This is a genomic window from Scandinavium sp. M-37 (genome assembly GCF_043558715.1).
Lineage (GTDB): Bacteria > Pseudomonadota > Gammaproteobacteria > Enterobacterales > Enterobacteriaceae > Scandinavium > Scandinavium vulneris_A.
This window is the reverse complement of record NZ_JBIGIN010000022.1, coordinates 1-56676: the sequence shown is the minus strand read 5'-3', so window position 1 is coordinate 56676 and position 56676 is coordinate 1. Positions and strand designations below refer to the sequence as shown.

Genomic DNA, 56676 nt, shown 5'->3' with positions numbered 1-56676 from the left:
CCTCGATGCTGCCGCCGCTGTTTATTATGCTGGCCTACCTCAACCTGCGTCGCAAACTCGATCATCTGCCGCGTGATTTTAAAATGGGATCGCGCACCACCGGCATGGTGATGGTGTCGATGCTGATTGTGATTTTCACCATTGGCTTTATTGCCTCCACCTTTCCGACCGGCGGCAATATTCTGACCATTATTTTCTATAACGTCGGTGGGATTGTGATTTTCCTCGGCTTCGCCTGGTGGAAATACAGTAAATACGTCAAAGGATTATCTAAAGAAGAACAACAAATTGAAGCCGCACCCGCGTCGACAGTTTCCTGAAGGAACCTGGATCCTTAAATGAAAATAACACCCTCTATTTACGGGGCACTCGCTGCCCTCTCTTTTTGCAGCCCAGCGCTGGGCGCAGAGGATATTCGTCCGGCGGAGCATGACGATACCCGCACACCGGAACTCAGCGCCACGTCATTTCGTTTTTATGGCGAGCTGGGCATCGGCGGCTATATGGACCTTGAAGGCCCGGAGAAACACAAATACAGCGATGGCACCTATATCGAAGGCGGTCTGGAAATAAAACACGGCCCGTGGTTCGGCCTGATTTATGGCGAAGGCTGGACCGTACAGGCCGACAGTCAGGGTAATGCCTGGGTTCCTGATCACGGCTGGGGCGGTTTTGAGGGCGGCCTGAACCGTCTTTACGGCGGCTATCGTACCGACGACAACACCGAAATCATGCTCAGTGTGCGCCAGGATTCCTCGCTCGATGACCTGCAATGGTGGGGCGATTTCACGCCAGATTTGGGCTACGTCATCCCCAACACCCGCGACATTATGTACGCCCTGAAAGTGCAAAACCTGACGGGCAAACTGCGCTACAGCGTGACCGCCACCCCCGCCGGGCATCATGACGAAAGCAAAGCCTGGCTGCATTTTGGCAAATACGACCGCTACGACGATAAGTACACCTATCCAGCGATGATGAACGGCTATCTGCAATACGAGTTTATCGACGGCGTGACGTGGATGAACGGCCTGGAAGTGACCGACGGCACCGGGCAGTTATTCCTCACCGGACTGCTGTCGCCGCACCTGGCGGCCCGCGCCTGGCATCACACCGGACGCGCAATGGGGCAGGACGTGCCGGGCACCGAAACCGGCTTTATGGCCAGTGCAATGATTGAACCGCTTAAAGGCCTCTATTTCTCCACGGCCTGGAGTTACGCAAAACATCGCCCGGATCACGACGCCGATGAAACCACGTCGTTTATGCAGTTCGGTATCTGGTATGAATACGGCGGCGGGCGTTTTGCCACTGCCGCTGATAGCCGCTGGTACATGAAAACGGCCTCCGGCGACCCGAGCGACCAGGTTTTCCTGATGCAATACTTTTACTGGTAACAAGGACTGAGACACCATGAAACTGACGACCTCTCTCGCCCCGCTGGCCTGCGCCCTGCTGCTTAGCCTGTCGGCGCACGCAGCCACCGCCGATGACTATAAAAACGTGATTAACCGCGTCGGTGCGCCGCAGTACATGCAGGATTTTGACAGCGACGAGCATCAGCGCTTCAGCCCGTTCTTCGATCTGGGGGCGTGGCACGGGCATTTGCTGCCCGACGGCCCGGCGACGATGGGTGGTTTTCCCGGCCCGGCACTGCTGACCGAAGAATACATCAACTTTATGGCCACCCATTTTGACCGCCTGACGGTGTATCGCGGCGGCAAAAAAGTCGATTTCACGATGCAGGCCTGGAGCCTTCCCGGTGCGTTGAAACAGACGCTTACCGCCCCCGGGGTGAAGATTGAGATGACCCTGCGTTTCGCCAGTCCGCGCACCTCACTCTTAGAAACGAAAATCACCAGCGACGCCCCGCTGCTGCTGCAATGGGACGGCGAACTGCTGGAAAAACTGGAGGCTAAAGAGGGCAAAGCGGTTTCCGACAAAACCATCGACGGCGCTTTCCCGGACTACCAGCGCCGCCTGGTCGCCACCCGCGATGGGGTGAACGTGACCTTCGGCAAAGTGCGTTCCACCTGGGATCTGCTGACCTCCGGCGCGTCGCAGTATCAGGTGCATAAATCGATTCCGGTCGAGACCGTCGTCGACGGTCATCATTTTACCAGCACCGCCCGCGTCAACGGCTCGACCACACTGTGGACCACTTATTCTCACCTGCTGACCGCCGAGGACGTCAGCCGCGAGAAGATGCAAATTCGCGATATCCTCGCCCGACCTGCGCACTTTATGCTCGCTTCACAGCAGCGTTGGGAAGGGTATCTGCAGCGCGGGCTGAGCAACCCGGACGCCACCGCAGAGCAAACGCGGGTGGCGGTGAAAGCTATCGAAACCCTGAACGGCAACTGGCGTTCACCGGGCGGTGCGGTGGCGTTCAATACCGTCACGCCATCGGTCACCGGGCGCTGGTTCTCCGGCAACCAGACCTGGCCGTGGGATACCTGGAAACAAGCGTTTGCGATGGCGCATTTCAACCCGGAGATTGCCAAAGACAACATCCGCGCGGTGTTCTCCTGGCAGGTGAAAGCCGACGACAAAGTGCGTCCACAGGATGTGGGCTTTGTGCCGGATCTGATCGCCTGGAACCTGAGTCCGGATCGCGGTGGCGACGGCGGTAACTGGAACGAGCGCAACACCAAGCCGAGCCTGGCGGCGTGGTCGGTAATGGAGGTGTATAACGTCACTAAAGACCAAAAGTGGCTGGAGGAGATGTACCCGAAACTGGTGGCCTATCACGACTGGTGGCTGCGCAATCGGGATCATAACCACAACGGCGTGCCGGAGTACGGCGCGACCCGCGATAAAGCGCATAACACCGCCCGCGGCGAGATGCTCTTTACGGTGAAAAAAGGCGATAAAGAGCAGACCCTTTCCGGGCTGAAAAATTACGCCAACACCGTCAGCAAAGGCCAGTACGACAGCCTGCAAATTCCGGCCCAGGTGGCGGCCTCCTGGGAATCCGGGCGCGACGACGCGGCGGTATTTGGCTTTATCGACAAAGAGCAACTCGATAAATACGTGAAAAATGGCGGCAAGCGCAGCGACTGGACGGTGAACTTCGCCGAAAACCGCGATAAAGACGGCACCCTGCTCGGCTATTCGCTGCTGCAGGAATCCGTCGACCAGGCGAGCTACATGTATAGCGATAACCGCTATCTGGCACAGATGGCGAAAATCCTCGGCAAAAACGACGCCGCCGGGCATTACAGCCAACTGGCGGATAAACTCGCGGACTACATCAATACCTGCATGTTCGACGCCAAATCGGGTTTTTATTACGACATTCGCATCGAAGATAAACCGCTGATCAATGGCTGCGCGGGCAAACCTATCGTCGAGCGCGGTAAAGGTCCGGAAGGCTGGTCGCCGCTGTTTAACGGTGCGGCCACCCAGGCGCACGCCGATGCGGTGGTGGCGGTGATGCTCGACCCGAAAGAGTTCAACACCTTTGTGCCGCTGGGCACCGCCGCACTGACCAGCCCGGCGTTTGGCGCAGATATCTACTGGCGCGGTCGGGTGTGGGTCGATCAGTTCTGGTTTGGCCTGAAAGGGATGGAACGCTACGGGCATCGCGATGCGGCGTTGAAACTGGCGGATAACTTCTTCCAACACGCCAAAGGGCTGACCAGCGATGGGCCGATTCAGGAAAACTACAACCCGCTGACCGGAGCGCAGCAGGGTGCGCCGAACTTCTCATGGAGTGCAGCGCATTTGTATATGTTGTATAACGATTTTTTCCGTAAGCAGTAACGTATGTCGCCCGGCGGCGCATTGCTTGCCGGGCCTACGTCTCGCCTTAAACCTCCGGTAACAACCCGACAAAGCTGCGTTTCTTACGCGGCTCCGACATCATCTCATCGAGCTTTTCCACACACGCCAGATAGTGCGATGTCTTCTTGTGCGCCAGCACCGCCGCCTCATCTTTATAGGCTTCGTAGATAAAAAACCGGGTCGCTACGTCCGGGTCCTGCAACACGTCAAAACGCACATTGCCCGGCTCGGTCAACGCCCCTTCATGGTTGGCGCGAAACACGTCGAGGAACTCGTCTACTCGTTCAGGTTTGATGTTGATCTCCACCAGCGTCACGTTCATGGCTGCTCTCCCTGTTTTTCTTCCTGCCAGAACTGATACGCCTCGCGAGCGCTCAGGTTCTCATGCACCACTTTTTTCACCGCTTTCAACATCGCCAGCGGCGCGCTGGACTGGAAGATATTGCGCCCCATGTCGACGCCGGATGCCCCCTGGTCGATAGCGCGCCAGCACATGTCGAGCGCCTCGTCTTCCGGCAGCTTTTTGCCGCCCGCAATCACAATCGGCACCGGACAGCTGGCGGTCACTTTTTCAAAGCCCTCTTCCACGAAGTAGGTTTTGACGAAGGTCGCCCCCATTTCTGCGGCGATACGGCTCGCCAGCGAGAAATAGCGCGCATCACGGGTCATCTCTTTCCCGACGCCGGTCACCGCCAGCACCGGCATTCCGTAGCGGTTGCCTGCGTCCACCAGTTTGATGATGTTGTTGATCGACTGATGTTCGTGCTCGCTGCCGATATAGACCTGCGCCGCTACCGCCGCCACGTTGAGGCGCAGCGCGTCTTCCATCGCCACCGCCACGCACTCGTTCGACAGCTCGCTCAATATCGAGTTACCGCCCGAGGCACGCAGCACCACCGGTTTGTTGGTCGCCGCGGGCACCTGGCTTCGCAGGATACCGCGCGTACACATCAGCACGTCGGTTTCAGCAAACAGCGGCGCAATCGACAAATCAATGCGCTCAAGCCCGGTGGTTGGTCCCTGAAAATAGCCGTGGTCAAACGCCAGCATCACCGTGCGGTTGCTGTGTGGATTAAAAATCCTCGCCAGCCGCGACTGCATGCCCCACTCCAGCGAGCCGCAGCCTTTCAGGGCATACAGCGCATTTTTCTGCGGGCGGTCGAGCCCGAAATCTTTCCCGTCTTTGATATCGTCTAAATCAGCCATTCTCCCCTCCCTCAGAAATCGTATTTGCCAATATTCTCTTTGGTGAAGACCACGCGTTCCGGCAGCAACACAATGCCGTTGCCCTTGGCCTCATACTGATAGCCCTGCACGCTGTTCGGCTCCACTTTGAGGTCACCGATATCTTTCACCGCTACGCTGTCACCCACGTTCAAATCGCCTTTTTTCAGCAGATGATTGGCCACGTTCACCGCGATGTTGCCCTGCTCGACCACATCCCACAGACCGAAGGCTTTCACCGTGCCGCGCTCTACGTAAGGCCGCATCACGTTTGGCGTGCTGAAGCCCACAATCGCCACGCCCTGGCGTTTAAGGTTTTCCGCCGCCTGTGCCGCCGCCGGTAACGCGTTGGCATCCGGGGCGATGATGGCGTCTAAATCCGGATAGGCTTTGAGAATGCCTTCGGCGGTTTGCAGCGATTTGGTGGCATCGTTATAGCCAAACTGGGTGGTCACCACCTGCCACTGCGGATGATCTTTGGCGATTTTGGCCTTCGCCTCTTTCACCCACTGGTTCTGGTCGGTAACGGTAGGGCTGGAGTAGAAGAACGCCACTTTGGCATCCGCTTTGGTGACCTGTTTGCCCGCCATGTCGACCAGTAAACCGCCGAGCTGTTGCGGTGTACCCTGGTTGATGTAAATGCTGCGGCATTCCGGTTTCGTGTCGGAATCCCAGGTCAGGACTTTCACCCCGCGCTGCATCGCGCGTTTCAGCGCCGGGCACAGGCCGTCTGGCGATACCGCCGAGACGATAATGGCGTTGTAACCCTGGTTGACGAAGTTGTTGATGAGCTGAACCTGACCGGAGACGCTCGGCTCAGTTGGGCCATCGTAGGTGACGTCTACCCCGAGCTGTTTACCCGCCTCTTTCGCGCCGTTACCGCCGCTGGTGAAGAAGCCGACCCCCACCAGTTTCGGGATAAAGGCGATTCTGTCCGCCGCCTGCACGGCAGCCACGCTCATTGCCAGCGCCAGGGCGCTCAGTTGCACACACCGTTTTGCTTTCATTTCATGCTCCGATTGTTTTGCGCGAAACCAGCCGACGCCACACCGTGCGCACCCCTTCACGATGCAGGCTCAGCGAACGTCCCATCACTACCACCACCAGCAGCGCCCCGGAGAGCGCACTCGACACCTGGTTGGGAATACCGACCATCTGTAAACCCTGTTGCAGATACCCCACCAACAGCGCAGCCAGGGCCGTACCGATAACCGATCCCGAGCCGCCGTAGATATTGGCCCCGCCGAGCACCGCCGCCGTCAGCGCGGGCATCAGCAAATCGCGACCTAAATCAGAACGGGCCGAACCGAAATAGGAGACCAGCACCAGCGCCGCAATGGCCGACGCCAACCCCACCAGGCCATACAGCACGTAAGGCATACCGTTGACCGACAGCGCCGCGTAACGCGCGGCGCGCGGGTTTTGTCCGAGTAAAAAGAGATGACGACCAAAGCGCCCGCGATGCGCGAGCAGCCAGAAGAAAAAGGTGATAACGATAAACAGCACCAGCGGGACCGGCAGGCCGAACAGCGTGAGATTGGCGAAGGCGGTGAAGCTGTCCGGGAAGCCGCCAATACCTTCGTAGCCCGTCGCCCCCGCCATGCCGGAAAGCAGCAGCGCCGCGCCGCCGTAGAGATACAGCGTGCCCAGGGTGATAACCAACGGGCTAATGCCGGTGTAATGGATCAGCGCCGCGTTCACCACCCCGCACAGGAGGCCCACCAGCAGGGTGAGCGGAATCGCGACGCTCATCGGCCAGCCCACCTGGGTCATCACCCCCAGTGCAATCGCGCACAGGCCGATGGTTGAGCCGAGCGAAATGTCGATCCCGCCGCTGATGATCACCAGCGTCAGCGGCAGCGCCACAATGCCGATGCAGATGAAATCGCTGGTGCTGAATAGCAGCATATTCACGTCGAGCATTCGCGGGTTGGCAGCGCCAAACAGGACGATTTCCAGCACCAGTAGTATTAGCAGCGCGCTTTCCCAGTTCAGCTTCATTTACGCCACCTCTTTGTTTTTACGCTTCGGAAACGGGGCGACGTGCGTCCCGCCTTTATTACCTGGCTGGAAACGGCTGTATTTCAGCGCGCGCTGATGGCGGGTCAGCGCCTGACGCAGACGTCCGTCGAGCACCAGCACGCCTAACAGCACCAGCCCGGCGATGAAATCGTTCCACCATGCCGGGAGCTTAAACAGCACCAGTACGGTGTCGATTTGGGTCAGGAAGAAAGCCCCGAGGAAAGCCCCCATCAGCGTGCCGGTGCCGCCGAGCAGTGAAACCCCGCCCAGCACGCAGGCGGCGATGGCTTTCATCTCCAGCCCGCTGCCGGTCTGATTTGGCACGAAACCGATTTGTGCGGCAAAAATAATTCCACCGCAGGCGGCGAGCATCCCGTTGAAGGTAAAGGCCAGCATTCGGGTGCGGTTCACGCCCACGCCGAGCTGGCGTGCGGCGGCAAGATTGTCGCCCACCGCATAAAAATCACGGCCAAAGGTGGTGCGCGCCAGTCCCCATACGCCCGCCAGGAGTAGCGCCAGCACCAGCCAGCCCAACGGGGAAATGCCAATAAAGGCAGGTTCAGACAGTGATTTCAGGCTGTCCGGCAGCCCTTCAATCCATTTGCCTCCGGTCCACAGCAGCATAATGCCGCGGTACAGCCCGAGCGTACCGAGCGTGGCCACAATCGCCGGAATGCGCAGCCCGACCACCAGCAAACCGTTAAACGCCCCGGCCAGCGCGCCAATGGCCAGCGCGAAGGCTATCGCCAGCGGCAGGCCGTACCCGCTGTTGAGCGCCACGCCGACGGCGATGGCACTCAGCCCCACCGTCGAGCCAACAGACACGTCGATATTGCGGGTCAACATCACCAGCGCGGCCCCCAATGCCAACAGGCAGAGGATTTGCGAGCTGGAAAAAATCATCGCCAGGGTTTGCAGGCTAAAGTACGCCGGATTGAGCGCCACCAGCACCGCGAACAGCGCCAGAATGGCGAGGAAGGCGCTGAGTTCGCGGTTTTTCAGCAACGTTTTCATACCTGCCCTCCAAAGGCTAAGGTCATCATCCGATCGACGCTCAGCGCCTGTTTCGCCAGTTCTCCGCTCAGTCGCCCCTGATGCATCACCAGTACCCGATCCGCCAGGCCTGGAAATTCATCGAGATCGCTGGAGATCATCAGTACCGCCACGTTTTGCGCCGCTACGCTTTTCAGCAGCTGATAGATATCCGCCCGGGCGGACACGTCCACCCCGCGCGTCGGTTCATCGACGATCAGCAACAGCGGATTAGCCTCCAGACAACGGGCCAGCAGCACCTTTTGCTGATTACCGCCGGAGAGCGTGCGTACCGGCTGATCCGCATCATTGAGCTTGATCCCCAGCGCCCGGTGATAACGCTCGACCACCGCCGCTTCGCGCTTATTTTCCTGCCACAGCGATGGCTGGTTGAACATCACCGTGTTCCAGCGCACCGGCGCATCGAGAAACAGGCCCGATACCTGACGGTCTTCCGGGAGATACACCAGGCCGCTGGCGAGCCGCGCGCGGGTGCTGTCCCCGCCTATCTCCCGATTTTCGAGCCAGATACGCCCGGCTCTCACCGGCCGCAGGCCATACAGCGTTTCGGCAAACTCGGTACGTCCGGACCCAACCAGCCCGGCCAGGCCGACGACCTCCCCGGCGTGGATTTCGAGGCTCAAATCGATGAACCCTTCCCCGGTCAGACTCTCCACCCGCAGCACCGGAAAATCCTGCGCCTGGGTGCGGCGGTTACCCGGCAGCGCCAGCCACAGTTTTTGCGTGTCGCTTAGGGAGGCGTCACGGCTGACCGGCGTCATGGCGGCGATAAGCTCAGCGTCAGTGTGATCTGCGGTGTTGCCACTGAGCACCACCGCCCCGTCGCGCATCACCGACACGTGGCTGGCAAGGGCGCGGATCTCCGGCAGCTTGTGGGAAATAAAAACAATCCCCACGCCGAGGGCCTGCAAGGCACGAACCTGGCGGAACAATCGTTCCGTTTCGCCGGGCGTTAAGGAGGCAGTAGGTTCGTCGAGGATCAGGATCTGCGCGTCACGCATCAGGCCGCGCAGGATCTCCACCATTTGCTGATCCGCCACTTCCAGGGTGCTGGCCGTGGCCTGCAAATTGAGCTGGCAGTTGAGCTGCTGCAATTTTTCCGTCAGCCTGGCGTCACTATCCTGACTTCGCGGCAGGCGAAACAGGATGTTTTCCCGGACTGTTAAATTGGGAAACAGCATCGGCTCCTGCGGCACCAGGTAGATCCCGAGCTGGTGCGCCTGACCGGGATTCAGGCGTGCAAACGCGGTGCCGTTGATCCGAAGTTCGCCCTCGTCCGGGGTTTCTACGCCAGCGACGATCTTCATCAACGTCGATTTTCCCGCGCCGTTGCCGCCCATCAGGGCATGCACCTGCCCGGAATAGAGCGTGAAATCAATGCCCTTTAGCACGGCGACGCCGGAGTACTGCTTGCGAATGCTACGGGCTTCAATCAGTGCCTTCATCGTCGCGCCTCGTTTGAACAAATGATTTTTAGATTTAATAATGTTCAAAAGCGTAGACCCTGAACTATATTTACAACCGTGCAAGGATCACAGTTTTCGTCTTTCGGGAAACCCGGTGCGGGCTGTCAGCAACGAAAGACTGGTTTTGCCAGTGACTTCACATTTTCTGTCCGCGCGACTGCGAACATATGATCTAGATTTTTATAAGAGTTCACTTTATGAGCGAAAAACGCATTACGGAAGAGAGCCGCTACGCCGGGCTGGCGCTGGCGGAAGAAGAACTGGTGGCCCGGGTGGCCTGGTGCTATTACCACGACGGCCTGACCCAGAACGACATTGGCGAACGGCTCGGCCTGCCGCGCCTGAAGATTTCGCGGCTGCTGGAAAAGGGGCGTCAGTCGGGGGTGATCCGCGTTCAGATCAACTCCCGTTACGAAGGCTGTCTGGCGCTGGAAACTGAATTACAGAAGCGCTTCGATTTGAAGATTGCCCGCGTACTGCCTGCCCTGAACACCTCGCCGATGAACGTCCGGCTCGGCATTGGGGCCGCACAATCGTTGATGGGCGTGCTCCAGCCGGGCCAGTTGCTGGCGGTGGGATTTGGTGAAGCGACCATGAGCTGTATTCAGCATCTGAGCGGGTTTATCGGTTCGCAGCAAATCCGCCTGGTGACCTTATCGGGCGGCGTCGGGCCGTACATGACCGGTATCGGTCAGCTGGACGCGGCCTGCAGCGTGAGCATGATCCCGGCCCCGTTGCGGGTGTCGTCCCCGGAAGTGGCGGAGATCCTGAAGCGTGAATCCAGCGTACGCGATGTGATCCTCGCGGCGGGGGCAGCAGATGCCGCCGTGGTCGGGATCGGCGCTATCGATCAGCGACGTGACGCGACGATCCTGCGCTCCGGCTACATCAGCGAAGGCGAACAGCTGATGTACGCCCGCAAAGGTGCGGTCGGCGACATTCTCGGCTATTTCCTGCAGGCCGACGGACAACGGGTGGAAGGGCTGGATATCCACCGCGAACTGCTTGGCGTGACGCTCGAGGAGCTGGCGCAGCTGCCAACCATCGTCGGTGTCGCCGGGGGAGAAGAAAAAGCGCAGGCCATTTACGCCGCCCTGGTAGGCAAGCGTATTAACGGCCTGGTAACGGAAGAGACAACAGCACGCGCGGTGCTGTCGCTGGCGGGTTAACCGCTGCGCGCCGCGCGATAACAGCGAGGCGCACGTCATGAGTTACCTTTTAGCGTTGGACGCAGGCACCGGCAGCATTCGGGCGGTGATTTTCGACCTTGCAGGCCGCCAGGTGGCGGTCGGTCAGGCGGAATGGAAACACCTGAGCGTTGAGAATGTCCCTGGATCAATGGAGTTTGACCTCGGCACTAACTGGCAGCTGGCCTGCCAGTGCATCCGCCAGGCGCTGGAGCGGGCGCAGCTCAGCGCCGCCGATCTTCAGTCCGTCGCCTGCTGTTCAATGCGCGAAGGCATCGTGCTGTACGACAGCAACGGCGAGGCCATCTGGGCCTGCGCCAACGTCGACGCCCGCGCCAGCCGCGAAGTCTCTGAGCTGAAAGAGATCCACGATTACCGCTTTGAATCCGAAGTGTATGAGGTGTCCGGCCAGACGCTGGCGCTGTCGGCGATGCCGCGCCTGCTGTGGCTCGCCCATCATCGACCAGATATCTATCGCAACGCCGCGACCATCACCATGATCAGCGACTGGCTGGCGGCGAAGCTTTCCGGCGAGCTGGCGGTGGATCCGTCCAATGCGGGCACCACCGGGATGCTCGATCTGTTCAGCCGTGACTGGCGTCCGGCGCTGCTCGACATGGCCGGGCTGCGAGCCGATATCCTGTCTCCCGTCAAAGAAACCGGCACCGTACTGGGGGCGGTAACCCAGCAGGCGGCGCAGCAATGCGGCCTGCGCGCGGGCACGCCGGTGGTGATGGGCGGCGGCGACGTGCAACTGGGCTGCCTGGGATTAGGCGTGGTAAGACCGGGGCAAACCGCAGTGCTGGGCGGTACTTTCTGGCAGCAGGTGGTCAATCTGCCGCAGGTGCGCACCGATCCGGAGATGAACATTCGGGTGAATCCGCATGTGATCCCCGGCATGGTGCAGGCCGAGTCGATCAGTTTTTTCACCGGCCTGACGATGCGCTGGTTCCGCGATGCCTTTTGCGCCGAGGAAAAGCTGATTGCCGACCGGCTCGGAACCGACACCTATACCCTGCTGGAAGAGATGGCAGGCCGCGTCCCGGCGGGATCTCACGGCGTGATGCCGATTTTCTCTGACGCGATGCATTTCAAGCAGTGGTATCACGCCGCGCCGTCGTTTATTAACCTCTCCATCGACCCGGAAAAATGCAATAAAGCCACGCTGTTCCGCGCCCTGGAGGAGAACGCGGCGATCGTCTCGGCCTGTAATCTGACGCAGATTTCGCAGTTCTCCGGGGTGAGCTTTGACAGCCTGGTGTTTGCAGGCGGTGGCGCAAAAGGCGCGCTGTGGAGCCAGATTTTGAGTGACGTGACCGGCTTACCGGTGCGGGTGCCGGAGGTGAAAGAGGCCACCGCGCTGGGCTGCGCGATTGCCGCCGGGGCGGGAGCCGGGCTGTTTCCCGACATGGCCAGCGCGGGTGAAAAACTGGTGAGCTGGAGCCGGGTGTTCACCCCTAATCGGGCGCACCGAGAGTTGTATGACGGCATGAAGGAAAAATGGCAGGCGGTGTACGCCGATCAGCTTGGGCTGGTCGACAGCGGGCTGACCACCTCGATGTGGCAGGCACCCGGGCTTGGGAAGCGTCCCCCGGCCTCACCCTAAAAACGGATCAGCGATTTCGCGCCAGTGAACATCGCAATCGCTGGCGCCGCAAAACAGACGATGACGCTGCCCATCGCGGGTTAAACCGCCGGGGAAAATCACATCGCGTAAGTCATCACGTTTACTTTCGCCTGCCGGGAGATCGGCTCTGCTGCAGATAATGCGCAGGGGCGTAGTTTGCCCACTCACAAAATTAAAGCGGAAGGCGGCGGCGTAATAATGGCGATCGCCAGCGGGATCAAAACAGGCGACGTGAGCCAGCACGCCGACCCACTGTTCATCAAGGACATGGGCCTCATTCACACCGCACCAGCTTTCATCTTCCAACTGTGCCAGCAATCTGCCCTGCTCCAGTCGGGACGAATTGAGTTCGTGCAGGCTGTTGAGGGTAAGCCAGCCAATTTTACCCCGCCCACCGACCGCGCCCTGCGGCCGGGTAAACACCAGGATCCGCTTATCTGGCAGTTGCAGCAGGCGAATATCTTTCATGCCCCACGGCCCCACGGCGAAGGGGCGTAACGAGAAGATCGATGTCCCCCGCCAGAATTGGGTCCGCCAGCGCCACCCGCTCCCGTCAGGATCGGCGGCAATCTCTACCCCGCCGAACACCCAACCGTCGTCGATGCGACAAATAAAGGGATCCTGCAAATCGAACGATGGCGCGTCTGCCACAAGCTGTGCGCTACCCGGGCTTTGCCAGTGAAAAAACCGTACCTGAGAGACTTCACAGTCCCGGGGTTCGACCCGGGCGGCGATGTACTGCTGCCCGCCTTCGTAAAACGGCGCAGTCGGGTTATAGACATCGCATCCGGTCACGCCGCTGAACGCCACCTTGCCATTCGCTCCCGCCTGTCATCGCAGGCAGTACTCACGATACAGTTGCCCGGTGGCGGTCAGGGTCATTTATGCCAGCTCCAGATGCTGCCACAGGGCGGCCATTGGCAGGGTCGCCAGGGCAATGCTTTCGTCCGCCGCGCCGTACCAGACATACAACGTCTGCTCGCGAATCAATGCCCCGCAGGTGAACACCACGTTGCCGAAAAATCCTTCCCGCTCATACGGGGCGGTAGGCTCCAGCAGCGGCGTGGCCGATTTGGCGAGGATCTGCGTCGGATCGTTGGCATCCAGCAGCAGGGCGCCAAGACAGTAGCGCTGTTGTGCATCCACCCCGTGGTAGATTTCCAGCCAGCCGCGATCCGTTTTCAGCAACGGCGCGCCGCCGCCGGATTTACGCACGTCCCAGGCGTCTCCAGACCGGCCCAGCAAATGCCGATGGTTACCCCAGTGCAGCATATCCGGTGATTCACAGATCCAGATTTCGGGATGTCCAAAATGACTCGGGGCCGGGCGGGTCAGAGCCATATACTTACCGTTGATGCGTTCCGGGAAGAAGCACACATCGCGGTTGTCCGGGCAGAAAATCAGGCCTTTCTTCTCGACGTGGACAAAATCCTCCGTGGTGGCCAGCGCGGTGGAAATCCCCAGCGGCGACAGCGCGGAGTAGTTGATATACCAGCTTTCGCCGATGCGGGTGATGCGCGCATCTTCACAGCCAAACTGTTCGTACTGGGTATCCGGGGTAATGAACGCTTGCTCATCGACGGTGAAGTTCACGCCATCCCGGCTGCGGGCCAGACGTAAATGTGACATCGACGTAAGCCATAAAACGGCCGGGTCGCTTTTCAGCCCAATCGTGCGCGGGTCACTGAAATCGTAGCGCTTATCCGCCCTGTCGAAGGTTTTTTCCGAGAGAAGCCACTCCCCGGCCTGCTGCGTTAAAAGCGGGACAACGATTTTGTCCGGCGTGGCGCTGAGAATACTTTCCGCAACGCGAACCAGCAGAAGGATTTCGCCGTTAACCTCGGCGACACCGGCGTTAAATACGCAGTCCACTCGCCAGCCGGGCCGGGAGGGTTTGACATCCGCCGGGGTGATAAGCGGGTTTTTACTGTGCCTTTCCATGAAAACTCCTTTTAATTACACACTGATTTTTCCCCAGCCATTCCGCATCTACCCCGTAGACGGTGTCCGCCGGGATCGCGTGCCAGGGATTCCTGACCGCGTCACCAAAATTAATCGCCACCCAAACCTGCTCCAGCGCGCATTCGCGCAAAAAATGGATCGCGTTTTTCTCCTGCGCCAGCAGCCGGTATTCCCCCTGTCGCAGCGCCGGGGAAGCGGCGCGGATCGCCAGCAAACGCTGGTATTGATGCCAAAGCGATGAGAGGTTTTGTTGTTGTTGAGCGATATTCACGGTCGCAGCATCGCCACACAGTGGCATCCATGGCGTGACCGTTGAGAAACCCGCATTGGGCAGGCTTTCCCACGCCAGCGGGGCGCGGGAGGCATCCCGCGAATGGCTGATGGCCTGTTGCAATGCATCCTCGCGGGAAGCACCGCTTGCCAGAGCCGAGCGGTACCACGACTGCCCTTGCACATCGTGAATATCGGTTTCAGTCAGAGGGACATAGTTTGATAACCCGGCCTCTTCGCCCTGATAGATAAAGGGCACGCCATCCGCCGTGAGCTGTAGTGCCGCCACCGCCGCTGCACGCGCGGTATCATGGGCATGTTCACCAAAGCGCCCGATCATGCGCGGCATATCGTGACTGGAGAAAAACAGCGTCGGCGGGCCGCTAAGCTGTTCACGCATCGCCTGAAGCTGGGTGAAGATGGCTTTAGCATCAAAGGTTTTCTGGCTGCCGAGATTAAAATTGAATACCACGTCCATCAGGTCATCGCGCTGGTAGCGTTGCAGCACGGCCAGCGATTCGCTGCCGATTTCGCCCACCAGAAAAGCGTCGCCACGTTCACGAATGTGGCGGCACAGACGCTGAAGCGTGTTCTCGATCCCCGGCTGATTGATGTCGTGCAGGTGTTCCTGCTCCCCGTTCGTTTCCGGGTTGTCTGCGCCCGGCCCGTCAGTGGTCAGAAAGTTGATCACATCGAAGCGGAAGCCGTCCACGCCCAGCGCCCGCCAGAAATCTACCACCTGCAACATCGCCTGTTCGACCGCTGGATTACGCCAGTTAAGGTCGACCTGTTCGGGGGCAAATTTATGGTAGTAGTATTCCCCGGTATCGGGCTCAGGCGTCCACGCACTGCCCGAAAAGAAGGATTGCCAGTTATTCGGCTTCGCTGAAAAAATAAAAAAGTCGCGGAAACGACTCGCGGGATTATTCCACGCGTCAATAAACCACGGATGCTGGGACGAGACGTGATTGAGCACCAGGTCAATGACCACGCGGATCCCCCGCTGATGGCAGGCCGACACCACGCGAGAGAAATCCTCTATCTGTCCGAAGCGCGGATCCACCGCACAAAAGTCACTGATATCGTAGCCGTTATCCACCAACGGCGAGGGGTAAAATGGCGTTATCCATATCCCGCCCACACCCAGTTCCGCAAGGTAATCCAGCTTCGACAGCAGCCCAGGGAAATCCCCAAGCCCGTCCCCGTTTCCATCGCAGAACGACGGCAAATACACCTGATAAAACACCACGTCTCGCCACCAGCGCTGAGGTTTCATTTACCGCTCCTTATTTCAATGACAGCGACATTCCCTGCAGGAAATATTTGCGGAAAAGAATGAACAGCATCACCACCGGTAACATTTGCAGTACGGACCCGGCCAGCACCGGCCCGAGATAGACGCCGTAGGATTTACTGAAGGTTGAGAGTAGGACCGAAAACGGCATTTTATCGACGTCGCGCATGACGATAAGCGGCCAGAGAAAGTTGTCCCAGGAGCTGGAGAAGGTGAACAGCGCCACGATGGCGAGGATCGATTTGTTCAGCGGCATCATCACGTGACGCAGGATGCCCCACAGGCTGGCACGGTCCAGTTTCGCAGCGTAGATATAATCATTCGGCGTGCCTTTAAAACTCTGCGAGACCATGAAAATTCCCCAGGCCCCCATGGCATACGGCAGGATCATCGCGCTGTAGCTGTTGATAAGCCCCAGCTCACGCATCAGCACAAACTGCGGAATGATGAACATAAAGGCCGGAAAGACCATTTGGGCAATCAGCAGATTTTTAAACACGCCCTTGCCGAAGAAATCGGTCTTCGCCACCGCATAGCCCACCAGCACGGAGCTCAACGTCACCGTGAGAGTGATGGTGAGTGAGACAAACAGCGAGTTACCCAGGGTGCGGAAAAACGGCTTATTGGCCCGCTTGCTGTTATCCAACAGGAAGCTGTAGTTATCCAGCGTCCAGTGGCCGGAGAACAGCGACTCGGTGTAGATCTGCGCGGTCGGTTTCAGCGAAGAGACGACCATCCAGATAAAGGGGTAGAGCCAGCTCACTGCCAACAGCAGCATCACAAGGTGAATAATCAGGCTTTGAGGCGTTAATTTTTGCATTCACACGATCTCGATATTTTTTTCGCAAAGGCGTCTGAACAGCCAGATAGTCAGAAAACTGCACGCCGCAACGATGACGGACATCATCGCCGCCCAGCTCGGTTTCATCTGCTGGAAAGCCACTTCGTACATCACCACCATCGGGCTGGTGGTGCTGTTCAACGGCCCGCCGCCGGTTATCAGGTACGGCTCGGTGAAAATGCTGAACGCGACGGTTATCGCCAGCACCATCACCATCACGATTTGCGGGTTCATCATTGGGACGGTTATCGACCACACCTGGCGAAAGCGCCCGGTTTTATCCAGCACGGCGGCGCTGTAAATATCTTTCGGGATAGCTTGCATCCCGGAGTAGAGGATAAGCCCGTAATAACCGACAAATTTCCAGGTCACGATCAGTGCAATAGAGAGCATCGCGCAGTCAGGGCTGGTAAACCACGGCACGGTGATGCCGAAGCATTCCCGTAAAAAGCTATTCACCGGCCCGTATTCGCTGAACATTTTGGAAAAAACAATCGAGTAAGCGACGCCTGACGAGATATTGGCTAACAGGAAACTTAGGGCAATAAACGCTTTTCCATAGCGTATCTTCTGCAATCCGGCGGCAAACAGCATTGAGGCAATAAAGACAATGGGAATGTAATAGAGTAAAAAGCGAAACACGTTGAGCATCGAACGCCAGAACAATTTATCCTGAATGACACCGATAAAATTCCCCAGCCCGATGAATGTAGGCGTGCCAATAAATTGCCATTGGGTGACGCTCAATATCAGCAGCCAAATTAAGGGATAAAACCAAAACAGTGCGGAATATCCTATCCACAGAGAGGCCAACAGGCCTCCCGTGCGTGAGTCACTTCTCGCCATCATGTTTTACCGTTGCAAGACTTGATTAATTTCGTTGCCCGACTGCTCCAGCGCGCTGGCAGGCTCTTTCTGATTGAAAATCACTTCCTCCAGCATTTGCGTCATGCTGCGCTGTATTTCGGTAGTTTTGGTGGTTGCCACCGGTGGCAAGGCCACGTCGACGTAAGCCGCAATCTGTTTTTCGACCGGGTTGCTAGCAAAATACGACACAAATAGTGGGTTAGTTAACAAGTCTGAACGGGCGGGCGGCATCCCGGTGGTTTCCAGCCACAACCTGTCGTTTTCAGCTTTGCTGAACACCCACTGCATAAAGGCCCAGGCCTCGGTTTTATGTTTGCTGGTGCTGAAAATCACCAGGCCTTTGCTATCGCCGAAGGTATACGGATGGGCTGAGGACGTTTCGGTCAGCATCGGGCCAATCTCAATCGTTTTCAGCACTTCAGGATACTGTTTACGGTAGCGAGCGATATCCCACGGCCCTCGGGCAGAGGCCAGAACCTGTCCGCTGGCCAGCGGGTCATCAGCAGAGGTGAAGTCGTAACTGCTCCAGCCCTGCTGAAAAACGTGCCCCATAAAGGCCAGAACTTTTTGTCCATCTGCGGTATTCATACTGGCCTTATTGCCGTCGAGATAAGACTTTCCCTCGCTCTGGGCGTAAAACAGCGGAATGAGATCAAACCAGCGTTCCCACCAGTTTTTTCCGGCTGTCAGTTGCATCACATAACCGTTGTTATCCGCTTTGCGCAGCGTCGCCAACCGATAAAGATCGTCATAGGTCAGTGGCACATGGTCGTAACCGTATTGCTTGAGCAGGTCACCCCGCCACCACCAGACAATCGGATTCACGTATATGGGTAGCACGCTTTGGTGACCGTTAATTTTCCAGGCGGGCATGAGGGCAGACATTTTTCTTTCCTCAATCAGCGCATCAAAGCCGGGCAGCGTCGCTAAATCTTCCACCAAACCCTGTTCAGTGAGTTGGCTCGCGAAGCCAATAAAAATATTGCTGGAAATATCCGGTTCTGTGCCTGAGGCCAGGGCATTCATTATCGCTTCTTCGGAACTGCTGGCTGCGGGAATAGGGGTAAATTCTATCGGGGTATGAGTGGGATCCGCATTCCACTCTTTGACTATTTTGTTCCAGAAGGCTTCTTCATTTTCATTCGGCGCAACCCACATTTTCAATGCCGGGCGGCTGTTTACACTTTCTTTTTTCTCATCTGGACCACAGCCGATAAGGGTTGTCGTAATAAAGACAACCAAACTCCATTTAATAAACGAGCGTATATTCATGACACCCTCAATGTTAATTACTGTGTTTTATTATTTTCAATCTCAGATATTGAACGACGAGGAGAGTAACACCCGATATTTTTGTTTAACGTTAAATCAATCACAAAATGCGTTGTACTTAGCGGTAATATGAGTCGAAGATAAACAACTAAAACATATAATAATCAAATAAATACACGGAAAATATAAATAACGCAAATATAACAGGTAGCAATAACAAAATAGCACGTAAATACCGGCCAACATTATTAAGAGAATTTATGAACGAACTAACCTGTTTTAAAGCGTATGACATTCGTGGCGAAGTCGGCATTTCACTCAACGAGGAGGTCGTATTTCGAATTGGTCGCGCCTATGCGCAATGGTTGAAACCACGTCGGGTGGTGGTCGGGGGCGATGCGCGTTTGACCTCCACCGCGTTCCGGCAAGCGCTCAGCCGTGGCTTGATGGCCAGCGGGGTCGACGTCATTGATATCGGGATGTGCGGCACCGAGGAGGTCTATTTTGCGACTCAATTTTTGCAGGCCGATGGCGGCATCCAGATAACCGCCAGTCACAATCCCGCCCAGTACAACGGCCTGAAACTGGTCCGCGAAAAGGCGATCCCCATTCATGGCGAGAATGGTTTACTCGAAATTAAACGCCTCGCGGAGCAGAGCGACTTTCCACCGGCGCTGAAGCATGGGCGTTACCACCAGCACGATGGCCGCCCCGCCTGGGCTGAACACATGATGAGCTACCTGAAAGGTACCCCGTCACGTCGTCTGCGCATTGTGGTCAATTCCGGGCACGGTGCGGCAGGCCCGGCGCTGGACGCGCTGAATACGGCGTTAACCGCCCGGGGTGTCTCCGTCGAGTTTATCCGCCTTTATCACCAACCCGATGGCACGTTCCCGGCGGGCGTTCCGAACCCGATGCTGCCCGAAAACCGCCAGCAAACGCAGCAAGCGGTTCTCCGCTATCAGGCTGACTTTGGCGTGGCCTGGGATGGCGATTTCGATCGCTGTTTCTTCTTCGATGAGTACGGCGATTTCATCGAAAGTTATTATCTGGTGGGACTGTTTGCCCGCTGGTTTCTGCATCAACAGCCCGGGGAAACTATCCTGCTCGATCCGCGCCTGACCTGGAACTCGCTCGACAACATTCACGCAGCCGGAGGCAGGGCCATTATCTCCCGCACCGGGCACGCCTTTATTAAAGCCCGCATGCGTCAGGAGGACGCCCTCTACGGCGGCGAGATGAGTGGGCATCACTATTTTCGCGCCTTCGGCTACTGCGACAGCGGGATGATCCCCCTGATATTGATGCTGCAAATCCTCGACGGCGCTCCCCTGCCTTTTTCACATTTGCTGCGTGAAGCCCAGGCCCGCTACCCGGTGTCAGGGGAAATTAATCTTGATGTGGCACAACCGGAAGCCCTGCTGCAACGCGTGGCGGCCCACTATGTCGCCCTGGGCGGAAGTCGCGACGATACCGACGGCGTGAGTGTCGATTTTGCTCAGTGGCGCTTTAACCTACGCGCCTCCAATACTGAACCGCTGCTACGGCTCAACGTTGAGAGCCGTAGCAGCCCTGGCCTGCTCAAAATCAAAACCCACGAACTGTTGGCCCTTATTACGTCTTATCATTTCCAGGAAAGAAATCATGACGGCTCTAACCCTCTGTAATATCAATAAAAAATATGATAAAGCTACCATCATCGAAAACCTGTCATTAGAGATAGCGTCCGGCGAATTTATCGTGCTGGTGGGTCCTTCCGGTTGTGGGAAATCGACGCTACTGCGGATTATTGCTGGCCTGGAATCACCGGACGGCGGCTCCCTGAAGATGGGAGAGGAAGACGTGACGCATCTGGCTGCGGGCAGGCGCAGCCTGTCGATGGTGTTTCAGTCTTATGCGCTTTATCCGCACATGACGGTGCGTGAAAATCTGGCTTTTGGTCTGAAAAACATGAAAACCCCCGTCGAGGAAATCGACAAACGTATTGCCCAGGCCGCCACGATGCTCAAGCTTGAAGAAATGCTGGATCGCCTGCCGCAAAACCTCTCTGGCGGACAGCGCCAGCGTGTGGCGATCGGCCGCTCTATCGTTCAGCAACCGGAGCTGTTCCTGTTTGACGAACCGCTTTCTAACCTGGATGCTTCGCTGCGTGTCGAGATGCGACAGGAATTGCAGGAGCTGCACCATCATCTGCGCAATACCATGGTTTATGTTACCCACGATCAGGTGGAAGCCATGACCCTCGCCGACCGGATAGTGGTGCTGTACAAAGGAAAAATAGAACAGGTGGGCACCCCGCTTGAGCTCTACAATCGACCCGCCAATCTGTTCGTCGCCGCGTTTATCGGCACCCCGAAGATTAACGTGCTGCCTGCCAGATGGCACCAAAATGGGCTCCTGCTTAGCGACAATCATTTTATTCCATTGCGCACCCGGCCTGACGGATTGGGTGACGGCGATAACCTGTTTGTGGCGATCCGCCCGGAACATTTGCAGCCCGGCGATCGGGGGGATATCACTCTCAACGTCACCACTAAACTCTGTGAACTACAGGGGGATTCGACGCTGGTGTGGTGCAAACTCGGCGAGCACGATCTTTGCCTGAAATCGTTCCAGCAGCTGAACTATTCGCCACGCAGTGAGATGACCATTAGCGTGAACGAAGCGCATCTGCATTTTTTTGATGGCTTAGGGAAACGTATTCTTGACTGACAACCTCGCCCCTTCGGTGTGAAGGGGACATTCTTTGAATCCCATCACAATCGCCGCATGCCCCCTTTTCCCTTTTACGCCGTGAGCGCTAGATTAGTAACTCATCCGACCACATAACAATAATTTTACATCTGGAAGCGCGATTATGAGCCACTACCCGTCGTTATTCGCCCCGCTCGACCTGGGCTTCACCACGCTGAAAAACCGTGTCCTGATGGGCTCGATGCATACCGGTCTGGAGGAACGCCCGGACGGCACCGAGCGGCTGGCGGCCTTTTATGCCGAGCGCGCCCGTCACGGCGTGGCGCTGATCGTCACCGGCGGTGTAGCCCCGGCGCCTTCTGGCGTAGGTATGGAAGGTGGCGCGGTGCTCAACGATGCCAGCCAGCTGGCGCATCATCGTCCGATTACCGAGGCGGTGCATAAAGAGGGCGGTAAAATCGCGCTGCAAATTCTGCACACCGGGCGCTACAGCTATCAGCCGCGCCCGGTAGCACCGTCGGCCCTACAGGCACCGATTAACCGTTTCGCCCCCCACGCGCTGACCCATGACGAGATCCTGGTCCTGATCGACGACTTCGCCCAGTGCGCCCTGCTGGCGCGGGAAGCGGGCTACGACGGGGTGGAAGTCATGGGCTCGGAAGGTTACCTGATCAATGAATTTCTCGCCGCCCGCACCAACCAGCGCGACGATCAATGGGGCGGCGACTGGGCGCGACGGATGCGCTTCGCGGTGGAGGTGGTACGTGCCGTGCGCGAACGCGTAGGCGCGGAATTTATCATTATCTATCGCCTGTCGATGCTCGATTTGGTCGAAGGCGGCGGTAACTTCGATGAAACCGTGGAGCTGGCGCAGGCCATCGAAGCGGCGGGGGCGACGATCATTAACACCGGGATTGGCTGGCATGAAGCGCGGATCCCGACCATCGCCACGCCAGTGCCGCGCGGGGCGTTCACCTGGGTGACACGCAAACTGAAGGGGAAAGTGAACGTCCCGTTGATCACCACCAACCGCATTAACGATCCGCAGGTGGCGGATGAGATCCTCGCCCGGGGCGATGCCGATATGGTGTCGATGGCGCGACCGTTTCTGGCCGATCCCGAGCTGTTATCGAAAGCACAAAGTGGGCGAGCCGATGAGATCAATACCTGTATCGGCTGTAACCAGGCCTGCCTCGATCAGATTTTTGTTGGCAAAGTGACATCCTGTCTGGTGAACCCGCGCGCCTGCCATGAGACACGGATGCCGGTGATAGCTGCGGAGCAGAAAAAGAACCTGGCCGTGGTCGGTGCCGGGCCTGCCGGACTGGCGTTCGCCGTAAACGCTGCCGCCCGTGGGCATCAGGTCACGCTGTTTGATGCCGCCAGCGAAATCGGCGGTCAGTTCAATATTGCCAAGCAGATCCCCGGCAAAGAGGAGTTCTACGAAACCCTGCGCTATTACCGCCGGATGATTGATCTGCACGGCGTGAAGCTGGAGCTGAACCGCTTTGTCGGTGCGGAACAGTTGGCCGAATTTGACGAAACGATCCTCGCCACGGGGATTGAACCGCGGATGCCCGCCATCGACGGCATTGACCATCCGAAGGTACTGACCTATCTGGACGTACTGCGCGATAAGACCCCGGTCGGGCAAAAAGTGGCGATTATCGGCTGCGGTGGCATCGGCTTTGATACCGCGATGTACTTAAGCCAGCCGGGCGAGGCGACCAGCCAGAATATCGCAGAGTTTTGCGTGGAATGGGGCATCGACACCAGCCTGCAACTGCATGGCGGCCTGCGTCCGGAAGGACCGCAGCTACAGAAAAGCCCGCGCCAGATTGTGATGCTCCAGCGTAAAGCCAGCAAGCCAGGCGAAGGGCTCGGCAAAACCACCGGCTGGATCCATCGCACGATCCTGCTCGCCCGCGGCGTGAAAATGTTCCCGTCGGTAAGCTATCAAAAAATTGATGATGACGGCCTGCATGTCCTGATTGGCGGTGAACCACAGCGGCTGGCAGTGGACCAGGTGATAATCTGTGCCGGACAGGATCCACGCCGTGACCTCGCCGAACCGCTACGCGCCGCCGGTAAACCGGTGCATCTGATCGGGGGCTGCGACGTGGCAATGGAGCTGGACGCCCGCCGGGCTATCGCCCAGGGCACCAGGCTGGCACTGGAGATTTAGGGTGAATGGCTGACACCTCGCCTGTAAGGTGTTAGTCGATAAACATGGCGGGCGAAATACCAAAGCGCTTCGCCAGCTTTTTCGCGTGCTCAAGCGTTAGCTTGCGTTTGCCATTGAGTACCCGAGAAACCATTGATTTGCTGCCGATTTCAGGGAAGTCAGAGAGCGTGAGGTTGTGCTGGTTTATCAGCGTATGAATAACGGCAACGCCCACAGGAATAGCGTTCATACGGGCTATGAAATCCGCCGTTTCTGGCAGCGTGTTCTCATATGCTGCTACGTGGTTGCAGGCAATATCTAACAACGGGTTAGTTGGATCGTTAAGCAGTAAATACTCCACGAACTCAAGCGCTTCTTCATACTGCTGCGATGTATGAATCCCGGCCAGAAACGGGGCTACCGCAGTTAACGCTTTTCCCGCTTCCAGGATTTCGGCGATCACCATCATTTTTTCCCCTTTGTACGGTACATAGCTGTAAACATGTCATATTCCTGGTGCGTAAAAATGTGGCGAACATAAAATTTTTGGCTTTCAAAAAAGATGAGTGCAACCAAACGAAGCTCATTGTGCCCAAGATTAAGTACGTAGTACTTATCAAGATATTTGAAATTATCCAGCGATGGGAGCATCGCCCTTAGATTCTGTGGTGTTTTAAAATAGCCTTTATGGATTAGGGCTCCCAACTCCAATAATTCCTGCTCATGCTGTGGGAATTTCTGTGCGGCATCTGTTAAAGCCTTAAAAGCGATCAAGTGCATTCTTCATCACATCCGTTGACGAATTGAGGAAAGAGTAACCACAAGTTGCCATTTTGGCAACTTGTGGTATCCAAAAAGATGCGCTTAACGTAGACCTGCGGGAGGGTTGGTTACCAACAAATTCGCACAAAATAGCGAGGGGATTTGAGATTTTGCGGGCAGGGTTCCTGAATTACCCGACAGCAAGATCGCTGTCGGGTGACGATCATTCGCAGTTAGCGATTACGCCCTAATTTCACCGCTTTGAGGATCACGAATTTCTGATTGGTGGCGATGGTGGTGCAGTTGCCAAAAATCTTCTTCAGTTTGTGGAAATAGTCGAGATGACGGTTGGCGACGATAACCAGTTCGCCGTTGATTTTCAGGCAGCGGCGCGCGTGGTGGAACATTTCCCAGGCGATGTTATCGGTCAGGGCGTGCTGCTGATGGAACGGCGGGTTGCACAGCACCGCGTTGAAGCGGAACGGTTCGACGCCGGACAGCGCGTTGTTAATCATGAACTCGCAGCGATCCAGTGCTTCAGGCATGTTGGCTTCGACGTTCATGCGGCTCGAACTGACGGCCATCGGTGATTCATCAACAAACACTACGTTCGCCAGCGGGTTACGTTCCAGCAGGCTCAGGCCAACAACGCCGTTACCGCAGCCAAGATCAACGATTTCGCCTTCCAGATCGCTCGGCAAGTGTTCCATAAAGAAGCGAGCGCCAATATCCAGCCCGGTGCGAGAGAAGACGTTCGCGTGGTTGTGGATGGTCCAGTTGGTCCCTTCCAGCGGCCAGCTAAGCACCTGAGAAACGTCTTCCAGCGCCGGCGCGTTGAAGGTGCAGTTAATCAGACGCGCCTTTTTCCACGCAAGCGTGGTGGTGGTTGGGCCGAGGATTTTCTCGAACAGCTCCAGCGTGGAGTTGTGAACGTCACGCGCTTTTGCACCGCCGATAATGCGGGTTTCCGGGGTCACTACTTCGCGCAGGGCGCGCAGCTGCTGTTCCAGTAACGCCAGCGTTTTCGGGATCTTAATCAGCACCACGGCTGGCGCCGCAGGGTATTCACCGGTGCTGTCGCGGAAGGTCACGCTGTTTTCCGGGATATCGTTGTGGCGCAGATTCTCGCGGGTCGCGAGTTCGCTCAGGTACGAATCGCCGATGCTGTACGGCTGGTGTTCCGCCAGCGCACAGGCTAGTGCGCCGAAGGTATCGTTAAAGACGAGGACCGGGCCGCTGATGTCGGTACCGTCCAACTGTTGCAGCAGATATTCGTCTGCCGCTTCCCACGCTTGCAGCGGGCTAACGTCGTCCGTTTCCGGGAAACGTTTTAATGTCAGTGAACGAAAACCGTTGTCTGATTGGCTCATCGGCCCTCCTGGATGGTAAAATTCGGTGATATCCCCGATTGGGGGCGTGAGTATACCCCTTTTTTCTCTATTTCGAGACATACATGAGCGAACTGACGTATTTAAGCGGTTATCCCGAGCAACTCCTTGCCCAGGTTCGCACCCTGATTGCAGAACAGCGCCTCGGCGAGGTGCTGCAAAAGCGCTATCCCGAGAAGCACGACATCACCAATGACAAGGCGCTGTGGGAATTTACGCAAAGCCTGAAAAACCGTTATATGCGCAGCGCGCCGCCGATCAATAAGGTGATGTTCGACAACAAAATCCACGTGCTGAAAAATGCGCTGGGGTTGCATACCGCGGTTTCGCGCGTACAGGGCGGGAAGCTGAAAGCGAAGGCCGAAATCCGCGTTGCCACCGTATTTCGCCAGTCGCCGGAGGCCTTTTTGCGGATGATCGTGGTGCATGAACTGGCGCATCTGAAGGAAAAAGATCACAACAAAGCCTTCTATCAGCTGTGCTGCCATATGGAACCGCAGTATCACCAACTGGAGTTTGATACCCGGCTGTGGCTGACTCAACTTTCGCTGCCCGGATCTGCGTAAGCGCGCACTGGTTTTGTCATGGTGGCGTGCTAAAGTGGCCGAAGGTCCCTTTTTCGGAGTACGTCAATTCTCATGATACGTTTCGCAGTCATTGGCACAAACTGGATCACCCGTCAGTTTGTCGATGCCGCCCATGAAACGGGCAAATATAAGCTCACCGCCGTCTATTCCCGCAGCCTCGAACAGGCCCAGGATTTCGCCCGCGATTACATGGTGGATAATCTCTTCACTTCGCTGGAGGAGATGGCGCAAAGCGATGTGATTGATGCGGTGTATATCGCCAGTCCGAACTCCCTGCACTTCCCGCAGACCCAACTGTTCCTCAGCCACAAAAAACACGTCATCTGTGAGAAGCCGCTGGCGTCCAACATAGCGGAAGTGGAAGCGGCTATCGCGCTGGCGCGGGAAAACCAGGTGGTGCTGTTCGAAGCGTTCAAAACTGCGAGCCTGCCGAATTTCCTCCAGCTCCAGCAGTCGCTCGGCAAAGTAGGCCAAGTGCGCAAGGCGTTGATCAACTACTGTCAGTACTCTTCGCGCTATCAACGTTATCTTGATGGCGAAAACCCGAATACCTTTAATCCGGCGTTCTCGAACGGCTCGATTATGGATATCGGTTTCTACTGCCTTGCTTCTGCGGTGGCGCTGTGGGGCGAACCGCACGGCGTGCAAGCCAGTGCCACGCTGCTGGAAAGCGGCGTTGATGCGCACGGCGTGGTGGTACTCGATTACGGTGATTTCAGCGTGACGTTGCAGCACTCCAAAGTTAGCGATTCGGTGCTGCCGAGCGAAATCCAGGGCGAGGAAGGTTCGCTGATTATCGAGAAAATTTCCGAGTGCCAGAAAGTGTCCTTCGTGCCGCGCGGCGGGAAAGCACAGGATCTGACTCAGCCGCAGCATATCAACACCATGCTCTATGAAGCAGAGGTGTTTGCGCGTCTGGTGGAAGAGAATGAAGTCAATCATCCGGGGCTGGCGGTCAGCCGCACGACCGCGAAACTGTCGACTGAAATTCGTCGCCAGACCGGGGTGGTGTTCCCGGCTGACGGTGTGAACCAGAGCCTGCCCGCGTAAAGCTGTGTAAAACAGAGGTTGCAGGCCATTGACGCCATCCATGGCCTGTAATATTTTGACACACGCAAAGGGGAGTAACTTGTTTGCCGGTGGATCGTCATTACGATGCGAAAGCATCCGGTCGCCGGGCAACAGAAAAGAAATTTACTGTAGATTTCTTTTTTGTTGTAAGTGAGACCTTGCCGAAAGGCGAGGTCCGAGCAAAAAATCCTGCAACGGCTATCGTCTTTTGGACGTTAGCCGTTTTTTTTTGCTTGAGGGAAAGTCTATGAATACTGTCGGCACACCGTTGCTATGGGGCGGATTTGCTGTCGTGGTCGTCATCATGTTGGCGATCGATCTGCTGTTACAAGGGCGGCGCGGTGCGCACGCCATGACCATGAAACAGGCAGCCAGCTGGTCGCTGGTGTGGGTCACGCTGTCACTGCTGTTTAACCTCGCCTTCTGGTGGTATCTCGCGCAGACACAGGGTCGCGCGGTGGCCGATCCACAGGCGCTGGCGTTCCTCACCGGTTATCTGATTGAGAAAGCCCTGGCGGTTGATAACGTCTTCGTCTGGCTGATGCTGTTCAGTTACTTTGCTGTGCCTGCGGCGTTGCAGCGCCGGGTGCTGATTTATGGTGTTCTTGGCGCGATCGTGCTGCGTACTATCATGATCTTCACCGGTAGCTGGCTGATTTCTCAGTTCGAATGGCTGCTGTATGTATTCGGTGCGTTCCTGCTGTTCACCGGCGTGAAAATGGCGCTGGCGAAGGAAGACGATTCCGGTATTGGCGATAAGCCGCTGGTGCGTTGGATCCGCAGCCATCTGCGGATGACCGATAAAATCGAAGGTGAGCACTTCTTCGTACGCAAAAACGGCCTGCTGTTCGCTACGCCGCTGCTGCTGGTACTGATCCTCGTTGAACTGAGCGACGTGATTTTCGCGGTAGACAGCATCCCGGCTATCTTCGCGGTGACCACTGACCCGTTCATCGTACTGACGTCGAACCTGTTTGCTATCCTCGGCCTGCGTGCGATGTACTTCCTGCTGGCGGGCGTGGCAGAGCGCTTCTCAATGCTGAAGTACGGTCTGTCGGTGATTCTGGTGTTTATCGGGATCAAGATGCTGATTATCGATTTCTTCCACATCCCTATCGCTATCTCACTCGGCGTGGTGTTTGGGATCCTGATAGTGACGCTGCTGATTAACCTGTGGGTGAACCACCAGCACGATAAAAAGAAACTGGCTGAATAAGCCTAACGGCCCGGAGACTCCGGGCCGTTTTTTTGTGGGTTATGTCAATTTATTGTTACCTGATGGTTAAAAAATAAGACACGGACGAAATTATCAGCACATTCTCCTTCCCCATAACCTGAACATCTTTATACTCATCCAGGCAAACATTTGTTACATCCTGTGAAATGCGACCGAAGAGCCGCCGGGATGGAACCACATTACGACTGAAGGAAAAGTTTAATGACTACGCAACGCCCCTCTGGCTTGCTGCAGCGCCTCGCTGCCGGCAGCCTGGTAAAACAAATTCTGGTGGGCCTGATTCTGGGTATTCTGCTGGCGTGGATTTCTAAACCTGCCGCAGAAGCCGTTGGCCTGTTTGGTACTCTGTTCGTCGGCGCACTAAAAGCCGTCGCTCCGGTACTGGTATTGATGCTGGTGATGGCCTCTATCGCTAACCATCAGCACGGCCAGAAAACCAGTATTCGCCCAATCCTGTTCCTGTATCTGTTGGGCACCTTTGCCGCCGCGCTGACCGCGGTCCTGTTCAGCTTCGTGTTCCCTTCTACGCTGCACCTAAGCACCAGCGCGGGCGATATCACCCCGCCGTCTGGCATTGTGGAAGTACTGCGTGGCCTGCTGATGAGCATGGTGTCTAACCCGATTGACGCGCTGCTGAATGCCAACTACATCGGTATTCTGGTATGGGCCGTGGGTCTGGGTTTCGCGCTGCGTCACGGGAACGAAACCACCAAAAACCTGGTTAACGATATGTCGAACGCTGTCACCTTTATGGTGAAAGTGGTGATTCGCTTTGCGCCGATCGGCATTTTCGGTCTGGTCTCTTCGACTCTGGCCACCACCGGGTTTGAAACGCTGTGGGGTTATGCGCACCTGCTGATGGTACTGATTGGCTGTATGCTGCTGGTGGCGCTGGTGATTAACCCGCTGCTGGTATTCTGGAAGATCCGCCGCAACCCGTATCCGCTGGTGCTGATGTGCCTGCGTGAGAGCGGCGTGTACGCCTTCTTTACCCGCAGTTCTGCCGCGAATATTCCGGTGAATATGGCGCTGGCCGAGAAACTGAATCTCGACCGCGATACCTATTCGGTGTCGATCCCGCTGGGCGCGACCATCAACATGGCCGGGGCGGCGATCACCATCACCGTGCTGACCCTGGCGGCGGTCCATACCCTGGGTATTCCGGTAGATTTACCGACCGCTCTGCTGCTGAGCGTGGTTGCGGCGCTGTGTGCCTGTGGAGCATCCGGCGTGGCGGGCGGTTCCCTGCTGCTGATCCCACTGGCCTGTAACATGTTCGGCATTCCGAACGACGTGGCGATGCAGGTTGTGGCCGTCGGCTTTATCATTGGCGTGTTGCAGGATTCCTGCGAAACCGCGCTGAACTCCTCCACCGACGTGCTGTTCACCGCCGCGGCCTGTCAGGCCGAAGACGAGCGCCTGGCGCGAGTTGGGCTGCGCAGTTAATCCCCTGTTTTTCCAGCCCTTCTGCTAGCGTGCGGAAGGGCTTTCTTCCTGCAAGTCTTCCTGACGTTTTGTTTCCGCTTTAAACGGGTCAATTCCGCGTTTCTGCATCCGCCAGAAGCGAATGATGTTCAGGCCGTTCATCACCAGAAAACTCCCCTCAATCAGCGTGCCGCCAATCGATCCCAGCCAGAAGTTGTGGATAACCCAACAGGCCGTGGAACACCAGATGATGCAGCGCATCGTCAGGCCCTGACAGCGGAACAGCGCCCAGGTACTGACCAGCGTGCCCGCCACCGGCAGAAGCTCCATCGGATGATGAAATTTGGCGAGGCCAATCCCGCCGGTCAAAACGATAAACAGCGCCATCACCCACAGGCTACGGGTACGCAGGGTTATCAGGGTTCGGACGGCGTTGAGCATCGCGCTGGAGCCTGCGGGAAACGCGCCCATCAGGAAGAAATGCACGCCAATTATGGCGCTGTAGAGAGAAAGCTGTTTTTTGAATCGTCGCTCGTCGCGGTTGATGAACGTTGTGATGCCCACCAGAAAGGCGATGACGCCGACGCCCTGGGCTAGCCAATACGCGGTCATGTGAAGTCCTTTGGATGACGCAGAAAAAGAAACGGCGCTTCAGAATATGAAACGCCGTTTCAGCTTAACGAGGTTTAGAGCGTGACGCCAGACTTAAAGATAGCCAATTCACGGAAATCGTTCTTTTCGTTACAGGTCTGCTTGCCGTTGGCGAAGTCGACGATGCTGTCGACAAATTCGCTCAGCAGCTCCGGCATCGCTTTACCGTGGATAAGTTGCCCGGCATCGAAGTCGATCCAGTGCTTTTTCTTCGCCGCCAGCTCGCTGTTGGTGGCGATTTTCACCGTTGGCACAAAACCGCCATACGGCGTGCCGCGTCCGGTGCTGAACAGCACCATGTGACAGCCCGCCCCGGCCAGCGCACTGGTTGCCACCGCATCATTCCCCGGGGCGCTCAGCAGGTTCAGGCCGTGGGTTTTCAGGCGTTCACCGTAGCGCAGCACGTCAACCACCTGGCTTGAACCCGCTTTCTGCGTACAGCCGAGCGATTTCTCTTCCAGGGTAGTAATGCCCCCTGCCTTGTTGCCCGGCGATGGGTTTTCATAAATCGGCTGATTGTGGGCGATGAAGTACTGTTTGAAATCGTTGACCATGGTGACGGTCTTTTCAAAGGTGGCTTCATCGCGGCAGTGGCTCATCAGGATCTGCTCCGCGCCGAACATTTCCGGCACTTCCGTCAGCACCGTGGTGCCGCCATTGCCAATCACATAATCAGAGAAACGACCAAGCATCGGGTTGGCGGTAATGCCGGACAGGCCATCAGAGCCCCCGCATTCCAGGCCAAACTTCAGCTCGCTGAGTTTGCCCGGTTCGCGTTTGTCGTGACGCATCACGTCGTACAGCTGATGCAGGTGCTCCAGGCCCGCCTCCACTTCATCGTCCTGCTTCTGGCAGATCATGAAGTGCACGCGGTCGGCATCGAATTCGCCCAGCGTTTCGCGGAAAGCATCGACCTGGTTGTTTTCACAACCGAGACCAATCACCAGCACCGCCCCGGCGTTCGGGTGACGCACCATGTTTTGCAGCATGGTGCGGGTGTTAATGTGGTCGTCGCCGAGCTGGGAACAGCCATAAGTGTGGCTGAACAGGAACACGCCGTCGGTGCCTTCGGCATCATTCGTCTCTTTCAGGAAGCGGTTCTGAATTTGACGGGCAATACCGTTCACACAGCCAACGGTTGGCAGGATCCACAGTTCATTGCGGACGCCCACTTCCCCGTTGGCGCGGCGATACAGCTGAACATCGCGATCGCCTGCCTGACTCAGTTCACTGTGTAATTCGGGTTGATAGCTGTACTCGTCCAAATCGCTGAGATTGGTCCGCGTGTTGTGGGAGTGAATATGCTCCCCGGGCGCAATGTCCGATAGCGCATGACCAATAGGCAGACCATATTTAACGACGTTTTCACCCTTCGCAATCGCACGCAGAGCAAACTTATGCCCGCGCACGACGTCGGACTGCAACCGTACCGTCTGACCGTCCACGGTCACTTCCTGCCCCGCCGCGATGTCAGCCAGCGCGACGATGACGTTGTCCAGCGAATGGATTTTGATGTATTGCATATCAACCAGCCTCAATGCCCGCTTCTGTCGCGGATTAGTTCAGTTCAATGGCGAAGTAGTCACGCGCATTGTTAAAGCAGATATTTTTCACCATCTCGCCCAGCAGCTGGATATCCGCTGGCGCTTCACCCGCGGCCACCCAACGGCCAATCATCTGGCACAGAATACGGCGGAAGTATTCATGACGGGTATAAGACAGGAAGCTGCGGCTGTCGGTCAGCATACCGACGAAGCGGCTCAGCAGGCCAAGCTGCGCCAACTGGGTCATCTGACGTTCCATACCGTCTTTCTGATCGTTGAACCACCAGCCGGAACCGAACTGCATTTTGCCCGGCATCCCTTCACCCTGGAAGTTACCGATCATGGTGCCTAACACTTCGTTATCGCGCGGGTTCAGGCAGTACAGAATGGTTTTCGGCAGCAGGTTTTCTTCGTTCTGTTTACTCAGCAGTTTCGACAGCTCTTCGGCCAGCGGACGGTCGTTGATTGAGTCAAAACCAACGTCTGCACCCAGCAGTTTGAACTGGCGCTGGTTGTTATTGCGCAGCGCACCGATGTGATACTGCTGCACCCAACCGCGACGGGCGTATTCCCCACCCAGCCACACCAGAACGGCGGTTTTGAATTGGGCCACTTCGCGCTCGCTCAGGGTTTCGCCTGACAGACGACGCGCCAGAATAGCGTCCAGTTCCGCCTCAGACGCTTCGGCGAACAGCACCACGTCCAGCGCGTGATCCGACACTTTACAACCGTGGGCTGCAAAGTGATCCAGACGACGGCCCAGCGCGGTTTGCAGGTCGCTGAAACGACGGATGTCGGTGTCAGAGACTTCGCCGAGTTTCGCCATGTAGTCGCTAAAGGTCGCCTGCTCAATATTGAACGCTTTATCCGGGCGCCAGCTCGGCAGCACTTTCACATCGAAGGTGGTGTCTTTTGCCACGATCGCGTGATGCTCCAGCGAATCAATCGGATCGTCGGTGGTCCCCACCATCTTGACGTTCATCTGCTTCATGATCCCGCGTGCAGAGAAGGTGTCCTGCGCCAGCAGATCGTTGCACTGGTTCCAGATTTCATCGGCGGTAGACGGCGACAGCAATTTACCGGTAATGCCAAACGGACGGCGCAGTTCGAGGTGCGTCCAGTGATACAGCGGGTTACCAATGGTGTGCGGCACGGTGGCGGCCCACGCATCGAATTTTTCACGGTCGGAGGCATCGCCGGTACACAGACGTTCAGCCACGCCGTTGGTGCGCATTGCACGCCATTTGTAGTGGTCACCTTTCAGCCAGATGTCATACAGGTTTTTGAAACGGTAATTTTCGGCAACCTGCTGCGGAGGTAAGTGGCAGTGGTAGTCGAAAATCGGCTGTTCTTTGGCGTAGTCATGGTACAGACGGCGGGCAAATTCGGTGTCGAGCAGGAAATCTTCGGTCATAAACGGAGTCATTATCGTCTTCCTCTGAAAGAGTGCGTCAGATGCTTAACTGCAATGCTGCAAAGTTATCACACCAATTTCCAGTCTCCGAAGAATTTTTCGTGAGTCAGATCAATAAAAGCAGACAAAAAAAGTACCCAAAAAGAAGTAAACAACGTGCCAACCCGCGCCGCCCTTGGCTTTGCGAGCTGGCGATAAAGACCCTACGTTTATTCCAACTTTTGTGACGGTTCTCACCTTTTAAAGTTGTATGACAAGTTATCTTTTGCCCCGTCGCAACCTATCAGCGCACTCAATGAATTACCGATGACTCATACATCGGAATTACCCGGTACGGATACCGAATTCACAAGATGACTCATGGCAAGGTTCGGGCCGTTACAGGTTTAACTGTTACGCCCCCCGTTACTTAAACATCCTCCCTCCGCCGAGGAAGATGACCGCGCAGTGCGTGGATAAAACAAAATGACGAGGTTTTACATGCGTAAAATTAAAGGATTACGTTGGTACATGATTGCACTGGTGACCTTAGGCACCGTGCTGGGATACCTCACCCGTAATACCGTGGCGGCCGCTGCGCCGACCTTTATGCAAGAACTGCATATTTCCACGCAGCAATACTCTTATATTATCGCGGCCTATTCAGCGGCTTACACCATCATGCAGCCCGTTGCAGGCTATGTGCTTGACCTGTTAGGCACCAAAATCGGCTATGCGATGTTTGCCGTGCTATGGGCCTGCTTCTGTGGTGCGACCGCGCTGGCAGGCAGTTGGGGCGGACTGGCCGTCGCACGTGGTGCCGTCGGTGCCGCAGAAGCGGCGATGATCCCAGCAGGCCTGAAGGCCAGCTCGGAGTGGTTCCCGGCGAAAGAGCGTTCTGTGGCCGTCGGCTACTTCAACGTCGGCTCCTCCATCGGCGCCATGATTGCGCCTCCTTTGGTGGTGTGGGCTATCGTCATGCACAGCTGGCAGATGGCGTTCATTATCTCCGGCGTACTGAGCTTCGCCTGGGCAATGGCCTGGCTGATGTTCTACAAGCATCCACGTGACCAGAAAAAACTGACCGAAGAAGAACGCGAATACATTATTGGTGGTCAGGAAGCGCAGCATCAGACCGACAACGGCAAAAAAATGTCGGCCTGGCAGATCATCCGTAACCGCCAGTTCTGGGGCATCGCGCTGCCACGTTTCCTGGCAGAACCGGCCTGGGGTACCTTCAACGCATGGATCCCGCTGTTCATGTTTAAAGTCTACGGCTTTGATCTGAAACACATCGCGATGTTTGCCTGGATGCCAATGCTGTTTGCTGACCTCGGCTGTATCGTCGGCGGCTATCTGCCTCCGCTGTTCCAGCGTAAGTTCGGCGTGAACCTGATTGTGTCCCGTAAACTGGTGGTTACCATGGGTGCGGTGCTGATGATTGGCCCGGGCATGATTGGCCTGTTCACCAGCCCGTACGCCGCGATTGCCCTGCTGTGCGTCGGCGGCTTTGCTCACCAGGCTCTGTCAGGTGCACTGATTACGCTCTCTTCTGACGTGTTTGGCCGCAATGAAGTGGCCACGGCTAACGGCCTGACCGGTATGGCAGCCTGGACGGCAAGTACCCTGTTTGCGCTGGTCGTGGGTGCGCTGGCCGATACCCTGGGCTTTAGCCCGCTGTTCGCGGTGCTGGCAGTGTTCGACCTGCTCGGCGCGGTGGTTATCTGGACCGTGCTACAGAACAAACCGGCAGCCGATACGCTCCATCCCGTCGGCGGTACGGCGACACAAAGCTAAGCCTTGTCACACCTGATATCTACGCCGCCCGATGGGCGGCTTTTTGCTATGATTGGGTGGTGAGATTTCGCTAAAAGTGGTATAACAAATCTCTCATGCCGTACCCTGCCTGGAGCGAATATGGAAATCACGGAACCACGCCGTTTATATCAACAGCTTGCCGCTGAGCTGAAAGATCGCATCGAGCAAGGCGTTTATCTGGTGGGTGATAAACTGCCTGCAGAACGTTTTATTGCCGATGAAAAGAACGTCAGCCGCACGGTTGTCCGTGAAGCCATCATTATGCTGGAAGTCGAAGGCTACGTTGAGGTGCGCAAGGGTTCAGGCATCCATGTTATTTCCAGCACCGCGAAGCACTATCAGGCCCCGGATGAATCCCTCGAATTTGCCAACTATGGCCCGTTCGAACTGCTTCAGGCCCGCCAGCTTATTGAAAGTAATATCGCTGAGTTTGCGGCGACCCAGGTCACCAAGCAGGACATCATGAAGCTGATGGAGATCCAGGACAACGCGCGTAAAGAGAAGTGCTTCCGCGACTCCGAATGGGATTTACAGTTTCACGTGCAGGTAGCCCTGGCCACGCAAAACACCGCCCTGGCCGCCATCGTCGAGAAAATGTGGACCCAGCGCGTGCACAACCCGTACTGGAAAAAACTGCATGACCATATCGATCTGCGTACGGTGGATAACTGGTGTGACGATCACGACCAGATTCTGAAAGCGCTGATCCGCAAAGATCCGCATGCCGCCAAACTGGCGATGTGGCAGCACCTGGAAAACACCAAGCTGATGCTGTTCAACGAAACCAGCGATGATTTTGAATTCAACGCCGACCGTTACCTGTTCGCGGAAAACCCGGTGGTGCATCTCGATACCGCTGCCAACGGCCTGAAATAAGATTTTCCTCACCCTCGGTGTCGTACCGAGGGTAAGCAAACCCACTATAGTGTCAGCCTGTGTAAAAACCCTCGCCTCTCCCCGCATCAGAAAGCAAAATCAACCTGCAACAAACTGCAATTTCTGTGACGTATAACCCATGGCTTTGTTACACTTAGATGCATTTTGTCGTCGCCGGTCAGGACCTTCCCTGCCCGCGAAAACATGGATAAGTTCGGAACGTGTTGCCAGCGTCCATAATTAATCAATAACGACTGACGTCCAGGCAGAACAACGCGTTCAGGCATGACATTAATCGATGTACCAGGAATCGTGAATGGAACTGTTAACCCAATTACTGAATGCCTTGTGGAGCCAGGATTTCGAAACCCTCGCTAACCCCTCCATGATAGGCATGCTCTATTTCGTCTTATTTATGATCCTATTCTTAGAGAACGGATTGTTGCCTGCCGCCTTTTTACCGGGCGACAGCCTGCTGGTACTGGTTGGCGTGTTGATAGCCAAAGGTGCGATGGGCTTTCCGCAAACGTTGCTGCTGCTGACCACTGCCGCCAGCCTCGGTTGCTGGGTGAGCTACATTCAAGGTCGCTGGCTAGGGAATACGCGGATCGTGCAAAACTGGCTGTCGCATCTGCCCGCGCATTACCACCAGCGGGCGCATCACCTGTTCCATAAGCACGGTTTATCCGCGCTGCTGGTCGGGCGCTTTATCGCCTTCGTGCGTACTCTGTTACCCACCATCGCCGGGTTGTCTGGCCTGAGCAGCGCGCGTTTCCAGTTCTTCAACTGGATGAGCGGCCTGCTGTGGGTGCTGATCCTGACTTCACTTGGCTACCTGCTGGGGAAAACCCCGGTGTTCCTGAAATATGAAGATGCGCTGATGTCCTGCCTGATGCTGCTGCCGGTGGTGCTGCTGGTGTTCGGCCTTATCGGTTCTATCGTGGTGCTGCTGAAGAAAAAATACGGTAACCGGAGCTAAACATGGGATTCCGGAACGCCACCTTTCGCCGATTCAGCCTGAGCCTCGGCGCACTGCTTGTGCTGTGCGCGCTGCTGTGGTTCTGGGCCGCCATTCAGCAGCAGGAGTCAACGCTTGCCATTCGCCCGGTGAACGCCAATGCCAGCATGCCGGATGGTTTCTCCATCTGGCATCATCTGGATGCCAACGGCATCCGCTTTAAAAGCATCACCCCACAAAACGATGCGTTAGTGATTAAGTTTGAATCCAGCGACCAGAGCGCCGCCGCCAAAGAGGTGCTGGACAGAACGCTGCCCCAGGGTTACATCGTTGCGCTTCAGGATGACGATGCCACGATGGCCCCGCAGTGGCTCTCCCGCCTTCGAGATACGCCGCATCGCTTCGGTTAGCGACCTTCCAGGATTCTGAATCTTTTCACAGACTTTGGTGATTTCGCGTTTACTTACTATCATTGAGTAAGCGGAAGTCACCATCATCATTACATCGACTGGGTGGGGCAGCGTCAGAATTTGCCCACGACACAATGGAAGGTTTCACCTATGAAATACCGCATTTTTCTGGCTTTGGGCCTTGTCACTCTGAGCACTGGCACCTACGCAGCGACGCTGTGCCAGGAGAAGGAACAGGATATTCAGCGCGAAATTCACTACGCGGAAAAGCACAAAAATCAGAGCCGCATTGACGGTCTGAACAAAGCGTTACGCGAAGTGAAAGATAACTGCAGCGACAACCAACTTCGTGCCGACCACCAGAAGAAAATTGCGAAACAGAAAGATGAAATCGCCGAGCGTCGTCACGACCTCGACGAGGCGAAAGCCAAAGGTGATGAGGACAAAATCAGTAAACGTGAACACAAGCTCACTGAAGCGCAGGATCAACTGAAAGCGCTTGAGTCTCGTGACTATTGAGTTAATGGAAATCTGACGTCTAACATTGGAGAAATATCATGTCTAAAGATAACACCTCAGAACATCTGCGTACCGAACTGAAATCCCTGGCGGATACCCTGGAAGAGGTGCTGAACTCCTCCACAGACAAATCGAAAGAAGAGCTGGGCAAACTGCGCAGCAAAGCAGAGCGCGCGCTGAAAGAGAGCCGTACTCGCTTAGGCGACACCAGCGATGCGCTGGCCAAACAAACTCGTGAAGCTGCCGCGCGCGCTGACGAGTATGTGCGTGATAACCCATGGACTGGCGTAGGTATCGGTGCAGCCGTCGGGCTGGTGCTGGGTGTGCTGCTGACGCGTCGTTAATTATGGCTGATTCACATCACGCACACGGGCCGGGTAAAAGCGTCTTCGGGATTGGCCAACGGATTGTGACCATTATGGTCGAGATGGTGGAAACCCGTCTGCGGCTGGCCGTTGTCGAACTGGAAGAGGAGAAAGCGAATCTCTTCCAGATGCTGCTGATGCTCGGCCTGACCATGCTGTTCGCGGCATTCGGACTGATGAGTTTGATGGTGTTGATTATCTGGGCCATCGATCCGCAATACCGACTGAATGCCATGATTGCCACCACCGTCGTGCTGCTGTTGCTGGCGCTGATTGGCGGTATCTGGACGCTGCGTAAAGCGCGGCGCTCAACGCTGCTGCGTCATACCCGCAACGAGTTGGCAAACGATCGGTCGCTGCTTGAGGACGACGAGCGTGAGTAGCAAACTCGAGCTGCAACAGCGTAAGGCGTATCTGCTGAGCCAAATCCAGCAGCAGCGGCTGGACCTGTCCGCCAGCCGCCGCGACTGGCATGAGGCAACCGGCGTCTACGATCGCGGCTGGAATACGCTGCTGAGCCTGCGCTCCTGGGCGCTGGTCGGCAGCAGCGTGATGGCTATCTGGTCGGTACGCCATCCGCGCTTTCTGGTGCGCTGGGCCCGCCGTGGGTTCGGAGCCTGGAGCGCGTGGCGGCTGGTCAAAAGTACCCTTCGCCAACAACAGTATCGCGGCTAACCGCTATGGCCCTGCTCTGCCGGGCCTTTCTCCTTTCTTTCCTCTGCCTTCACGAATACTCAATATCTTTGAAGAAGATCGACAGTTTTCCTTGCTAACAATCCCGTAGCGTCACGATTACACTCCTTTCCATCGACAGCAACGACGCGGTATCTCCGCGGATTTGCACAATAAATCAATAATGCCGCCCGTGTGGTTTGATGGAGAGTAAAATGAAAAAATTAGAAGATGTTGGTATCCTGGTAGCGCGTATTCTGATGCCAATTCTGTTTATCACTGCGGGCTGGGGCAAAATCACCGGTTATGCAGGCACCCAACAATATATGGAAGCGATGGGCGTTCCGGGCGCATTGCTGCCGCTGACCATCCTGCTCGAGTTCGGCGGCGGTCTGGCGATTCTGTTCGGTTTCCTGACCCGTACCACCGCGCTGTTCACCGCCGGTTTTACGCTGCTGACCGCATTTCTTTTCCATAGCAACTTTGCTGAAGGCGTTAACTCGCTGATGTTCATGAAAAACTTGACCATCGCAGGCGGCTTCCTGCTGTTGGCTATCACCGGTCCGGGCGCGTTCAGTATTGACCGCGTGCTGAACAAAAAGTGGTAATCCCGCTATACTGACTGAAGCGTAAAGCGAGGGAATTCCCTCGCTTTTGTCATTTTTGAAGGAGAGAGCACCATGGGACAACTGATTGACGGCGTCTGGCATGATACCTGGTATGACACAAAATCAACCGGGGGACGATTCAAGCGTTCCGTTTCGGCGTTTCGCAACTGGCTGACCGCCGATGGCGCACCAGGCCCCTCCGGAGAAGGCGGATTTGCCGCCGAGAAAGATCGCTACCATTTATACGTATCCTTGGCCTGTCCGTGGGCGCATCGCACGCTGATTATGCGCGCCCTGAAAGGACTGGAGTCATTCATCGATGTCTCTGTCGTCAGCCCGCTGATGTATGAAAACGGCTGGACCTTCGACGACAGCTTCCCCGGCACCACCGGCGATAGCCTGTATCAAAACGAATTTCTCTATCAGCTGTATCTGCATGCTGATCCGCAGTACAGCGGACGCGTCACCGTGCCGGTGCTGTGGGACAAAAAGAATCACACCATCGTCAGCAATGAATCAGCTGAAATCATTCGAATGCTGAATAGCGCCTTTGACGGAGTCGGTGCGCGGGCGGGCGATTATTATCCGCCCGCGCTGCGCCCGCAGATTGACGAGCTGAACGGCTGGATTTACGACAGCATCAATAATGGAGTGTATAAAGCCGGGTTCGCCACCAGCCAGGAAGCTTACGACGATGCCGTGACGCAGGTGTTTGAAGCCCTGGCCCGCGTCGAGCAGATCCTCGGCCAGCACCGTTATCTGACCGGCAACCAGCTGACCGAAGCGGATATTCGCCTGTGGACCACGCTGGTTCGCTTCGACCCGGTGTATGTCACCCACTTTAAATGCGATAAGCACCGCATCAGCGATTACCTGAACCTGTACGGTTTCCTGCGCGATATTTATCAGCTGCCGGGCGTGGCCGAGACGGTTAATTTTGACCATATTCGCCATCACTATTACCGCAGCCATAAAACCATCAACCCGACCGGGATCATTTCGATAGGGCCGTGGCAAGATCTCGACGAACCTCACGGTCGCGATGTGCGTTTCCGCTAATTATTAAGGGCATCAATCGATGCCCTTTTTTAATTCATAAATTGCATCTATCCTTACCTCGATCGCTTAGAAAACAAGTGATTGACTAATTATTGGGGTAGGAAAAATGGACTGGTATCTAAAAGTACTCAAGAATTACATCGGGTTTGGTGGCCGTGCGCGCCGGAAAGAATATTGGATGTTCGTGCTGGTGAGCTTCGTTCTGGCGGGGGTGCTGAGCATTATCGACAAAATACTCGGCTGGGAGCACGCGAGCGGCGAAGGCGTGCTGACGAGTATTTATGGCCTGTTGGTGCTGATCCCAACGTGGGCGGTACAGTTCAGACGCCTGCACGATACTGACCGATCGGCGTGGTGGTTATTATTAATGCTGATCCCGATCGTCGGCTGGCTGGTGATCCTGGTCTTCAACTGTCAGAACGGCACGCCGGGCGAGAACCGTTTCGGGCCGGATCCGAAGCAGCTCCCTTAACGTAATGAGCCTGGTGGCGCTCCGCTAACCAGGCCTACGTTTTGCCCTCGGCAACCCTATTTTTTGGCAAACAGCTTCGGAATTTCGCGCAGGCACCAGGCTTTCGCTTCGCCCATGCTGTCACGCCGCCACGCCATGATGATATCAACTTCGTTGGTATATTCCGGGCTCACGACGCGCAGTCGTCCCTCGGCGATATCCTGCTCAACCAGCGGATACGGCATGGTCGCCACACCCAGCCCGGCTAATAACGCCTGACGTTTATCTTCAATGGTGCTGACCGTCAGACGCGGCTGCTTGTCGAGCAGCTGCACGGTGAGCACCGGACGCTCGCGGGCGGTATCCGCCACCGCCACACCGCGATATTTCACCCGCGTAACTTCGGATAACGGCTCCGGCTCCTGATGAATCGGATGATCCGGCGAGGCCACATAGACGTTCAGAATCGAATACAGCTTGCGGGAGTTTATCTCGGAGGATGAACGGAAATGCATATCCGGGGCGATAACGATGTCGGCGCGCCCTTGCTCAAGACGTTCCCAGGCCCCCGCCAACACTTCGGTGATAATGGACAACTGGGTATTGGCTTTGAGGCCTAGCTTTTCGACCAGCGGAAACAGCTCCGGCGTCGGCACCAGCGCCTCGGTCACCAGCGTCAGATGCGTTTCCCAGCCACGCGCCAGCGCCTCGGCGTCGGTGGTCAACTTATCAGCGGCCTCGAGCAGTACGCGCCCGCGCTCCAGCAACATTCGGCCAACGTTGGTGAATTTTGTGCGATGACCTGAGCGGTCGAACAGCACCACGTCCAGCTCTTCTTCCAGCTTCTGCATGGTGTAGCTTAACGCAGACGGCACGCGGCCCAGCTCATCCGCAGCGGCGGCGAAACTGCCGCGCCGGTCAATCGCGTCCATTACTCTTAACGCTTCGAGGGTCAGTGCTCTCTCTTTAGCCATGGCGTTCTCATTCAGGAAATTTGAACATACCCGGCAGAATATCTGGCTAACAATGCAGCGTCCATAGCTTTACCATTGTTTTAGTGTAAAGAGAGGTCAAGAATATGATTACTACCCGAACCGCCAAACAGTGTGGCAAGGCCGATTTTGGCTGGCTGCAGGCCCGATACACCTTCTCCTTTGGACACTACTTCGATCCGAAACTGCTGGGATATGCCTCCCTGCGCGTGCTGAATCAGGAAGTGCTTGCCCCGGGCGCTTCGTTCCAGCCGAGAACGTATCCGAAAGTTGATATCCTGAATCTTATCCTGGAAGGTGAAGCCGAATATCGCGACAGTGAAGGGAATCACGTTCAGGCCAAAGCGGGCGAAGCGCTGTTGATTGCGACCCAGCCGGGCATCAGCTATAGCGAGCACAACCTCAGTAAAGACAAAACGCTCACCCGAATGCAGCTGTGGCTTGACGCCTGCCCGGAGCGGGAAAACCCGTCGGTGCAGAAACTGACCCTGACCGACACCGCCCAGCAGCTTGTGGCGTCGCCCGATGCAAGCCTTGGTAGCGTGCAGTTGCGCCAACAGGTATGGGTCCACCACATCCAACTGGAGAAAGGTGAGCAGCTCAGCTTCCAGCTTCATGGTCCACGCGCCTATTTGCAGTCGATCCACGGCACCGTCCATGCGGTGACACCACAGGCAGAACGTGAAGGATTGACCTGCGGGGATGGGGCGTTTATTCGCGACGAGGCCAACATTACGCTGGTGGCGGATACAACGCTTCGCGCGCTGCTGATAGATTTACCGATATGATCGAAAAAATCAGGCTGGCGCAGGAAGCCAGCCTGATGTTCTCACCCGACTAGCGGGCTTTGTGCGACATAATGTCGATGATTTGCCGGTCTGTCTGCTGCATTGCCTGGCAGGCCAGGGCGCAGAGATTGGCCACCGACTCCTCCACGTCGTGCGCCACAATCCCCTCGTTGCCGGTCACGGCGGTGTTATCCAGCGCCATCAGCACCGCTTTCCATGCCGACGACACGCTGGTTGACACTTTCATCGCGCAGCTATTCGATGCGCCATCACATATCATCCCGCTGACGTCACCAATCATGCTGCCAATCGCCCTCGCCAACGTCTCGTAGCGGCCGTCAATCAGCCAGCTCATGCCCGCCGCGGCTCCCATTGAGGCCGTGGTGGCGGCACACAGCGCCGATAAACGCGGCAGTTGAGCGTGGATGTAGATAGCGCTCAGATGCGAGAGCATCAGCGCCCTGGCCAGGCGCTCGTCGCTGACTTGAAAGTGTTCGGCCACCACCACCACCGGCATGGTGGCGGCGATCCCCTGATTCCCTGAGCCGGAATTGCTCATGGCGGGCAACGAAGCGCCCCCCATTCGAGCATCCGATGCGGCGGTGGTACGAATCACTATCTCAGAGGCCAGACCGTGGCCCATTAACCCACACTGGCGTTGTTTTTCCAGCGTCGCACCGATGTGTAATCCCCATTTGCCCTGCAATCCCTCCTGAGAAAGTGCGTCGTTGAGCCTCGCAGCCTCGAGGATGAAACGGATCTCTTCCAGCGGGACATGCTCAATAAAATTGAGGATCTCGGCAAGCGACGTGCGGGACATGACCTCAAGCAGGTCATCTTCCTTCAGTTCCCCGGCGGCAGGCTGATGAGCAAACAGCGTTTCGCCCTGCTTTTCGAGATTGACGATGCGGGTGTGGCCTCCGGCGATAGTGGCACTGGCCCAGCGGTCTTTACACCACACTTTGGCCCGGGCGTAGAGCAACTCGTCGCAGGGTTCCTGCACCCGGAGACACACCTTGCCCTGATCCAGCAGCCGTTTTGCCTGTGCAATATCATCCTGGCTGGCCTTTTTCAGCACCTCCAGTCCGGCATCCGCATCGCCCCCCAGCGCACCTAGCGCCACCGCAATAGGCAGCCCCACCATACCGGTGCCCGGCACGGTGACGCCCATTCCATTTTTCATCAAATTTGGGGAAACCCAGGCTTCAATGCGCTCAACCTCGCCTTCCAGTTGCGCAGCGGCTAACGCGCCCGCCAGCGCCAGCGATACCGGCTCGGTACAACCCAGCGCAGGCTTCACTTCTGCCCGTACGGCGTGGATTAACTTTTTCCATAACGGAGAACATTCAGGGTTCAACATACTTTCGACCTTAACTCTTACTCAGGGAACACACAGCCTCGCCTCAGGAGAAGGCAAGAAACGGCGATATGCACAACAGCAAACCGGTAATAATGATTATCTTCAGCGACAGGCCTTTATACTTATGCAGCGCAGGCACTTTGTAGACCAGCCAGGCAGGGATCAGGCACCCTACCATGCCGAAAATGGGGCTACAGATTGAGGTAAAACTCAGCACCGGTGCATTCAGGACAATCGCACTCCAGGACAGCAAAATAGCGAATACCATAATCCCGCCCTGCACATATTTTTCATTGATGCGCTCGGCAGGATATTTGCGGCGCAGCAGGTTCATCACAATGCCCTGCGTGGCTTCACGAAAGCCGAGATAAACGCCGAAGAAGGCGGTCATCACGGCGAAAATATTTAAGATAACGCTGACGATTTTTACCCAACCGGCACCCTCCCCGCTAATAAACTGGGCGGCAATGGCTAACGCAGAGATATTTTGCTCATACGCTTTCACCGCCTCGTCATGCCCCATCGCCAGCGTGAATGACACTGCATAGAAAAAGACTGTGACGAACAAAATACCAAAGGCAATATTCATCGCCCGCAGCGCTTTATACCGCGCCACCTCGCGTGATTTCTCACGAGAACGATAGGAGATAACCATCGGGCTTAAGGTCTGAATAAACAGGATCGAGGTCAGGGTAAAGGGCAGCGTAATAATGGCGTTTTTGATCAACAACCCCATCGGCGGCAATGAACCGGCGTTATACAGATGCCAGAGTCCCATCATCGACACGCCCAGCGCGGCCACCACCAGAAGCTTGGTCAGCACCATCAGGCTTGAGACCTTGAACAGCAGTTGCTCACCCCGGGAGGAAATTGCCACCAGAATACAGATCAGGATCAGGCCATAAAACGGGTTATCGGAAAGCAAGCCGTCCGTCACGCCAAAGGTGTGTAAATACGAGGCGCTGTCGTTGGTTATTGCCGTGGAATAAACAAACATCCAGATAACCAACATCACAAAATAGAGCGCACCTAACAGAATGCCCCAGTTTTTACCAAGATAACCGCTAATCACGCTCGGGTAGTCTTTGCACTCTGGCGATTCCGCCAGGGTGTTGATAAACAACCGCTGGAATAAATACATCGCCGGATAACCAATAATAGATGAGAGCAAAAATACCCATAGCCCCATTAATCCTACCTGAACCGGTAAAAAGACAATTCCGGCCCCAATAGCCATGCCGATACTCATAATGACCCAACCGGTATCGGTACTGTCGAATTTAATTGCTGCCTGCCATTCGCTTTCCGTCATATTGCCCCGACGACCGGGCATGACACCATCCACAACGACGCTGCTTTGTGTAGTCGTTTCCATAAAGATCTCGCTTGTAGGTAGAGGTTTTATTATTTTTCGAACCGTATCTGGGCGATATACGGTGCGTGGTGCAGGCGAGTTTTTAGAATGAAGAAATCATACGCGCAGGCCCGGAGAAAAAAATCGCCATTCGCAGCGTAATCTGGGAAGGAAAGGGAAATTATTTTATCTATAGAATGTAATGAAGAAAATTATTCTATCACAAGCGTATGTGAGAGGCAGATCACAGTCCAATTTTTAGACAAAAAAAGACCCCGATGACGAATCACCGGGGTCGTATTATCCGTTCTGCTTAATTCTCGAGAGACTGTGCCAGATCATCACGGATCTGCTTGCGCTGTTCCGGAGTCAGGACCTGGTTCAGGTCGAAGTAGTATTTCACGCGGTAGTAGCGGGTCTGCTGCTCAATTTTACTGAACGCTTCCAGCTGTGATTTCACCGCTTTCTCATTCCACTTGCCAGACTGAATAACGTCAATCAATGCGCCATCTTTCACGTCTTTCATGGAAACCTGTTCAACGTTCTTTTCCATCGCATCGTGCAGACTTTTGATTTTTGCCACCTGGTCGTTGCTCAGCTTCAGGTGCTGAACAATCGGATCCTGGGCAGGTGCAGGAGCCACATCAGTATTGGCAGCCTGGGCAACACCGGTGAAACCAATCAGGGAAGCGGTCAGCAGGGCAATACGCGTCATTTTGTTCATTGTTCATTTCCTTAAAAGTAAACGGGGTATTATTTGCTAAGGAGTGATGTACAGGTATGAACAATTATGAATATATATTTGAATGTAAACGAAATTCAGAAAGCAAAAACCCCGCCGAGGGCCGGGGGTTGGAAGCAGTTGAAGCTGACCGATAAGCCGCTTTCTTTTGGGTATAGTGTCGTGGACAGTCATTCATCACATCACCAAAAAGCAAAAACCCCGCCGAGGCGGGGTTTTGGAAGAAGTTGAAGCTGACCGATAAGCCGCTTTCTTTTGGGTATAGTGTCGTGGACAGTCATTCATCACATCACCAGAAAGCAAAAACCCCGCCGAGGGCCGGGGGTTGGAAGCAGTTGAAGCTGACCGATAAGCCGCTTTCTTTTGGGTATAATGTCGTGGACAGTCATTCATCACATCACCAGAAAGCAAAAACCCCGCCGAGGCGGGGTTTTGGAAGAAGTTGAAGCTGACCGATAAGCCGGGTTCTGTCGTGGACAGTCATTCATCTAGGCCAGCAATCGCTCACTGGCTCAAGCAGCCTACCCGGGTTCAGTACGGGCCGTACCATGTGAACCCCTATTTGGCCTTGCTCCGGGTGGAGTTTACCGTGCCACGAACTGTTGCCAGTCGCGCGGTGCGCTCTTACCGCACCCTTTCACCCTTACCTGATCCCGCTTGCGCGGGCCATCGGCGGTTTGCTCTCTGTTGCACTGGTCGTGGGTTTCCCCCCCAGGCGTTACCTGGCACCCTGCCCTATGGAGCCCGGACTTTCCTCCCCTTCGCCCGTCTCCCCCCGAAAGAGGACGACGACGAAGCGGCGACTGTCTGGTCAGCTTCGGCGCGAAGTATAGAGGGTTCGCACCGCTTTGTCACCCTTGAACCTACAGCTTGTCGAGGATGGTGTACGCCGCTTTGACGCGCTCAGTATTGGGATACATCTTGTTAGCCAGCATCACAATGCCAATCTGCTTCTCGGGGATAAAGGCCACGTAGGCACCAAAGCCGTTGGTCGATCCGGTTTTGTGCACCCACGATGCCTTCACTGCCGGCACCGGCGGTTCAATCGCCGACACCGGCTGTGCCGCCAACGCGACCTTATTGTCGCTGCCGTTAATTACGGTGGTAGCGGCTACCGGCCAGTTGAGCATTTCCCAGCCCAGCCCCTGATACATGCTGCCGCTGCGCCAGTAGCGGGATTGCGCTTTTTCGATGCCCTGTTTCAGCATCGGGTCGCTCACCTGCTGCGGATTCATGTTGGCCTGCACCCAGCTCGCGATGTCTTCCACGGTCGATTTCACGCCGTAGGATTCGGCATCCAGCATCCCTGGCCCGACGTGCATCGCCTTGCCATCACGGTAGCCCCAAGCGTAATGCTTTTCTTCACTGGCCGGAATGTTAATCCAGGTATGGTTGAGGTTCAGCGGCTGTAATACGCGCTTCGTCATTGCCTCTTCAAAGCCCATGCCGGACGGTTTAACCATCAGCGCACCAAACAGACCGATGCTCGAGTTGGCATACACCCTGCGAGTGCCCGGTGCCCATTCCGGCTGCCAGTTCTGATAAAACTTCAGCAGTGCCGCTTGATCGTTGGCCTCGTCGGGAACCTGCAACGGCAATCCGCCCGCCGTGTAGGTGGCCAGATCCAGCAGCGTAATCCCCTGCCACTGCTTGCCGGTCAATTCAGGCCAGTATTTTGTGGCCGGATCGCTGAGTTTCACTTCACCACGCGCCAGCGTATTACCGCCCAACACACCGGTGAAAGTTTTACTGATGGAGCCCAGCTCAAAAATTGTCTGCGTCGTCACCCGTTGTTTGGTTGAGACATCAGCCACGCCATAGGTAAAGTAGTGTGGCTTACCCTGATAAATCACCGCCACCGCCATACCGGGGATAGCCTGGGCTTTGATCAACGGCTTCAGGGTTTGATTGACGGTATCTTCTAACTGTTTGTCAGTTAATGTTTTTTGCGCAGCAAAACCGGAAAACGACGCGCTGAGAACCAGCGCACAGCAGAGTGTTTTTTTCATCATTGAAATTCTTCCATAAGTCACACGATTGAATGTCCGGGCCCTTCAGACAGGCTCAGTCTGCGGGATTTGACTGTCGGCCACAAACGGTTAAATTTAGCAGTAGCCTTAAGCTTTTCTAACGGATAGCCCATGACCCGGAGTTATATTCCCCTTAATTCGCTACGTGCCTTTGAAGCGGCGGCTCGGCATCTTAATTTTACGCATGCCGCCATTGAGCTTAACGTCACGCACTCGGCTATCAGTCAGCAGGTCAAAGCCCTTGAGGATCACCTGAACTGCCAGCTGTTTGTCCGCGTTTCACGCGGGCTGCGGCTGACGACGGAAGGCGAAAGCCTGCTGCCGGTGTTGAACGATTCGTTTGACCGGATCGCGGGGATGCTGGACCGATTTGCAGTCTCGCACGAGCGGGAGAAACTAAAGATCGGTGTAGTGGGGACATTCGCGACTGGCTTTCTGCTGCCCCGGCTGGCGGATTTTCGCCGCAGCTACCCGTATATCGATTTACATCTTTCCACCCATAACAACCGCGTCGACCCGGCGGCTGAAGGGCTGGATTACACTCTTCGCTATGGCAACGGTGCCTGGCACGGGACCGATGCGACATTTCTATGCCATGCACCGCTGGGACCGCTGTGCAGTCCAGCGCTGGCCGCAGAACTCCACACGCCTGCCGACATACTGCGCTTCACGCTGCTACGCTCGTATCGGCGCGATGAATGGAATTCATGGTTTGAGGCCGCCGGGGCGCAGCCACCTTCGCCGACCCACGAGGTGATGGTCTTTGATTCCTCGGTCACCATGCTGGAAGCCGCGCAGGCAGGAATGGGCGTCGCCATCGCCCCGGTGAACATGTTCACTCACCTGCTCAATAGCGAGCGCATCGTCCAACCGTTTGATTGCCACATTCACCTCGGCAGCTACTGGCTGACGCGGCTGCAATCCCGCCCCCAAACCCCAGCCATGGATGATTTTTCCCGCTGGCTGGTGAATCAGAGCCTGTAGCGAAAGCGCACTGCCACACTTTCGCAACCCTTCCATTTCTTTCGATTCTTTCGTTTATTCGATCCAAATCACAAAACAACATTCCGAAAGCCTATAGTTTATTTCGAAGATGATAAACGAAAGAATTCGGAGGAAGAATGTTCATCATTTCGACCAAAGCGATGCTGAAGAAGGCTCAGCGTGCAGGTTATGCCGTTCCAGCCTTCAACATTCACAACCTTGAGACGCTACAGGTCGTGGTAGAAACCGCGTCAGAGCTTCGCTCTCCGCTGATTGTGGCGGGAACTCCGGGAACATTCAGCTATGCCGGCACGGGGAATGTTGTGGCAATTGCCGCTGAACTTGCCAGAAGCTACACCCATCCTCTGGCCATCCACCTCGATCACCATGAAAGTTCGACTGACATCGAGCAAAAAGTAAAAGCCGGTGTGCGTTCAGTCATGATTGATGGTTCGCATCACGCATTTGCCGAGAACATCGCCCTGGTCAAAGAGGTGACTGACATTTGCCATCGCTACGACGTGAGCGTGGAGGCCGAACTGGGACGCCTGGGCGGGCAAGAAGATGACCTGACCGTTGACGCAAAGGACGCCCTTTATACCCATCCCCTTCAGGCTCGCGAGTTCGTCGAAAAAACAGGCATCGACTCGTTGGCCGTCGCGATTGGCACCGCCCACGGACTGTACGTGGGAGAACCCAAACTTGATTTTGACCGTCTGGCGGAAATTCGTCGGCACGTCGAGGTTCCGCTGGTGCTGCACGGTGCGTCGGGGCTTGCGACAGAAGACATCCGCCGAGCGGTAGCGCTGGGCGTTTGCAAAGTTAACGTTGCAACCGAACTTAAAATCGCATTCGCCAATGCACTCAAAGACTTTTTGAGCCTCCATCCCGATGCCAGCGATCCCCGGCATTACATGATCCCCGCCAAAGCCGCGATGAAACAGGTCGTCAGCAAAGTCATTCTTGATTGTGGCAGCGAAGGAAAACTTTAGCTCAGCAACATCAGGGCCCGATCGATTTTGAAATTTAAACCATTAGCAGTAGTGCAACACTATCGGAGAGTAACGTGAAAGAGATTATCGCCCGTCATAAACGCGGGGAACATTTGGGGATTTGCTCCGTCTGTTCGGCGCATCCGTTGGTTATTGAAGCCGCATTACGCTTCGATCTGAATAGCGACAATAAAGTATTGATCGAAGCCACCTCTAATCAGGTCAATCAGGATGGCGGCTATACCGGAATGAAACCGGCGGATTTTCGCGATTTTGTGCATCAGATTGCGCAGGATGTTGGCTTCCCGCTCGAAAGACTCATTCTTGGCGGCGATCATCTCGGCCCAAACTGTTGGCAACATGAATCTGCAGCCGCGGCGATGAAAAAATCCGTCGATCTTATCAAAGCTTATGTCGCTGCGGGTTTCAGCAAAATCCATCTCGATGCCTCAATGTCCTGTGCTGACGACCCTACACCGCTTGATCCTACGGTCGTCGCCGAACGCGCTGCCGTGCTCTGCCAGGCAGCGGAAGCCACAGCAACAGAAGAACAGAAACGCTTACTCACCTACGTCATCGGAACGGAGGTTCCCGTCCCCGGTGGTGAAGCCAGCACGATTGGTACGGTGCACGTCACACAAGAAAAAGATGCCGCGCGCACACTAGAAACGCATCAAATTGCATTCCGGGCCTTAGATCTGGAAGAAGCATTAACGCGAGTGATTGCGATCGTTGTCCAGCCCGGCGTTGAATTCGATCATACACAGATTATTCACTACCAACCGCACGCGGCCGAAGCGCTGTCTGGCTGGATCAAGCCGACCCCAATGGTCTACGAGGCCCATTCAACCGATTATCAAACCCGTCAGGCCTACCACGCTTTGGTGCGCGATCACTACGCCATTCTGAAAGTCGGCCCGGCGCTGACCTTCGCGCTGCGAGAAGCCATTTTTGCACTGGCCCAGATGGAAAACGAACTGATCTCCCCGGAAAACCGCAGTCATGTGCTCAAGGTGATTGATGAGGTGATGCTCAACGAACCGAGTTACTGGAAGAAGTATTATCACCCTACATGGAGCCAGGCCATGGTTGATATTCATTTCAGTCTTTCTGACCGAATCCGCTATTACTGGCCTCATCCTCGTATCAGGCAAAGCGTGGAGAAACTTATCGCCAATCTGAATGAGGTGTCATTACCGTTGGGATTAATCAGTCAGTTTATGCCGGTTCAGTTTGAACGCCTGGCCGATAATTCCCTCGCCCCCACCCCACACAACCTGATTATTGACAAAATTCAGGACGTGCTCAGGGCCTATCGTTTTGGCTGCACGGCCCAGACAGCCTGACCCCGGAGATTCTATGAGCCAACTCTTTGTTCGTACCGGAATTGACTTCAGTTCACGCCAGCAGGTGCTGGCCCACATTGGTGAAGAAATGCTGGCCAAAGGGGTCGTGCATGACACTTATCCAGCGGCATTACTTGAGCGGGAGGCCGTTTTTCCGACCGGGATTGCACTCGAGCAGCATGCTGTCGCGATCCCGCACTGCGAAGCCATTCATGCGAAATCACCCGCGCTTTATCTGATTCGCCCCACCCGCCCGGTGAAATTTCAACAGGCGGATGATGACGCAGAGATCGACGCGTCGTTAATTATCGCCCTGATCGTTGAAAACCCGACGGCACAGTTGAAGCTACTGCGTCGTCTTTTTGGTGAGTTACAAAACCCGGAGACCCTTGTCGCCTTGCTTAACGCTCCTGATTCCGAACTGACCACGCTGTTCCAGGAAACCGTTCTCGACCCTCAACCTTGCATTCAGAACTAATAAAAAACCGATAATAAAAGGAATACCCTATGAAACGTAAAATCATTGTGGCCTGCGGTGGGGCGGTAGCAACCTCCACTATGGCCGCTGAAGAAATCAAAGAGCTCTGTGAAGCGAACAACATCACGCTCGATTTAGTGCAGTGTCGGGTGACGGAAATCGAAACCTATATGGATGGCGCGGATCTCATCTGCACCACCGCCCGCGTTGATCGTACCTTTGGTGATATCCCCGTGGTTCACGGTATGCCGTTTGTTTCCGGCGTGGGTATCGAAGCTTTGCAGCAAAAAATCCTGAATATCCTCGTGGGGTAACGCCATGTTTAGCGAAATAATGCGTTATATCCTCGACTTAGGCCCAACGGTGATGCTGCCTCTGGTGATCATCGTTTTCTCTAAAGCACTGGGGATGAAGCTCGGCGACTGCTTTAAATCAGGGCTGCATATCGGCATTGGGTTTGTCGGAATCGGTCTGGTGATTGGGTTGATGCTGGATTCCATTGGCCCTGCCGCTAAAGCTATGGCCGAACAGTTCCAGATTAACCTGCATGTAGTCGATATCGGCTGGCCGGGTTCTTCCCCAATGACCTGGGCCTCGCAAATTGCGCTGGTCGCCATTCCGATTGCGATTGGGGTGAACATCGTAATGCTGGTCACCCGGATGACCCGCGTTGTTAACGTCGATATCTGGAATATCTGGCATATGACCTTTACCGGCGCGATGCTGCACCTCGCCACCGGTTCGTACTGGATTGGTATTCTCGGGGTCGTCCTTCACGCCGCCTTTGTCTACAAACTTGGCGACTGGTTTGCGAAAGACACCCGCGACTTTTTCGAACTGGAAGGAATTGCGATCCCACATGGTTCCTCGGCCTATATGGGGCCAATAGCCGTACTGGTTGATACCATCATTGAGAAAATCCCCGGACTGAACCGCATCCACTTCAGCGCTGATGACGTTCAGAAACGCTTTGGTCCCTTCGGCGAACCGGTCACCGTTGGCTTTGTGATGGGCTTGGTGATTGGTCTGCTGGCGGGATATGACACCAAAGCCGTCCTGCAACTGGCGGTGAAAACGGCAGCCGTCATGCTGCTGATGCCGCGCGTCATCAAACCGATTATGGATGGCTTAACACCGATAGCAAAACATGCTCGTAAACGCCTGCAGGCGAAGTTTGGCGGTCAGGAATTCCTGATTGGTCTGGATCCCGCCCTGCTGTTAGGACACACCTCGGTGGTCTCTGCGAGCCTGATTTTCATTCCGCTGACTATTCTGATTGCCGTACTGGTTCCGGGTAATCAGGTCCTGCCGTTTGGTGATCTGGCAACCATCGGTTTCTTCGTTGCAATGGCGGTCGCGGTACACCAAGGCAATCTGTTCCGCACCCTGATTTCAGGTGTCATCATCATGGGTATGACGCTCTGGATTGCCACGCAAACCATTGGCTTACATACTCAGCTTGCCGAAAACGCGGGTGCATTAAAGGCCGGAGGAATGGTCGCGTCAATGGACCAGGGTGGCTCGCCGATTACCTGGCTGCTCATCCAACTGTTCACCTGGCAGAACATCACTGGTTTCCTCATTATCGCCGTGGTTTATCTGACGGGCGTACTGCTGACCTGGCGTCGGGCGCGTAACTTTGTCGCCGCCGAAAAAGCGGCATCCATTCAGCAGGCGGAAAGCCTTTCTTAATATCAGGGGGGCCCTCGCTCCCCTGCTCATTTCTGGAGAATCTTATGAAATCAGTGGTTATCCACGCTGAGGGAAAAGTGCGCGTTGAAGAACGCCCTATACCACAATTGAAAACCGATGATGACGTGCTGGTCAAAGTCGTCAGTGCAGGGCTGTGCGGATCAGATATTCCGCGTATTTTCAGCCATGGCGCGCATTATTATCCCATTACGCTGGGGCATGAATTTAGCGGCTATGTCGAATCCTATGGCACCGAGGTGACCGATCTGCAGCCCGGTGATGCCGTCGCCTGCGTACCTCTACTCCCATGCTTTCATTGCCCTCAGTGCAAGCGCGGATTCTTCTCTCTGTGTAAATCGTATCAATTTGTCGGCTCACGCAGCGAAGGGGGAAACGCAGAATATGTGGTCGTGAAACGCGCGAATCTTTTTCGTTTACCTTCGACGATGCCCATTGAGGATGGGGCATTTATCGAGCCAATCACCGTAGGGCTTCATGCTTTCAACCTTGCTCAGGGCTGCAAGGACAAAAACGTCATTATCGTTGGCGCGGGAACCATTGGCTTGCTGGCAATGCAGTGCGCGCGAGAACTGGGTGCGAAAAGCGTCACGGCGGTGGATATCAATCCTGAAAAACTGACACTCGCCAGAACGCTGGGGGCGACTCACGCATTAAACAGTCGGGAGATGAGTGCAGCAGAGATCCAGTCCGCCCTGGCTGAACTTCAATTTGATCAACTTATTCTGGAAACAGCAGGCGCACCGCAGACCGTAGCCCTGGCCATTGAAATCGCAGGCCCCCGCGCTCAGATGGCGCTGGTAGGTACGCTTCATCAGGATTTGATACTGAATACTAACGTGTTCGGGCAAATTCTGAGAAAAGAGTTAACTCTTCTCGGCTGCTGGATGAACTACTCCAGCCCCTGGCCGGGAACAGAATGGGAAACCGCCGCACATCTGTTGACGGAAAAGCGACTGCAGCTGGAACCGTTAATCGCCCATCGCGGTGATATGCAAAGCTTTGCCACCGCAGTTGAAGCGTTAGACGGTGCACCAATGCAGGGAAAAATCTTGCTCAGCCTGTCTTAAAATTATGAGCCAGCTGTCCTGGCTGGCTCCCCTTTACTTTCGAAATTTATCGTTCACCTTTCACTATCCTTCGATTACACTAGCCACAATTAATTGTCAGGCATATCAAGATGAACTCATTTGAACGAAGGAACAAAATAGTCGAACTGGTTCACTCCCAGGGAAGCGTATTGGTTCTGGATCTTTCGAATGCCTTTGGTACTTCAGAGGTAACCATTCGCGCAGATCTGCGTTTGCTGGAAGATAAAGGCTTAGTCACGCGTTTCCATGGTGGTGCGGCAAAGCCCGGCAGCAATTTAGCCGAAGCCGACAACCAGGAGGTGGTACTGGAAGAGCGTTACAAACTGGCAAGCGATCCTAAAAAGCGCATCGCGCAGGCCGCAGCAAAAATGATCGCCGAAGGCATGACGGTGATCCTCGACAGTGGAAGCACGACACTGCTGATTGCCGAAGAGCTGGTCAAGAAAACCAATATCACGGTGATCACCAACAGTTTACCCGCCGCCTTTACTCTGGCTGAAAATAAAGACATCACGCTGGTCGTTTGTGGTGGCACTGTCAGACACAAAACCCATTCGATGCACGGCACTATCGCGGAACAGTCCTTACAAGGCATTAGCGCTGACTTAATGTTTGTTGGTGCAGACGGCATTGATGCCACCAATGGGATTACCACCTTCAACGAAGGTTACTCGATAAGCGGCGTGATGGCAGCAGCCGCACACCACGTTGTCGCCGTGCTGGACGCCACCAAATTCAACCGTAGGGGCTTCAATCAAGTCCTGCCGATGGACAAGATTAACTGTGTCATTACTGACAGTAGCATCAGCAAACAAGACATTGCCGCCCTCGAAAAAGCAGGTGTGGAGTTAAGGACCGTTTGATTGAGGGTCTGCTATGAGCGAGGAGTGGACGTTTATATTTCAAATAAAATCCCCGGCCGTAGCCGGGGATTGATAAGGATTGGAATAATTCTACAGATTATGAAACCTGATGAAGTTCCAGACCTTGTTGCACCAGTAACTCAACATCACTGCCAGCATGATGATAAACCTCGTACTGAACACCGCCCGCCGTCACCTGGCCGGCATCCTGCCAGGTGTTGTGCGCCAGGTCTTCAACCTTCAGTTCAACCACGTCACCGGCATCACCGGTCACCGCCAGTTGCTTATGACCATCCTGCACAAACAGATTGTCATGCGCTTCACTCAGAATATCGTTCAGCGTGAGCTGAAGGGTATTATGCGCATGGTCGGTCATATCGACTGCTGCTGGTAATGTATGTGAATCATCAATCTGAGCGAGTG

General features: G+C 55.7%; 56 protein-coding genes and 1 other RNA gene (1 of these 57 only partly in view). 32 read left to right on the top strand and 25 right to left on the bottom strand.

Going from position 1 to position 56676, the window contains the following annotated elements:
- The 3 genes in view from ACG0Z5_RS16160 to ygjK are tightly spaced (at most 18 nt apart) and all read left to right on the top strand, a layout consistent with a single transcriptional unit that may run on beyond the window.
- Window positions 1–320: the end of an amino acid permease gene (locus ACG0Z5_RS16160; protein ID WP_319628709.1), read on the top strand. It extends 1114 nt beyond the left edge of the window; 320 of the gene's 1434 nt are visible here — the last part of the coding sequence; its start codon lies off the left edge, out of view; it ends in the stop codon at window positions 318–320.
- 18 nt (window positions 321–338) lie between these two features.
- Window positions 339–1397: a protein YgjJ gene (gene ygjJ / locus ACG0Z5_RS16155; protein WP_394449163.1), complete on the top strand. Its 1059-nt coding sequence runs from the start codon at window positions 339–341 to the stop codon at window positions 1395–1397.
- 16 nt (window positions 1398–1413) lie between these two features.
- Window positions 1414–3765 (top strand): alpha-glucosidase, encoded by a 2352-nt coding sequence (gene ygjK, locus ACG0Z5_RS16150; RefSeq protein WP_319786109.1) that lies wholly within the window; start codon window positions 1414–1416, stop codon window positions 3763–3765.
- A 46-nt stretch (window positions 3766–3811) separates the two neighbouring features.
- Here ygjK and lsrG read toward each other — a convergent pair whose 3' ends face one another.
- Genes lsrG through lsrA form a run of 6 tightly spaced genes read right to left on the bottom strand, consistent with a single transcriptional unit; the run spans window position 3812 to window position 9530 of the window.
- A complete protein-coding gene (gene lsrG, locus ACG0Z5_RS16145; RefSeq protein WP_394449158.1) occupies window positions 3812–4108 on the bottom strand; it encodes a (4S)-4-hydroxy-5-phosphonooxypentane-2,3-dione isomerase in 297 nt (98 codons plus the stop codon).
- The gene (gene lsrF, locus ACG0Z5_RS16140; RefSeq protein WP_394449155.1) at window positions 4105–4992 is read right to left on the bottom strand and encodes a 3-hydroxy-5-phosphonooxypentane-2,4-dione thiolase; all 888 of its coding nucleotides are present in this window, start codon (window positions 4990–4992) and stop codon (window positions 4105–4107) included. The genes lsrG and lsrF overlap by 4 nt, the downstream gene beginning before the upstream one ends.
- A gap of 11 nt (window positions 4993–5003) precedes the next feature.
- Complete coding sequence (lsrB, locus tag ACG0Z5_RS16135; RefSeq protein WP_394449152.1) at window positions 5004–6017, bottom strand: autoinducer 2 ABC transporter substrate-binding protein LsrB; 1014 nt, start codon at window positions 6015–6017, stop codon at window positions 5004–5006.
- Window position 6018: 1 nt separating this feature from the next.
- On the bottom strand, window positions 6019–7011 hold the full coding sequence (lsrD, locus tag ACG0Z5_RS16130; protein WP_394449150.1) for an autoinducer 2 ABC transporter permease LsrD: 993 nt from the start codon (window positions 7009–7011) through the stop codon (window positions 6019–6021).
- On the bottom strand, window positions 7012–8046 hold the full coding sequence (lsrC, locus tag ACG0Z5_RS16125) for an autoinducer 2 ABC transporter permease LsrC (protein ID WP_394449147.1): 1035 nt from the start codon (window positions 8044–8046) through the stop codon (window positions 7012–7014).
- Window positions 8043–9530, bottom strand: a complete 1488-nt coding sequence (gene lsrA, locus ACG0Z5_RS16120) for an autoinducer 2 ABC transporter ATP-binding protein LsrA (RefSeq protein WP_394449144.1) — start codon at window positions 9528–9530, stop codon at window positions 8043–8045. Before lsrA ends, lsrC begins: the two co-directional genes overlap by 4 nt.
- Before the next feature lie 218 nt (window positions 9531–9748).
- Here lsrA and lsrR point away from each other — a divergent pair, with 218 nt between their 5' ends.
- Window positions 9749–10720 (top strand): transcriptional regulator LsrR, encoded by a 972-nt coding sequence (lsrR, locus tag ACG0Z5_RS16115; RefSeq protein WP_394449141.1) that lies wholly within the window; start codon window positions 9749–9751, stop codon window positions 10718–10720.
- A 37-nt stretch (window positions 10721–10757) separates the two neighbouring features.
- Complete coding sequence (gene lsrK / locus ACG0Z5_RS16110; RefSeq protein ID WP_394449138.1) at window positions 10758–12344, top strand: autoinducer-2 kinase; 1587 nt, start codon at window positions 10758–10760, stop codon at window positions 12342–12344.
- On the opposite strand, the gene ACG0Z5_RS16105 is transcribed toward lsrK, so the two are convergent.
- The 6 genes from ACG0Z5_RS16105 to ACG0Z5_RS16080 all read right to left on the bottom strand — a co-directional run bounded on the left by ACG0Z5_RS16105 (window position 12336) and on the right by ACG0Z5_RS16080 (window position 18871).
- Window positions 12336–13175 carry a DUF1861 family protein gene (locus ACG0Z5_RS16105; RefSeq protein WP_394449135.1) on the bottom strand — a complete coding sequence of 280 codons (840 nt, stop codon included), beginning with the start codon at window positions 13173–13175 and terminating at the stop codon, window positions 12336–12338. The genes lsrK and ACG0Z5_RS16105 overlap by 9 nt on opposite strands.
- 72 nt (window positions 13176–13247) lie before the next feature.
- A complete protein-coding gene (locus ACG0Z5_RS16100) occupies window positions 13248–14306 on the bottom strand; it encodes a glycoside hydrolase family 130 protein (protein WP_394449132.1) in 1059 nt (352 codons plus the stop codon).
- Window positions 14290–15873, bottom strand: a complete 1584-nt coding sequence (locus ACG0Z5_RS16095; protein WP_394449129.1) for an alpha-amylase family glycosyl hydrolase — start codon at window positions 15871–15873, stop codon at window positions 14290–14292. Before ACG0Z5_RS16095 ends, ACG0Z5_RS16100 begins: the two co-directional genes overlap by 17 nt.
- A 10-nt stretch (window positions 15874–15883) precedes the next feature.
- Window positions 15884–16711: a carbohydrate ABC transporter permease gene (locus tag ACG0Z5_RS16090; RefSeq protein ID WP_394449127.1), complete on the bottom strand. Its 828-nt coding sequence runs from the start codon at window positions 16709–16711 to the stop codon at window positions 15884–15886.
- Window positions 16712–17578: a carbohydrate ABC transporter permease gene (locus ACG0Z5_RS16085; RefSeq protein WP_394449215.1), complete on the bottom strand. Its 867-nt coding sequence runs from the start codon at window positions 17576–17578 to the stop codon at window positions 16712–16714.
- Window positions 17579–17584: 6 nt separating this feature from the next.
- Complete coding sequence (locus tag ACG0Z5_RS16080; protein WP_394449125.1) at window positions 17585–18871, bottom strand: ABC transporter substrate-binding protein; 1287 nt, start codon at window positions 18869–18871, stop codon at window positions 17585–17587.
- A 260-nt stretch (window positions 18872–19131) separates the two neighbouring features.
- Here ACG0Z5_RS16080 and ACG0Z5_RS16075 point away from each other — a divergent pair, with 260 nt between their 5' ends.
- From ACG0Z5_RS16075 to ACG0Z5_RS16065, 3 genes are all read left to right on the top strand, one after another.
- Window positions 19132–20538 (top strand): phosphomannomutase CpsG, encoded by a 1407-nt coding sequence (locus tag ACG0Z5_RS16075; RefSeq protein WP_394449122.1) that lies wholly within the window; start codon window positions 19132–19134, stop codon window positions 20536–20538.
- Window positions 20516–21583, top strand: coding sequence for an ABC transporter ATP-binding protein (locus tag ACG0Z5_RS16070; protein WP_394449119.1), 1068 nt, complete (start codon window positions 20516–20518; stop codon window positions 21581–21583). Before ACG0Z5_RS16075 ends, ACG0Z5_RS16070 begins: the two co-directional genes overlap by 23 nt.
- A 145-nt stretch (window positions 21584–21728) precedes the next feature.
- Window positions 21729–23750: an FAD-dependent oxidoreductase gene (locus tag ACG0Z5_RS16065; protein ID WP_394449116.1), complete on the top strand. Its 2022-nt coding sequence runs from the start codon at window positions 21729–21731 to the stop codon at window positions 23748–23750.
- 31 nt (window positions 23751–23781) lie between these two features.
- Here the strand turns inward: ACG0Z5_RS16065 and ACG0Z5_RS16060 are convergent, their stop codons facing one another.
- From ACG0Z5_RS16060 to rlmG, 3 genes are all read right to left on the bottom strand, one after another.
- Window positions 23782–24198 carry a type II toxin-antitoxin system HigA family antitoxin gene (locus tag ACG0Z5_RS16060; RefSeq protein WP_394449113.1) on the bottom strand — a complete coding sequence of 139 codons (417 nt, stop codon included), beginning with the start codon at window positions 24196–24198 and terminating at the stop codon, window positions 23782–23784.
- On the bottom strand, window positions 24195–24509 hold the full coding sequence (locus tag ACG0Z5_RS16055) for a type II toxin-antitoxin system HigB family toxin (RefSeq protein WP_394449110.1): 315 nt from the start codon (window positions 24507–24509) through the stop codon (window positions 24195–24197). Before ACG0Z5_RS16055 ends, ACG0Z5_RS16060 begins: the two co-directional genes overlap by 4 nt.
- Before the next feature lie 215 nt (window positions 24510–24724).
- Window positions 24725–25861, bottom strand: a complete 1137-nt coding sequence (gene rlmG, locus ACG0Z5_RS16050) for a 23S rRNA (guanine(1835)-N(2))-methyltransferase RlmG (protein ID WP_394449107.1) — start codon at window positions 25859–25861, stop codon at window positions 24725–24727.
- 83 nt (window positions 25862–25944) lie between these two features.
- Here rlmG and ACG0Z5_RS16045 point away from each other — a divergent pair, with 83 nt between their 5' ends.
- The 4 genes from ACG0Z5_RS16045 to sstT all read left to right on the top strand — a co-directional run bounded on the left by ACG0Z5_RS16045 (window position 25945) and on the right by sstT (window position 30220).
- Window positions 25945–26445, top strand: coding sequence for a M48 family metallopeptidase (locus ACG0Z5_RS16045; RefSeq protein ID WP_394449102.1), 501 nt, complete (start codon window positions 25945–25947; stop codon window positions 26443–26445).
- A gap of 72 nt (window positions 26446–26517) precedes the next feature.
- Window positions 26518–27516, top strand: a complete 999-nt coding sequence (locus ACG0Z5_RS16040) for a Gfo/Idh/MocA family protein (protein WP_394449099.1) — start codon at window positions 26518–26520, stop codon at window positions 27514–27516.
- Window positions 27517–27784: 268 nt separating this feature from the next.
- Window positions 27785–28753, top strand: a complete 969-nt coding sequence (locus ACG0Z5_RS16035) for a TerC family protein (protein WP_394449096.1) — start codon at window positions 27785–27787, stop codon at window positions 28751–28753.
- A 222-nt stretch (window positions 28754–28975) separates the two neighbouring features.
- On the top strand, window positions 28976–30220 hold the full coding sequence (gene sstT / locus ACG0Z5_RS16030) for a serine/threonine transporter SstT (RefSeq protein WP_394449093.1): 1245 nt from the start codon (window positions 28976–28978) through the stop codon (window positions 30218–30220).
- A 24-nt stretch (window positions 30221–30244) separates the two neighbouring features.
- Here sstT and ACG0Z5_RS16025 read toward each other — a convergent pair whose 3' ends face one another.
- From ACG0Z5_RS16025 to uxaC, 3 genes are all read right to left on the bottom strand, one after another.
- A complete protein-coding gene (locus tag ACG0Z5_RS16025; RefSeq protein ID WP_319628736.1) occupies window positions 30245–30811 on the bottom strand; it encodes a YgjV family protein in 567 nt (188 codons plus the stop codon).
- A 74-nt stretch (window positions 30812–30885) separates the two neighbouring features.
- Window positions 30886–32373 carry a UxaA family hydrolase gene (locus ACG0Z5_RS16020; RefSeq protein ID WP_394449088.1) on the bottom strand — a complete coding sequence of 496 codons (1488 nt, stop codon included), beginning with the start codon at window positions 32371–32373 and terminating at the stop codon, window positions 30886–30888.
- 34 nt (window positions 32374–32407) lie between these two features.
- Window positions 32408–33820 carry a glucuronate isomerase gene (uxaC, locus tag ACG0Z5_RS16015; protein WP_394449084.1) on the bottom strand — a complete coding sequence of 471 codons (1413 nt, stop codon included), beginning with the start codon at window positions 33818–33820 and terminating at the stop codon, window positions 32408–32410.
- Window positions 33821–34288: 468 nt separating this feature from the next.
- On the opposite strand from uxaC, the gene ACG0Z5_RS16010 reads away from it, so the two are divergent.
- The 11 genes from ACG0Z5_RS16010 to ACG0Z5_RS15960 all read left to right on the top strand — a co-directional run bounded on the left by ACG0Z5_RS16010 (window position 34289) and on the right by ACG0Z5_RS15960 (window position 41544).
- Complete coding sequence (locus tag ACG0Z5_RS16010) at window positions 34289–35584, top strand: MFS transporter (RefSeq protein ID WP_394449081.1); 1296 nt, start codon at window positions 34289–34291, stop codon at window positions 35582–35584.
- Between the two features lie 120 nt (window positions 35585–35704).
- Entirely contained in the window at window positions 35705–36481 is a 777-nt protein-coding gene (gene exuR, locus ACG0Z5_RS16005; RefSeq protein WP_319628740.1) for a transcriptional regulator ExuR, read from the top strand.
- 316 nt (window positions 36482–36797) lie between these two features.
- Window positions 36798–37460 (top strand): DedA family general envelope maintenance protein YqjA, encoded by a 663-nt coding sequence (gene yqjA, locus ACG0Z5_RS16000; protein ID WP_319628741.1) that lies wholly within the window; start codon window positions 36798–36800, stop codon window positions 37458–37460.
- Window positions 37461–37462: 2 nt separating this feature from the next.
- Window positions 37463–37849, top strand: coding sequence for an EnvZ/OmpR regulon moderator MzrA (mzrA, locus tag ACG0Z5_RS15995; protein ID WP_394449077.1), 387 nt, complete (start codon window positions 37463–37465; stop codon window positions 37847–37849).
- A 150-nt stretch (window positions 37850–37999) separates the two neighbouring features.
- Window positions 38000–38368, top strand: a complete 369-nt coding sequence (locus ACG0Z5_RS15990; RefSeq protein ID WP_394449074.1) for a DUF1090 domain-containing protein — start codon at window positions 38000–38002, stop codon at window positions 38366–38368.
- A gap of 38 nt (window positions 38369–38406) precedes the next feature.
- Window positions 38407–38712 (top strand): YqjD family protein, encoded by a 306-nt coding sequence (locus tag ACG0Z5_RS15985; RefSeq protein WP_394449071.1) that lies wholly within the window; start codon window positions 38407–38409, stop codon window positions 38710–38712.
- A gap of 2 nt (window positions 38713–38714) precedes the next feature.
- Window positions 38715–39116, top strand: coding sequence for a phage holin family protein (locus ACG0Z5_RS15980; RefSeq protein WP_319628745.1), 402 nt, complete (start codon window positions 38715–38717; stop codon window positions 39114–39116).
- Window positions 39109–39408 (top strand): YqjK-like family protein, encoded by a 300-nt coding sequence (locus ACG0Z5_RS15975; RefSeq protein WP_394449067.1) that lies wholly within the window; start codon window positions 39109–39111, stop codon window positions 39406–39408. The genes ACG0Z5_RS15980 and ACG0Z5_RS15975 overlap by 8 nt, the downstream gene beginning before the upstream one ends.
- A gap of 212 nt (window positions 39409–39620) precedes the next feature.
- The gene (locus ACG0Z5_RS15970; protein ID WP_319628747.1) at window positions 39621–40013 is read left to right on the top strand and encodes a DoxX family protein; all 393 of its coding nucleotides are present in this window, start codon (window positions 39621–39623) and stop codon (window positions 40011–40013) included.
- A 72-nt stretch (window positions 40014–40085) separates the two neighbouring features.
- Entirely contained in the window at window positions 40086–41072 is a 987-nt protein-coding gene (locus ACG0Z5_RS15965) for a glutathione S-transferase family protein (RefSeq protein WP_394449063.1), read from the top strand.
- A gap of 106 nt (window positions 41073–41178) precedes the next feature.
- Window positions 41179–41544 carry a DUF805 domain-containing protein gene (locus tag ACG0Z5_RS15960; RefSeq protein WP_394449061.1) on the top strand — a complete coding sequence of 122 codons (366 nt, stop codon included), beginning with the start codon at window positions 41179–41181 and terminating at the stop codon, window positions 41542–41544.
- Between the two features lie 56 nt (window positions 41545–41600).
- Here ACG0Z5_RS15960 and ACG0Z5_RS15955 read toward each other — a convergent pair whose 3' ends face one another.
- On the bottom strand, window positions 41601–42497 hold the full coding sequence (locus tag ACG0Z5_RS15955) for a LysR family transcriptional regulator (RefSeq protein ID WP_394449058.1): 897 nt from the start codon (window positions 42495–42497) through the stop codon (window positions 41601–41603).
- A 104-nt stretch (window positions 42498–42601) separates the two neighbouring features.
- Between ACG0Z5_RS15955 and ACG0Z5_RS15950 the strand changes: the two genes are divergently transcribed.
- Window positions 42602–43303: a pirin family protein gene (locus ACG0Z5_RS15950; RefSeq protein WP_394449055.1), complete on the top strand. Its 702-nt coding sequence runs from the start codon at window positions 42602–42604 to the stop codon at window positions 43301–43303.
- Window positions 43304–43352: 49 nt separating this feature from the next.
- Here the strand turns inward: ACG0Z5_RS15950 and ACG0Z5_RS15945 are convergent, their stop codons facing one another.
- The 5 genes from ACG0Z5_RS15945 to ampC form a co-directional block, all read right to left on the bottom strand.
- Entirely contained in the window at window positions 43353–44663 is a 1311-nt protein-coding gene (locus tag ACG0Z5_RS15945) for a serine dehydratase subunit alpha family protein (protein ID WP_394449052.1), read from the bottom strand.
- Window positions 44664–44706: 43 nt separating this feature from the next.
- A complete protein-coding gene (locus tag ACG0Z5_RS15940) occupies window positions 44707–46038 on the bottom strand; it encodes a hypothetical protein (protein WP_394449050.1) in 1332 nt (443 codons plus the stop codon).
- A 292-nt stretch (window positions 46039–46330) separates the two neighbouring features.
- Entirely contained in the window at window positions 46331–46741 is a 411-nt protein-coding gene (locus tag ACG0Z5_RS15935) for a Spy/CpxP family protein refolding chaperone (RefSeq protein WP_394449047.1), read from the bottom strand.
- 458 nt (window positions 46742–47199) lie between these two features.
- Window positions 47200–47578, bottom strand: an RNA gene (gene rnpB, locus ACG0Z5_RS15930) — RNase P RNA component class A.
- A gap of 44 nt (window positions 47579–47622) precedes the next feature.
- Window positions 47623–48771, bottom strand: a complete 1149-nt coding sequence (gene ampC, locus ACG0Z5_RS15925) for a CMY2/MIR/ACT/EC family class C beta-lactamase (protein WP_319627348.1) — start codon at window positions 48769–48771, stop codon at window positions 47623–47625.
- Between the two features lie 129 nt (window positions 48772–48900).
- Between ampC and ampR the strand changes: the two genes are divergently transcribed.
- The 8 genes from ampR (at window position 48901) to ACG0Z5_RS15885 (ending at window position 56253) form a co-directional block, all read left to right on the top strand.
- Window positions 48901–49773, top strand: a complete 873-nt coding sequence (gene ampR, locus ACG0Z5_RS15920) for a LysR family transcriptional regulator AmpR (RefSeq protein ID WP_319627349.1) — start codon at window positions 48901–48903, stop codon at window positions 49771–49773.
- Window positions 49774–49910: 137 nt separating this feature from the next.
- A complete protein-coding gene (locus ACG0Z5_RS15915; protein WP_394449043.1) occupies window positions 49911–50765 on the top strand; it encodes a tagatose bisphosphate family class II aldolase in 855 nt (284 codons plus the stop codon).
- A 74-nt stretch (window positions 50766–50839) separates the two neighbouring features.
- The gene (gene gatZ / locus ACG0Z5_RS15910) at window positions 50840–52111 is read left to right on the top strand and encodes a tagatose-bisphosphate aldolase subunit GatZ (RefSeq protein ID WP_394449040.1); all 1272 of its coding nucleotides are present in this window, start codon (window positions 50840–50842) and stop codon (window positions 52109–52111) included.
- Window positions 52112–52124: 13 nt separating this feature from the next.
- Window positions 52125–52589 carry a PTS galactitol transporter subunit IIA gene (gene gatA / locus ACG0Z5_RS15905; protein WP_394449038.1) on the top strand — a complete coding sequence of 155 codons (465 nt, stop codon included), beginning with the start codon at window positions 52125–52127 and terminating at the stop codon, window positions 52587–52589.
- Between the two features lie 29 nt (window positions 52590–52618).
- Window positions 52619–52903, top strand: a complete 285-nt coding sequence (gene gatB / locus ACG0Z5_RS15900) for a PTS galactitol transporter subunit IIB (RefSeq protein WP_319786132.1) — start codon at window positions 52619–52621, stop codon at window positions 52901–52903.
- Window positions 52904–52907: 4 nt separating this feature from the next.
- Window positions 52908–54281 (top strand): galactitol-specific PTS transporter subunit IIC, encoded by a 1374-nt coding sequence (locus tag ACG0Z5_RS15895; protein WP_394449035.1) that lies wholly within the window; start codon window positions 52908–52910, stop codon window positions 54279–54281.
- 44 nt (window positions 54282–54325) lie between these two features.
- On the top strand, window positions 54326–55369 hold the full coding sequence (gene gatD, locus ACG0Z5_RS15890; RefSeq protein WP_394449032.1) for a galactitol-1-phosphate 5-dehydrogenase: 1044 nt from the start codon (window positions 54326–54328) through the stop codon (window positions 55367–55369).
- 110 nt (window positions 55370–55479) lie between these two features.
- Window positions 55480–56253 carry a DeoR/GlpR family DNA-binding transcription regulator gene (locus ACG0Z5_RS15885; protein ID WP_394449029.1) on the top strand — a complete coding sequence of 258 codons (774 nt, stop codon included), beginning with the start codon at window positions 55480–55482 and terminating at the stop codon, window positions 56251–56253.
- Window positions 56254–56350: 97 nt separating this feature from the next.
- Here the strand turns inward: ACG0Z5_RS15885 and ACG0Z5_RS15880 are convergent.
- Window positions 56351–56676, bottom strand: a 326-nt coding sequence (locus tag ACG0Z5_RS15880; RefSeq protein WP_394449026.1) for a Biofilm associated protein A, incomplete at its 5' end; no start/stop codon positions are given.

Coding starts and splice junctions, on each gene's coding strand:
- ampC (WP_319627348.1), bottom strand. CDS start 48,771: ATGATGAAAAAAACACTCTGCTGTGCGCTGGTTCTCAGCGCGTCGTTT.
- ACG0Z5_RS15955 (WP_394449058.1), bottom strand. CDS start 42,497: ATGGCTAAAGAGAGAGCACTGACCCTCGAAGCGTTAAGAGTAATGGAC.
- ACG0Z5_RS15935 (WP_394449047.1), bottom strand. CDS start 46,741: ATGAACAAAATGACGCGTATTGCCCTGCTGACCGCTTCCCTGATTGGT.
- gatD (WP_394449032.1), top strand. CDS start 54,326: ATGAAATCAGTGGTTATCCACGCTGAGGGAAAAGTGCGCGTTGAAGAA.
- rlmG (WP_394449107.1), bottom strand. CDS start 25,861: ATGAGCCAATCAGACAACGGTTTTCGTTCACTGACATTAAAACGTTTC.
- ACG0Z5_RS15985 (WP_394449071.1), top strand. CDS start 38,407: ATGTCTAAAGATAACACCTCAGAACATCTGCGTACCGAACTGAAATCC.
- lsrK (WP_394449138.1), top strand. CDS start 10,758: ATGAGTTACCTTTTAGCGTTGGACGCAGGCACCGGCAGCATTCGGGCG.
- ACG0Z5_RS16025 (WP_319628736.1), bottom strand. CDS start 30,811: ATGACCGCGTATTGGCTAGCCCAGGGCGTCGGCGTCATCGCCTTTCTG.
- lsrB (WP_394449152.1), bottom strand. CDS start 6,017: ATGAAAGCAAAACGGTGTGTGCAACTGAGCGCCCTGGCGCTGGCAATG.
- ACG0Z5_RS16100 (WP_394449132.1), bottom strand. CDS start 14,306: ATGGAAAGGCACAGTAAAAACCCGCTTATCACCCCGGCGGATGTCAAA.
- ACG0Z5_RS16060 (WP_394449113.1), bottom strand. CDS start 24,198: ATGATGGTGATCGCCGAAATCCTGGAAGCGGGAAAAGCGTTAACTGCG.
- lsrC (WP_394449147.1), bottom strand. CDS start 8,046: ATGAAAACGTTGCTGAAAAACCGCGAACTCAGCGCCTTCCTCGCCATT.
- ACG0Z5_RS16095 (WP_394449129.1), bottom strand. CDS start 15,873: ATGAAACCTCAGCGCTGGTGGCGAGACGTGGTGTTTTATCAGGTGTAT.
- ACG0Z5_RS15980 (WP_319628745.1), top strand. CDS start 38,715: ATGGCTGATTCACATCACGCACACGGGCCGGGTAAAAGCGTCTTCGGG.
- ACG0Z5_RS15960 (WP_394449061.1), top strand. CDS start 41,179: ATGGACTGGTATCTAAAAGTACTCAAGAATTACATCGGGTTTGGTGGC.
- ACG0Z5_RS16070 (WP_394449119.1), top strand. CDS start 20,516: ATGACGGCTCTAACCCTCTGTAATATCAATAAAAAATATGATAAAGCT.
- lsrA (WP_394449144.1), bottom strand. CDS start 9,530: ATGAAGGCACTGATTGAAGCCCGTAGCATTCGCAAGCAGTACTCCGGC.
- uxaC (WP_394449084.1), bottom strand. CDS start 33,820: ATGACTCCGTTTATGACCGAAGATTTCCTGCTCGACACCGAATTTGCC.
- ACG0Z5_RS16080 (WP_394449125.1), bottom strand. CDS start 18,871: ATGAATATACGCTCGTTTATTAAATGGAGTTTGGTTGTCTTTATTACG.
- ACG0Z5_RS16075 (WP_394449122.1), top strand. CDS start 19,132: ATGAACGAACTAACCTGTTTTAAAGCGTATGACATTCGTGGCGAAGTC.
- ygjK (WP_319786109.1), top strand. CDS start 1,414: ATGAAACTGACGACCTCTCTCGCCCCGCTGGCCTGCGCCCTGCTGCTT.
- lsrG (WP_394449158.1), bottom strand. CDS start 4,108: ATGAACGTGACGCTGGTGGAGATCAACATCAAACCTGAACGAGTAGAC.
- mzrA (WP_394449077.1), top strand. CDS start 37,463: ATGGGATTCCGGAACGCCACCTTTCGCCGATTCAGCCTGAGCCTCGGC.
- gatA (WP_394449038.1), top strand. CDS start 52,125: ATGAGCCAACTCTTTGTTCGTACCGGAATTGACTTCAGTTCACGCCAG.
- ACG0Z5_RS15895 (WP_394449035.1), top strand. CDS start 52,908: ATGTTTAGCGAAATAATGCGTTATATCCTCGACTTAGGCCCAACGGTG.
- ACG0Z5_RS15915 (WP_394449043.1), top strand. CDS start 49,911: ATGTTCATCATTTCGACCAAAGCGATGCTGAAGAAGGCTCAGCGTGCA.
- ACG0Z5_RS16045 (WP_394449102.1), top strand. CDS start 25,945: ATGAGCGAACTGACGTATTTAAGCGGTTATCCCGAGCAACTCCTTGCC.
- ACG0Z5_RS16035 (WP_394449096.1), top strand. CDS start 27,785: ATGAATACTGTCGGCACACCGTTGCTATGGGGCGGATTTGCTGTCGTG.
- ACG0Z5_RS16090 (WP_394449127.1), bottom strand. CDS start 16,711: ATGCAAAAATTAACGCCTCAAAGCCTGATTATTCACCTTGTGATGCTG.
- ACG0Z5_RS16040 (WP_394449099.1), top strand. CDS start 26,518: ATGATACGTTTCGCAGTCATTGGCACAAACTGGATCACCCGTCAGTTT.
- sstT (WP_394449093.1), top strand. CDS start 28,976: ATGACTACGCAACGCCCCTCTGGCTTGCTGCAGCGCCTCGCTGCCGGC.
- exuR (WP_319628740.1), top strand. CDS start 35,705: ATGGAAATCACGGAACCACGCCGTTTATATCAACAGCTTGCCGCTGAG.
- ACG0Z5_RS15950 (WP_394449055.1), top strand. CDS start 42,602: ATGATTACTACCCGAACCGCCAAACAGTGTGGCAAGGCCGATTTTGGC.
- lsrD (WP_394449150.1), bottom strand. CDS start 7,011: ATGAAGCTGAACTGGGAAAGCGCGCTGCTAATACTACTGGTGCTGGAA.
- lsrF (WP_394449155.1), bottom strand. CDS start 4,992: ATGGCTGATTTAGACGATATCAAAGACGGGAAAGATTTCGGGCTCGAC.
- ampR (WP_319627349.1), top strand. CDS start 48,901: ATGACCCGGAGTTATATTCCCCTTAATTCGCTACGTGCCTTTGAAGCG.
- ACG0Z5_RS15970 (WP_319628747.1), top strand. CDS start 39,621: ATGAAAAAATTAGAAGATGTTGGTATCCTGGTAGCGCGTATTCTGATG.
- ACG0Z5_RS16085 (WP_394449215.1), bottom strand. CDS start 17,578: ATGGCGAGAAGTGACTCACGCACGGGAGGCCTGTTGGCCTCTCTGTGG.
- ACG0Z5_RS15965 (WP_394449063.1), top strand. CDS start 40,086: ATGGGACAACTGATTGACGGCGTCTGGCATGATACCTGGTATGACACA.
- ACG0Z5_RS15885 (WP_394449029.1), top strand. CDS start 55,480: ATGAACTCATTTGAACGAAGGAACAAAATAGTCGAACTGGTTCACTCC.
- ACG0Z5_RS16055 (WP_394449110.1), bottom strand. CDS start 24,509: ATGCACTTGATCGCTTTTAAGGCTTTAACAGATGCCGCACAGAAATTC.
- gatB (WP_319786132.1), top strand. CDS start 52,619: ATGAAACGTAAAATCATTGTGGCCTGCGGTGGGGCGGTAGCAACCTCC.
- ygjJ (WP_394449163.1), top strand. CDS start 339: ATGAAAATAACACCCTCTATTTACGGGGCACTCGCTGCCCTCTCTTTT.
- ACG0Z5_RS16020 (WP_394449088.1), bottom strand. CDS start 32,373: ATGCAATACATCAAAATCCATTCGCTGGACAACGTCATCGTCGCGCTG.
- ACG0Z5_RS15990 (WP_394449074.1), top strand. CDS start 38,000: ATGAAATACCGCATTTTTCTGGCTTTGGGCCTTGTCACTCTGAGCACT.
- ACG0Z5_RS16065 (WP_394449116.1), top strand. CDS start 21,729: ATGAGCCACTACCCGTCGTTATTCGCCCCGCTCGACCTGGGCTTCACC.
- ACG0Z5_RS15945 (WP_394449052.1), bottom strand. CDS start 44,663: ATGTTGAACCCTGAATGTTCTCCGTTATGGAAAAAGTTAATCCACGCC.
- lsrR (WP_394449141.1), top strand. CDS start 9,749: ATGAGCGAAAAACGCATTACGGAAGAGAGCCGCTACGCCGGGCTGGCG.
- ACG0Z5_RS15940 (WP_394449050.1), bottom strand. CDS start 46,038: ATGGAAACGACTACACAAAGCAGCGTCGTTGTGGATGGTGTCATGCCC.
- yqjA (WP_319628741.1), top strand. CDS start 36,798: ATGGAACTGTTAACCCAATTACTGAATGCCTTGTGGAGCCAGGATTTC.
- ACG0Z5_RS16010 (WP_394449081.1), top strand. CDS start 34,289: ATGCGTAAAATTAAAGGATTACGTTGGTACATGATTGCACTGGTGACC.